Raw genomic sequence first — 57,519 nt, forward strand, 5'->3', positions numbered from 1 at the left:
ATCGAGTGAGGGTCACACCCGTTCCCATCCCGAACACGGAAGTTAAGCCTCAGATCGCCGATGGTACCTGGCCCCCGGGCCCGGGAGAGTAGGTCGCCGCTGGATTCACGCCCCGCTTGCCGAAACACGGCGAGCGGGGCTTTTTCTTTTTATACAGCACGTGGCGCTTCCCCGGGAATTCCCGTTCCCGCGCTGTCACCCCGCACCTGTTGCGGGGCCGCCCTGCACGGTTCCCCTTGCATACACGGTTCCAGTCGCAATTTTGTATATTCCGTACAAATGTCCAGACTTTCCGCATACATCCTGTTCCTCACCCTTTTCCTCCTTGCGGCCTGCGACAGCGCGAAGAAGGATTTCATGACCCCGAATCCGGACGAACCCGTTTTGGATGTTGGTCTCGATGAATATTCGTTGAACGGAACGGTTCTTGGTAAGACCGCTACCGATGTTTCCGCTAATCAAGAGCTCTTGATTGTGCCTCTTGATGATGGGCTAAAAAAGATAAGAGTGTTTGAACAAGAGGAAGCTTTAAAAAACAAGCAACCGGTTGATGAATGTATTAAAGCCAAGTTACATGTCGATGAAAATCTTTCTTTCGGTGATTTCTATAAAATCATTGCTACAATGTTTTTTGAAGGTTTTTCGACAATTGATTATGTGATCGGTGACAATTTCAAGGATGTGTACGATGTGAAATTGCCTACATGTTCTAGTCTTAGTATTTGCTTCTCTTTTATTGTTAGGCACATGCCTAAATTAAGATATAAGTTTGGACGAGACCGCTCTAAGTTATCTCTTAATGAAATATTGAGTGCAGATAATGATAAGAGAAAATATGAGATAGACTGCGTTAAAGATTATAAGGCTTTGGATTTGATGTTGACCTTTTATGCCTCAAAAGATGACAAGACTTATGTTTTAAGTTTGAATGAAGAGGCTTTGAAAGAGAACGGTTCTTTTGACGGATTTAAGTTCTATAGCTTTAATAACCTAGCGGACTTGTGGAAATTCATTGCGGAAATACAATCTAAGGAGAAATTTCTTCATAAAAGCGAACAAAATAAACAACCTAAATGCGCTTGGAATTTAGTGGGAAATCAGATGATGCTATTTTTCCCAAAAGATGTGTTAATGAAGGATGTCGCCCCTTTAATCAAAGGATTAAATGCATACGGATATAATGGGGATAGGATTGCATTTTCGGTAGCGCTTTGGTGAAAAAAAAGCTATTCTTTGTCTCATGAATCCTAGAATATCCTTTGTATTGCAGATGTCGCCATCGACCTCGTATGAAAACCTTGAGGCGGTCGCGCGTAACTTGCTCGAAGGGATGAATGTTCTTCTGAATTCGGAACAGGTAAAGTGCTCCATCTTTTTGGATGGTCCTGTGATTGAGGCGCTTTACAATGTGGCAAAGCCGTTGATGTTCGGTAAGATTCAGAATGCGATTCGCAATGGGGTTCTCGAATTTTTGGGCGGTGGCTATTATGATCCTATGTTGCCGCTTTTTCCGGAAGATTTGCAGACGATGCAGCTGGAGTTGCATCGCGACTACTTGAAGAAGGTGCTTGGCGCAGAACCGCAGGGGTATTTCAATTCCTCGCTGGTGTGGGAGCCGGGCATGGCCGATGTTTTGGAACGCTCTCGTTTTGATTATGCACTTGTGACGGAAGCGGCTGTGCAAGATGCGCTTGGTCGCTCGACGCCTGTATCTGGCTGGTTTACGCTTGAAGATCGTGGTGCGCTTATCCGCATTGTGCCTGTTTCCGAGGTGCTTTCGAAGGCGATTGCCGAAGACAATCTTGCTTGGCGCAATATTGCTGAACCGTATTGCCGCGATGGAAAGTCTGCGGTGGCTCTTTTGGATATTCCGTCGGAACCAACCCAGATTGTAGATTTTTTTGGACGTTTTGTAGATTTTGTCGAGACGAACGAAGTTCAGACTAGAACTGTCGGTTTTGCGGTGGATCAGCTTGAAACTTGTGGAACGATTAGTTTCCTTGTTTCGGCGGGTCGCAGGCTTGGGCTTCCTTCGACGGCGCGCACTTGTCGTGAACTTTTGATCCGTCGTCCAGAAATTAATATGCACCACAAGTCTTTCCTGAATTTGTACAGGAGAGCTCGCAGTGTGCTTTCGGGCAAGAAGTGGCTCGAATTTTGCCATGCGCTTTTGCCGGCGATGGCTCCGCTTTATTTTAGGGACATGTTCAATCGTTCGGGTATGCGTTCCATGATGGTTCGCAAGCGCTCGAATCGTTTGTTGCTTTCTGCATCGCAGATTCTTGATGACCTTACCGGATTTTCTGGGCTTCGCGTGGATGTGTGTGACTTTTTGCTCAGGGGTAAAAAAATTCTGTTCTGCGAAAATCCGGAGTCCTCTTATTTGCTGGATTATCGCTTTGGCGGTGCGCTCCGCGCCTTGAATTATAAGGGCGGAAAAATCAATTTGGTGAATACCTGGCGCGATGATGGCGAGCCTTCTTTTGCCTTCTTGGATTGCCTTTTGCCGAATGTAGACTTTACGCCGGTTAAGTTGGAACAGATGCTTTATGACCGTAAACATCTGCTTGCGGATCCTTATGATTACCGCATTCTTCGTTCGGACTCGGGTACTGAGATTATGCTTGACGAAGAACAAGGTTTTGCAAGCGAAGAACGCAAGGCTTTGTTCAAGATAAAGAAGGTATTTACGTTCCAGGGCGATGCGGCCAAGTTTACGGTTTCGTATACAATCGACAATCTTGCCTACGTGAATACGAAGGGCTTTTTCGGGACCATTCTTGAACTTGGACTTTTGTCACGAGGTGATGTCAACAAGGTCGTGATTGACGGAATGAATGTCAAGTGGAACATGGTGGAACCGCTTTTGTATCCGGATGGAAAGTTGCTTGAAATCCGCGATGAAAAGGATGGCTGTGTTTTCCGAATGGCTTTTGATCGACCGACATCTATTTTTGTAGGCTCCATTTTTGGAGCGACATCGTCGGCTGCTCCGCAGGCTTTCCAGGGCATTCGCGTGTTCCCGTTCTGGAATGCGCCGTTCAATGTGCTTGACCGCAAGGCGTTTAAAATTTCAGTGTCGGTGACCAAGAGGTAAAGAATGCGAGCCGACTTGATTGATATCCAGGTTGAAGACCGCGGCGAAGAAGTTGAAATTTCACTGTATGGTATTCTCGGTGAATACCAGTTGTCGGCTGTTCGCGAAAAGCTGGAAATGCTTGTTCGCGGTCCGGGTATCTTTTTCTTTGTGAATCTTCAAAATGCTCGCTTTACGACGGATGCATATCGTGGCTTGTTCCTCGAAATTCTGAATTTGGTGAAGCAACAGAAAGCTTCGCTTATTTTGATTTTTAACAGCGACGAATTGCACGCCTATTTTGAGCGTTACAAGAACATTTTTGAAATTTACAGGAGTCACGAGGAGTACCGTAAGTCGGGGCTTTCTAAGCAGGCTCACTTGGTCGGCCTTCATTACGAAAAGAGGTCTATCAGTCTTTCTCCTGGCTTTGCTGTTTCGGTCGCGCTGTTCCTTATCGGTTGGGCAATTACGTTGTTTGTTATTATTGTTGGACAAGGACGTGAAATTTCGGATAAGCAAGCTCAAATTACGGTTTTGGAAAGCCAAAAAGCGCGATACATCCGCGAAATTGATCGCCTTGAATCTGCAATTGGCCCGATGCGCAAACTTGGTGTTGTTCAGGATACGACTTTGCTAAGTTCCTTTGGTGCCATTCAAGATTGGGTCTCTTATCTCGAATACCTGGAGAAAACACGGCGTGAAAAGTAGAGTTCGGCTCTCTTCGATGAGCGTTAGCGTCTTGTTTATCATTGGTTTCGCCGTCTTGTTTTTTTTTGCGAGCGAATGGTATTCTAACAGGCTGAAACTTGAAAATTTAGCCAACCGCGAGCGAATTCTTCACAATGACCTTGAACATTTGGAAGTGGTGGGCAAGTGGACGCTGGATTACTTGAAAATCGAAAAGGCGCTCACGTATATGTTGGGGGATCGCATTTCTGAGGTCAGTTCTCGCATTTTGGCGGAACACTTGTGGCAGATTTCCCAATCGTATTCGCTGGATCCTTTGATTGTTCTTGCCGTGGTTGCACAGGAAAGTCGTGGAAACCCGCTTGCACGTGGACGTTTCCAGACCGGTAAATTCTCGGGGGCGCTGGGGCTGATGCAGATTAAGCTGGAAACCGCAAAAAAAATTGGTAGCAGGTTCGGTCTTATTATTGAAGGCGAAGACGACTTGATGCGCCCAGAAGTGAATGTGGTTGTGGGTTCGGCCTACTTGATTCGCTTGATTGGCAAGTACGGTAATTTAAGGGAGGCGCTAGTGGCTTACAACTTGGGCCATACTGCTGTCGATAAACTCCTTGAAAAGAATGCTCCGCTCCCGACTTCTTATTATGAAGGTGTTGTGAGGCGATACAAGGACTTGGTAAACCACTGTTCCTTTTAAATGCCACTTTTATAAATAGCAACCCGTTTGTTATTTATTCTTTTTTCTAAATTCTAGCTGTGATTAGGAATTTGTTTTTTATTCTTGCAATGACGGGGATCGCCTTGGCGGGCGAAGTCCGTTATGACTGTTTGCGCTTTGTGGAGCAGGGGCTTGCGAGTGACCCGCAGATGGAAGAACTGCGTTATGGCACCGAAGCCAAGAAAAATAAGATTAACGCGCTCAAGTCCGAAGTCATTTTGCCGACTTTCTACGTGTCTATGATGGTGGGGCCTGCGCCGGGTCTCAAGGAATACAACGATTACTATTTCAATGATTCCGGAGATACCCTGGGTATTGAAAAAGCCGAAAAGTACGATTTTTCCAGAATGGGACCTTTCTGGGGTGTTGAAGCCAAGTTTATCCAGCCGTTAAATTTGGGCCAGTACCGCACGGGTAAGCTTGCTTTGGAAGCCGATTTGCAGCAAAAGACTTTTGAAATCGAAAACTCGACGCTCAAGAAAGAAGTTGAACTCCAGAGCTATTATTACAACTATCTCCTTGCCCTTGAAATGAAGCGCATAGCCGCTGATGCCCAGAAGCAAGTGGACAAGGCGTACGACCAGCTCGAAGAGGCTTTGGACGAAGATGAACCGACGGTTTCGCAGACGGACCTTTTGAATTTGAAGGCTAAAATGCATACGGTCAAGGAAGGCGTCATCGAGGCTGACCTTGGCATGAAGCGCGTGCAACTTGCTATCCGTTTTGCATTAGGCTTGCAGGAAGGCGAGACTTTTGCTGCCGAAGATACAATCCTTGCGATTCGACCCGAACCGCTGCCGACAGAGGATCAGGTTCGTGAATGGACCCTCATGCATAATCCGGAACTCAAACAGCTCGATGCGGGGTTACGTGCTCGTCGATTCCAGATGGATTTGGCAGAGGCAAAACTTGCTCCCGAGTTCTTTGTCATGGGACAGTTCGAATACGTGAAAAGCTGGGCCGGAAACCGCAATGTAGTCCAGAAAAACGCTTTTGCACAAGATGCCGTGAACAAAATTTCGGGGCTTATCGGTGTTGGCTTAAGGTATCGTTTGAATTTCTGGAAGAGCTGGGAAGATTTCCGCCAGGCGAGAACGGAATATCGCGGTCTTAAACTGAAGGAAAATTACGCTTCGAAAGGGCTTGTGGCTAAGGCTGTTGAACAGTATTATCAGGTCGTGGCCGCTAAGGGAAAGCTCGATGCTTTGCGTGAAAGTCTGCGCGCAACGGAATCGCTTTTGAAAGATGCCGCCATGAAATATGACCTTGATAAATCCCAAACTAGCGCTCTTGTGTCGGCTTATACGCAGAATATAACCATGCAAAAAGATTATTATTTCGCAGTTTGCCGATATAATGTCGAATTTGCCGGATTAGTGGCAAAGATGGGGTTGTCTCTTAGCGACTATAAAACGTATTTTAAGTAAAAAAGAGGAGATTTAAAGATGTTTAAGAAAATTTTGATCGCTATTGCCTGTGCTTCGCTCTTGTCTTTTGCTGCTGAAGATCCAGTCTCTGTTGTGAAGAGCAAGGACGTTGAACTGCAGAACATCATCAAGAAGTCCAAGCGTACCGCCAAGGAAACGGAACGCGTCAAGAACCTTTTGAATGATTCCTTTGACTTTGCGCTCTTGGCCAAGAAGTCCTTGGCTGCTAGCGATTGGAAGGCTCAGGACGAAGCTTCTCAGCAGAAGTTCGTGGCGGAATTCCAGCGCATGGTCCGCAATTCCAGTGCAAATCGCCTTGAACTTTATCGTGCCGATTCCACGATTTATGAACCGGCCAAGATGAAGGGTTCGGACGACGCTCGCGTTATCGCTCACTTGTGGAACAAGGGCAAGGAATCGGTGCTCGAATACAAGATGACGATTGTGAACGGCAAGTGGAAGGCTTGGGACTTGGTCATCGATGACCTTTCGACCGCTCGCAACTACAAGGAACAGTTCAGCAAGATTCTCAAGGATAAGAGCTTTGCCGAATTGATCGATATTATCAGTAAAAAGGCCGACGAAGCCGAAAAGTAAATGGGCTTTTTTTCCTGGCTCCTTTGTTCTATTCTCGTTGTAGCGCTTGTGCTACTGCTTTTCCCGTTTTCTGTTCGAATTGAATTTGAAGCCGGGGAGCGCGGTGCGCGGGCGCTGTTCTTTTTTTTCAAGAAAAAGGTTTACGAGTGCAAGAAAAGTTGGGGAAAGGAACAAGTAGGCAGTAGGAAGTCGGAAGTAGAAAGTGAAGAAAACGTAAAGGCTTCGACGAAGGATAAAAAGTCTGACGATACTCAGAGTAGCGCAACAACACCTGTAAAGAGCGAAACGAAATCTTCCGAAAAGAAAGAACAAACAGTTGAATCGCCTGAGAAGACTAAATCGGTCGAGGCGGGGGCTGTCGAGGCCAAGCCTCTTCAGGATGACTATAGTGAGCCTGCCGCAAAATCGGAGCCGGAAGAAAAGAAAACAGCGGATGTTAAGGATGCTGCGAAGCCAGCGCTTGTAAGCGAACCGATTTCTACGGAACCTGCTTCGAAGTCAGAAAAAGTAAAGTCTAATGATTCGAAATCGGATGATTCGGAATTGTCGAAAGCAGAAAAGCCCGAAAAAAAGAAGCCTAAAAAAGAAAAGCGCAAGCTTTCGGACCGTGAATTTTGGACCATCATTTTGACGCCGGATTTTGATGCTAGGGCTTTCAAGTACATTCTGAAAATTTTGAAGGCTGTGCTTTCGCTGTTCCGCATTCGCTTTAAGGATTGCTTTGTCGAAGGTATCCAGACGGATTACCAGACCATGGGCTATATCGCGGCAGTGAACGGATTCTTGAAAGCGTATCCGTACGTTGGCGATTGGGATTTGAGAATGGACTGGTGTCGCGAAAAGGAACTTCGTGCTGCAGGCTCTGTTTGGTTGAGTATTACTTTGCTCCGCGTTTTCTGTTTTGTGCTTGAAACGCTTGTGCTTGCTGGAATTTTGGCGTTCAGCTTTTGGCGCCGCCGTGCGCGTGTGATTAAAACAAATGAACTTCCGGAACTGGGATTTGTTCGCAGAAAGATTCTGAATATTATTTTGGAGGACTGATGGCCGTTTTGACTTTGGAACGTTTACTGGCTTCGATGGGCTTTGGCAGCCGCAAGGATGCGCGCGCGTTAGTGCGCATGGGCCTTGTGGAACTGGATGGCAAGGTTCTCGAAGACCCGTTCATGGAATTCAAGACGCGTCCGGAGTTTATTACGGTGAACGGCGAAGAAGCGCCGACGGTCGAGAAGTTGTATGTGATGCTTTACAAGCCGACGGATGTGGAATGCAGCCACAACGCTCGTGACCACAAGCCTGTGTACGATTTGCTGCCGGAACGCTTTACGGCAATGGGCATCCAGTCCGTCGGGCGCTTGGACGCAGATTCTTCGGGACTCCTGCTGCTCTCGAATCAGGGTGACTTTATCCACAAGGTTGAAAGCCCGAAGAAGGGACTCTGGAAAAAATATCGCGTGACGCTTGCGCGACCGTTTACAGATGCGCAGAAGGCCGAACTTTTAGCAGGTGTGATGCTCAAGGACGAAAGACGTCCGGTGCTGGCTCGCGAAATTGAAGTGAACGGTGATGCTGTAGATATTTCGATTGGTGAGGGACTGTACCATCAGGTCCGCCGCATGTTCGCTGCGGTCGGCAATCACGTGGAAACTTTGGAACGCGTTGCGATTGGACCGGTTGTTCTGGATCGTACGTTGGGCGAGGGCGGTTGGCGATTCCTCACCGAAGAAGAAGTCGCTTCGTTATCGTAGAAGGAGATGCCCGCTCGGAGGCGGGCATGACAAAGAAAAGCCGGCGTTCAAGCCGGCTTTTTCGTATCAGGCGTGAAAGCCTGATTTTTAGGGTTCAACGTTCGTTTAGATGGAATCGTACTCGCTATTGACGTGAACGATTTCGTTTTCGGTTTCAAGTTCCGGCTGCACAGAGGCTTCGCCGAGAATGCCTTCGAGCGAATTGATCTTATCCTTAATGTCGTTGCTGAACTTGAATGTCGGGACCAAACGTTCGTCGATGATGACAGTTTCGCCGGTGCGGGGATTGCGTGCCGGTCGAGCCTTGCGAGGCTTGCACGCGAACGTGCCGAAACCGCGAATTTCAATAGTATTGCCTTCGATAAGCTTCTCGCCGAGGAGGTCAAGGAACTGTTCGACTACAATTTTAATATCATTGCGCACAAATCCGGTGGATTTGGCGATTTCTTGAATAAGAGATTGTTTAGTAATATTAGCCACGCACTAAATATAAGTTTAACATAGACTTAGAGTGATGGTTGATGTGAAATTAAATATCTTTTTCGGGTTCACATTGCGGAATATTTGTGAATAGTTGTGACTTAAATGTTGAAGATTGATAATTTGCCTAAAAAGGTCCGTTTTAGTCTCCGTGATAAGGAGATTTTCCCCAATACTATCTTGAGTCCGATGGACGGGGTGACCGATGCTCCGTTCAGGTGTCTTTGCCGAGTGCTTTCGGGTGATCGCATGGGACTTTTGGTTTCGGAGTTTGTTCCGACGGATGGCGATGCCGTATTCAACCCGGATGGTCACAAGCAACTGAAGTTTTTCCCCGAAGAGCGCCCGTTTGGCGTTCAGATTTTTGGTCGTTTCCCGGACCGCATGGCGGTGGCTGCCGGCAAGATTGCCGAGCGCTATCACCCGGAATTCATCGAAGTGAATGCGGGGTGTCCGGCGCCGAAGGTGGCGGGCAAGGGGAGCGGTTCTGGTCTTTTGCGGGACTTGCCCCGTTTGCAAGAGATTTTGCACGACGTGAAGGCGGTTTTGGACGCAAAGACGCCGGAGATTCCGCTCACGCTCAAGTGCCGCATTGGCTGGGACGACGATAGCATCAACGTGATGGAAACGCTCAAGATTGCCGAGGGCGAGGGCGTTGAAATGCTCACGGTTCACGGTCGCACGCGTTTGCAGGGCTATAACGGCCTCGCGAATTGGGACTGGATTGGCAAAGTCGCCGCTGCGGCGAAGATTCCCGTGATTGGCAATGGCGATGTGAATAGCGTCGAATGCGCACGCGAACGCATTAATACTTACGGTGTTTCGGGCGTGAGCATTGGGCGCGGGGCGATGCATAACCCGTGGATTTTCGGGCAGATTGCTGATGCTTGGGAAGGGCGCGAAAAGCATGTGATTACCGCGCAAGAAGCGCTTGATGTGTTCCCGCTCTATTACAAGTTCAAGATTGAGGACGGGGCGACCGAGATGAATGCGATGGGCCGCATGAAACAGCTCGCCGCGCGTTTATGTAAGGGATTTTGTTTGGACGTGAAATGTTGTCATCCTGGAGCCGAAGGCGATAGGATCCAAGAGAGCGATAACGTCGCGATGTCGGTGCGGCAAGCTTTGTTGACGTGCCAATCAGCGGCAGAAATGCTTGATTGCGTTGAAAAGCTCAAGAACGGGATTGCCCGTGAAATGGTCTTTGAGCCGGAACGCCTCGTGAACCTCAATGGCGCCAAAGAAACCGAACTAAAATTCGGCGACCAGTTTAAAGGCCGTTGATATTATCAATAAATGCGTGAGGGGGATGCCTGCTCGGTGGCAGGCATGACAAGAATCGGAGGCCGGGGTGACAGTGTGTATAGCGGGTATGGTGCGGTGTTGTTTATTAGGTACTCAAAAAAAATCTCAAAAATTTACTTCTATCTATTGACTTTGAGTCAAAAATTGAGTACATTTGGAGTATGGACAAGTTTATCGACATATTCCAGTTTACTCATTTCCGCAAGTACTTGGATGAATATCAGGCGGCTCGTGTGCAGACCGACCCTGAATTTACCAGGGCGGGAGCTTGCGCTTTGCTTGGCCTCCCCAAGACTCGCAGTTATTATAACGATATTGTCAAAGGCAAAAAGCTCACCGGGCGCATGATTCCCAAGTTTGTGGAAGTCCTTGGACTCAATAAGAAAGAGGCCAAGTACTTTGAGACGATGGTGAATTTTGACCAAGCGAAAACGACGACGGAACGTAATGCATTTTTTGATGAACTTATCAAGCAACATCCGGATCCGCACCACATCTTGAATGAAGATGCGTACGAGTATTACAATCACTGGTACAATAGCGTGTTGTTTACGGCGTTAGATGTGATGGATATTTCGGATGACCTTGAACCGATTCAAAAGCGCATTTTCCCCAAGGTCTCCGTGGGAACATTAAAACGTTCGCTCGAACTGTTGGAACGCATTGGCTTTGTACGCAAGAACGAAGACGGCTTTTGGAAAAGCTCGCGCGATTCGGTAAGTAGCGGGGCTTACAACAATAACGACTTGGTGCGTCAATACCAATTGCAGTGCTTTGAACTTTCGAAGCAGGCGTTGCTTGCGAATGACGATAACCCGTCGGATATGGGAACGTTCACGTTCAGCGTTTCGGATGACGCCTATAAAGAAATTGCCTTGGAAATTCAGAACTTGAAAGCCAAGGTGCGTAAAATTATTACGCAAGACAAGAAAGATGCGACTGGTGTACACCAGTTGAATATTCACTTGTTCACGAATTTAAAAAAATAAAAACGAGGAGGAATGATTATGTTTACATATAAGATTGCAAAAATGGGTGCCGCCGTGGCTATGCTTGGTCTTGGATTGCTTGCCGCTTGCAGTGGTAGCGATGTTGCGTCGTCGTACAGCGAAACGCAGACGGGAAAGCCTGTGATTATGCCAGGAACGCCTATTGCCGAACTAGATACTGCATATATCCGCAAGGTTATTGATGAAGGTCATGGTGGTTGCGGTTCACTTGCCAAGAGCGCTGCTGACGTAGAACCGGAAGTCATTGCTGACGCTGATAGCGTTGTTGAAAAAAAGCCTATTGGTTATGCCCGTTTTACTTGTAAAGCCTATGATGATATTCAATTGTATATGAATGCTCGCGTTCAGGTGGTTGATAGTGCGGGTAATCCTGTACAGGGGGCTACTGTTTATGAAGGGGCTTGTTCGTACAATAATAAAGCTTGTCAGTATACTACGGATAAGGATGGCTATATCTACATGGATAGCGTGAACTTCCTGACTTATTTGGAAACGGAATCCAAAAAAGTTGAGAATAGATATTATCCTAGTTATAAAACACTTCAGTTGCGCGTGCTTTCGGCGGATTCTAGCTTGGGTACCAATATCTATTCTAGTTTTTCGAAGGCAACGGTTGTGGAAGTTAATGGGGAGGCTGTTGCTGAATTGGAAAAGATTGTTCTTGAACCGGTGTACACGGCTAAGGTGTATTTGGATTCTCTTCACAGGTTGTCGGGAAACTTTGGTATTTGCTTGGAAATGAAATATGGAACTTCTTCGCTTTATGATGGCGAAAAACGTCCTCGTACTTTTTCTCCTTGTCAAATAGTTACTGATGAAGATAATGAAAAAGGTTATGTAATTATTTATGGCATGCCTGAGGGAACCTATGAGATTTCTTTAGGTGAGACCCAGAATGGTGTTTCTGCGGGAGGCTTGTTCCCTCTGTTGGTGGTGACAAAGCCATAGTCGATTGTAAGGAATACGTTAGGAGGAAAAGTTTCAGCGACTCTTCGGGGTCGCTGAAATTTTTTTACACTAGAATTGTTTTGGAAATGTATGGTAAATCACGCATTTTTTTGCAAAAAGATGAAAAATATTCTATATACAGAATGTGAAAAGTTTTATTTCTGCCCATAAGCTCATTCAGATTATTATCCTGATTATTCTCGGTATTGTCGTCAACCGACTGCTTGCCGATTTGGTTATCCAATTAGAATTGCCGCTGTACTTGGATAGCGTGGGTACGATTGTCGTTGCTGTGATTGGTGGGTTTAGCCCTGGTGCAATTGTTGGATTCTTGACAAACTTCATTGGCGGTTTTGTCGATTCTTCGACATTTTACTACGGCACGATTAACGTGATGATTGCTGTGTGCGCGGGGATTGCAGCTAGGCGTGGAGCGTTTGATAAGATTACCCGTTTGCCGATATTGCTTGGGATGTTGATGATTCTGAGCATTCCGTGCTCGGTGCTTTCGTATTTTCTTTTTGACTTCAATATTGCAGAAAATGTGGTAACTCCGATTGCAACGGCGCTTCATGATCGTGGGCTGCCTGTTTTGCTTTCTCAGATTTTGGCGGACTTCTGCACGGAAATTCCGGATAAGTCCATAACAATTATTATTGCGTATGTCGTGATTCGCTTGACGCCACGTTGGTTTATCAAGGCGTTTGATTCTGTTTCGGGCCGTTCGCACGAAGATCGCTACCGTTCCAAGAACGAAATCCATACGCTCAAGGCGCAGGTGACGGCGCTCTTGTTTGTGTCGAGTTTTGCGCTTGCGGTGGTAGCTACGGCGGTCGCTTACAAGACGTATTCCGAAGCTGAAATCCATGAAACAACGCTTTTGGCAGAATCGGTGAACAGGCTTGTGTCGGATGCTATCCAGAATGCGGATTCGGCTACGCTTCATGATTATATTCATGACCTTAAGGGGCGGCATCCGCGCATTTTGACGATTACGCCTGGCATGCATGAGACGGGCAAGTGGGATGTCTCGATTGTCTGTACCGAGGCTCCAAATTTGGTCTGTACCAAGTTTAGCCTTGCCGCGATTCGCATTAGCGTGGTGTTGTTCTGCACGAAGATTTTCTCGACGTTGTTTGGACTTTTGCTCGCAATTGTGTTTACGGCCATCTTGATTGCAAATCGTAGGGTGGTTTATCCGATTCATGAAATGACTCTTGAGATGGACCATTTTGCATACGACAGTAGCGAAGGGCGCCGGACATCGATTGACCAGATTAAGGGTCTTGAAGTGGTGACGGATAACGAAATCGAGAATCTACATTCGGCGATTATCAAGGCTGTCGAAGAAATCGATTTGTACATCAACAAGTCCGAACACCAGGCGGCCTCGATTGCGGCTCTCCAGACGAACATCATTACGGTGCTTGGCGACATGGTGGAAAACCGTGACGAGACGACGGGTGGACATGTGCACCGTACGGCTGCATATGCCGAACTGATTGCTCGACAGTTGCAGCGCGATGGCAAGGAACCTGAAATTAATGATGCGTTTGTTTCGACGATTGCGGTGGCCGCTCCGCTCCATGACATTGGCAAGATTAGCATTTCTGACGTGATTTTGAATAAGCCTGGTAAGCTGACGGATGAAGAGTTTGCCCAGATGAAGTTGCACACGGTCTATGGTCGCGATATGCTCGTGCGTGCATCTAAGAACTTGGGTGAGACATCTTACCTTAAGATGGCAAAGGAAATTGCTTATTGCCACCACGAATGGTGGGATGGCTCGCGAGGCTATCCGGAACGCTTGAAAGGGACCGAAATTCCTCTTTCTGCGCGTATTATGGCGGTCGCGGACGTGTTTGACGCTTTGGTGTCGGAACGCCCTTACAAGAAGCCTTTCTCGGTGGATGAGGCTTTCCGCATTATCACTGAGGAAAGCGGCACGCACTTTGACCCGGAAATTGTCGATGCGTTCGTGAAAAACCGCGAAACCATCGAAAAAATCATGAAAACCAAATTTGAAGATTAAAATCTTACATCTTTTTTCACAGCGTGTAGTTGTTTCAAAAAATGTATAACGATTTATCGTTGTGAGTGCAAAAGCGTCGGCCACAACCTTAAAAGGCGAACGCAGCGGGGCTGCTTGCAGCCCCATTGCTGAGCCGTAAGGTTGGCGCTTGCGCCAGGATGGGTAAAAAACTCCGAGCTGGGGCCCCGCCCGCGTGACGTGCATTTTTATTTTTCAAAAAGAATTATTGGCGAAGAGCCATTATTAATTCTTTTTTGATGTCCTTTTAATCTTGCGATTGGCCCGCATTTTTTCTAAATTGCCCCGCGGAAATTTCAAAACAGGACATTGAGAATGAACTACAATCCTCTCGCTCAATCTTTGAACGCAGAACTCTCCGCAAACGGTTGCTGCGTTCTTGATATGCTCTCTGAACAGGGCAAGGCCATTTTCTTCCCGCGCAAGGGTATTCTTGGCCAGGGTGCCGAAGCCAAGGGCTCCGATATCAATGCGACAATCGGTACAGCTCTCGAAGATGACGGCTCTCCGCTCGTTTTGGACTGCGTTCTCAAGTCTCTGAATCTCCCGAAGCAGTCCTTCCTCTATGCTCCGAGCTTCGGTAATCCGGACCTCCGCAAGGAATGGAAGGCTCAGGTCATTAAGAAAAACCCGACGCTTGCTTCCAAGAATTTCAGCAATCCGGTGGTGACCTGCGCTTTGACGCACGCCATTAGCTGCGCTGGTTACCTTTTCCTCGACGCTGGCGACGAAGTCATCATCCCGGACCTCTACTGGGACAACTACGAGCTCGTGTTCGAAAACGCCCGTGGCGCAAAGATCAAGACGTTCAACACCTTCAAGAACGGTGGCTTTGATACGGAAGCCTTGAAGGCCGCCCTCGCCGAAAGCAAGAGCAACAAGAAAGTCGTTCTCCTCAACTTCCCGAACAACCCGACGGGTTATACCGCTACAGAAAAGGAAGCTGTCGAAATTGCAAAGATTCTTACGGAATGCGCTGCTGCCGGCAACAAGGTCGTGGCTCTCCTCGATGACGCTTACTTTGGACTCGTTTATGAAGAAGGCGTGACGAAGGAATCCCTCTTCGTGAAGCTTGTCGATGCTCACGAAAACCTCCTCGCTGTGAAGCTCGATGGCCCGACCAAGGAAGACTACGTTTGGGGCTTCCGCGTTGGCTTTATGAGCTTTGGTTTCAAGGGCGCTACCGAAGCCCAGCTCAAGGCTCTCGAAGACAAGGCCGCCGGTACGGTCCGTGGCAACATTTCTAACGCTCCGTCCATTAGCCAGAAGATTTTGCTCGCCGCTTACCAGAGTGCCGAATACGCTCAGCAGAAGGCCGAAAAGTACGCCACCTTGAAGAAGCGTTACGACATCATCAAGGAAGTCTTGGCCGCACATCCGGAATACAACGACGCTTTCGAACAGATGCCGTGCAACAGCGGTTATTTTATGTGCATCAAGCCGAAGGGCGTTGACGCCGAAGAACTCCGCCAGAAGCTCATCAAGGATTACAGCACGGGCACGATTATGCTCTCGGGCCTTATCCGCATTGCTTTCAGCGCCGTTCCGACCGAAAAGCTCGGCAAGCTCTTTGAAAATATCTATAATTGCATCAAGGAAATGAAATAGGTATTAGGGATTAGGTATTAGGGTTTAGTTGAAATAATCGTGGCGAAGCCACCCATAAAACGACGCACGAAGTGCGCAATACTTAATCCTAAAACCTGTAACCTATAACCTAAAACCTAACCGGAGATTCCATGTCCAATAACGCAACCTTAAACTACAACGGAAAAAGCTACGAACTCCCCGTCGTTGATGGCACTGAAGGCGAGCACGGTCTCGATATCAGCGCGCTTCGCAAGAGTTCTGGCCTTGTCACGCTGGATTACGGTTACTTGAACACCGGTAGCACTAAAAGCTCTATCACGTTCGTCGATGGCGAACATGGTGTGCTGCGCTACCGAGGATACTCCATTGAAGATCTTGCAGAAAAGGCGACTTTCCCGGAAACCGCTTGGCTCCTGATTTACGGTGAACTCCCGAATCAGGAACAGCTGAGCCATTTCCGCACGCTCTTGACGGAAAACGCCTTGTTGCACGAGAACTTGCTGCACTTCTTCCGCGAAATGCCGCCGGGAGCTCACCCGATGGGTATTCTTTCGTCCGTGGTGAATGCCGTGGGTCTTTTCACGCCGCGTTTCTATGACGATGAAAACATCGCAAGCGCATTCGAACTCACGACCGCAGGCCTCATTTCGAAGATTCGTACGATTGCCGCATTTGCTTACAAGGCAAGTATCGGTGAACCGTTCGTGTATCCGGAAGCAGAACGCAGCTACTGCAGCAACTTCCTGAACATGATGTTCAGCAGTAAGGCTCGCCCGTACCACCCGGATCCGATCATGGAAAAGGCGCTCAACACGCTTTTGATTGTCCATGCGGACCACGAACAGAACTGCTCCACTTCGACCGTTCGTATGGTGGGCAGCTCTCAGGCTAACCTTTACGCTAGCATTTGCGCCGGCATTTGCGCCTTGTGGGGCCCGCTCCACGGTGGTGCAAACCAGGCTGTGCTCGAAACGCTTCTCCGTATCCAGCAGAGCGGCATGACGATTGAACAGGTGATGGATAAGGCTAAGGACAAGAACGATCCGTTCCGTCTTTCTGGCTTTGGTCACCGTGTTTACAAGAGCTACGACCCGCGCGCCAAGGTCTTGAAGAAGCTCATGTACCAGGTATTCGAACGCGAACATGTGCACGACCCGCTTTTGGATGTGGCTATCAAGCTCGAAGAAGCCGCCCTCAAGGACGAATACTTCATCGAACGTAAGCTCTACCCGAATGTGGACTTCTACTCCGGCATTCTCTACCGCGCTATGGGCATCCCGACGAACATGCTTACTGTGATGTTCGCTATCGGACGCTTGCCGGGCTGGATTGCTCACTGGAAGGAAATGCACGACGATCCGCAGAGCAAGATTAACCGTCCGCGCCAGATTTACACCGGCAAGACGGAACGCCCGTGGATTGATCGCGATAAACGATAAGTTCTCAAGTCCCTGGCAACTGCGCCGGGGGCTTTTAGCTTTACGAAAAAAGCGAACCTTTTCGGGTTCGCTTTTTCTATAGAATCGAGCAGTTCTTATGGGCTGTCTTAGATAACTTTTGGACGGCCTGAGCGCATTGACAATAGGGAATCGACCATTTCGTTCCAATGCTCCAGCACAACCTTGCCGATGGCGGGGTCGTACATTTTGCCTAGATTCTTCTCGATTTCATTGCGGCAGTAGTCCAGCGACATGGCATCGCGGTAGACGCGCTTGCTGGTCATGGCGTCGATGGAGTCTGCAATGGCAATCACGCGGGCGCCTATTGGGATATCTTCGCCTTTGAGACCTTCCGGGTAGCCGCGGCCATCGAAGCGTTCATGGTGGTGCAGCACAATCTGCACCATTTCGTGCGTGTAGTTTGACTGCATTAGAATCTTTGCACCAATAACCGGGTGCTGTTTAATAATATCGAATTCCTCGTCGGTGAGTTTTCCCGGTTTTGTAAGTACGTTGTCCTGAATGCCTATCTTGCCAATATCATGCAAATGAGCGGCATTTGTAATCAACGATATTGAACTTTCCGAAAGACCTAAGAAACGGGCAATCAGTTCTGAATACGCTTTTACGCGGTCAGAATGGTGTGCCGTGTAAGAATCTTTTGCTTCTTCGACTGAAATCAGGCAAGAAATCAGGTCCTTGAGATTCTGGTTCTCGTTGCTTTCAGACGATTTGTGATAACGTACCTTGTCGCGATACATGTTCAAGTCGGCTTCCATTTTCCAGTCACTAATAGACTTGCGGATTCCGGTCTCGCTGCATAGGCGACTTTCGCCTACAGCAATCGACAAATGGTACAAAGCCGTCTTGTTGTATTCCTCGATTCCTCTCCTCAATTGTCTTTGCAGCTTGAACAGCGAATCAAGCGGGGCTCGCATAACAACAACAAATTCATCGCCTCCGATTCTAAAGCAATTCCCGGTGGTGCCGTAGGCGCCTTTGATTGCGTTAGCAGCTGCGACGATTAGTGCATCGCCTGCCTGGTGGCCAAAGGTGTCGTTTGCATATTTTAGGCCGTTCACGTCCATCAAGAGCATGGTCCAATTGCTTGTTTTGGATTGTTCTTGATTGATTGTGTCTAGAAGTGCATCGAATGCAAGTCTGTTTTCGAGGCCCGTTAAGCTGTCTGTCGTAGCAACATCTTGCAAGTGTTCGTTCATTACGCGTAACTTGCTGTTAATCTGTTCTAGTTCAAAAGATGTTTCGCTAATGAATGTTGCCATGCGGGCTGCAAGCGGCAGACGTGTAGACTTTTCCGAAATATGTTCTATTTTTTTGTCTTCGTTTCTTACTATTGGGCCTTCACGCATCGAAGCGATAACAAGCGTGATGTTATGTTGGTTCAAATGTCCTTTTTCACGCAAAAATTCGCCATGCGAGAAAAATCCAGTGCTGGTGGCTAGATTCTTGAATGGTGTAATTTCATAGGTCGGTTCATGCTGCGACCAGAACGCTTTTCGTGCAGCGCATGAGAAAATATGCATGACTTCTGGGGCGAAAAGTTCGGCGCTTTCGCTTTCGGCCCTGATTTTTTCGACAATCAACTGAGGTTCGCCATACGACAGGCGGACTATCGAGCCTTCGTCTATATCCGAAGACATGGTGAGTGAACCGTCTGGATTACTTGCGCCTGCTGCACGTACAATTGAAATGCCGTTATGCTCGTAGAGCATCGGGAATTCAAGAGCGTTATAAAAGAAATTATTGTCGTTCTTGATGTTCAGGTACTTGTTGTACACTTCGTAGGCTGGAAGGCTGCTCAATTCATAAAGGACGTTGCCTTTGGAACGGGTAACGTGGAAGTTACGACCGATGGGTTTCCAGCCGCTAATCTTGCGTGATTCAACAAAGAACTCTTCGCCGCCATAGAACACGACCAAAAGACCGGTCTTGGTGTAGCCGCCTACTGACGAAAAAACACAGGATTCCGGACTTGTGATATCGGGGGAACAAACGATACCGCCAAAAATCTGGATGTGCGGTGCTAAGGAGTCGAGGCCCTCGCAAAGATGCGTTGTAGAAAAAGGTGCAATGCAATGATAAATTTCAACGGCCTTCACCCAGGGGTTATGGTTGGCCTCTTTTACAATTTCGTTTGCAATGTCGTTGATTGATTTTTGGGAGAAATCGTACTGATGAATCTTAAATTTTGTTGTCGGCTTTTCAAATATGATGGCTGATACCGAGATGTCGCCAGTTTTTTCGCAGTTAACAATGTTTCCGCTAGTCGAGTTGCCGAACCATGGAACATCGGAAAAAACTTTTTCCAAGATGTCCCAAACAGGCTTCAGTTTTTCCGGATCCAATATTGCAGAATGAATCTGGAAACATACGGTAGGCGAACCGTTTTCCTTGCACCAGTTGCTAAACTGGACAAGTTCTTTTTCGAATGCCCCCGCATCGTTAAAAGCAAAAAATCTGTTTTTCATTTAGAGTTCCCCTTCTTATTACAGCTAGGCCGTAATTAGACTTTAAAAATATATCATATCTAAATGGAATATGGCTAGGGAAAAGTCTAAATTTTTGCCGATAATCGCAAAAAATAGCCTTTTTATGCAAAAAAGCCATCCACGGGAGTGGATGGCGTAAAGCGTTTTGCTGTTTATTTGACAAAATTAAGCAAACGGAGTCATAACCTGCCAGAGCACGGCCTTGTGAGCGTGCAGGCGGTTTTCTGCTTCTTCGAAGCTCATGTTCACGTCGAGATTGTCCATCACGGAGTCCGTGATTTCTTCGCCGCGGTGAGCCGGGAGGCAGTGAGAAACCTTGCAGTGAGCCGGAGCGAGCTTCAAGAGTTCATCGTTGATCTGGAACGGCAAGAAGTGAGACTGCTTTGTAGCCTTTTCGCCTTCCTGACCCATGGAGACCCAAACATCGCTATAGAGAATGTCGGCGTCCTTGACGGCATCCTTCGGGTCGTTGAATACGCGGTACTGGCAGCCATGCTTCTTCAAGAGCGGCAATGCTTCTTCGACAACCTTGGAAGGCTGTTCAAAACCCTTCGGGCAGGCGAGCGTGAAGTTCATACCGATCTTGGCGGCAAGGGCGAGGAAGGAGTTTGCAACGTTGTTGCCGTCACCGATGAAGGCGACTGTCTTCGGCTTGCCATCGGCGTTCATGAAACCACCGAGGTTTTCGTTAATCATCTGGGCAAAAGCGATGGCCTGGCACGGATGATAGTCGTCGGTCAATGCGTTCACGACCGGAATGGAACCGTATTCAGCAAGTTCTTCGACGAGCTGCTGCTTGAAGCAACGGACTACAATGGCGTTTACCCAGCGGCTGAGGCAGCGGGCAACGTCCTTGACGCTTTCGCGCTTGCCAAGCCCGATAGAATCCGGGGAGAGGAGCACGGCGTGGCCGCCGAGCTGGTTCATGCCCACCTGGAAAGTTGTAATAGTTCGCAGAGACGGTTTTTCGAAGAACATGCCGATGTTCTGGCCGTGGAGACGGTCAGAGACTTTGCCCGCGTGGACTTCTTTCTTGAGCTGCGAGGCGATGGCGACGGTTTCGAGAATACGTTCTTCACTCCAGTCCATGAGGCGGAGGAAGTGTTTGTTGCGATCGATCATTTCTATTCCTTTGGGCGAAACCCTATTATACCATTGATTAAAAAATCATCCGGTTCTTATTGTATTTCGTGATTTCCGAGCGTTTTCCTAGGCTTTACTAAATGAAAAACGAAAAAAACGGAGCTTTTACACTCCGTCTTACAGGAAATCACAAGAAAATGCTAACGGATATTAGCGAAGTTTCTTTTTGTGACGGTCACGACGACGGCGTTTCTTACGCTTGTGAGTCGCAATCTTCCTGCGCTTTCTTTTCTTTCCGCAAGGCATATTGTATCTCCGTTAAAGGTTAAACATAAAAATACGCCACCAAATAGAGAAAAAAAATTCTCGTTTGTCAAGGGGTGGGCTTAAGTTTTAACACTATTCCGCAACCATCTCCATTGCTTTTCGGATGAGGGCGGCGGCGCCTCCGTAAAGGTGCGCGCGGGGGCTTTCGTTGCTCAGCATGGCACGGAATTTACGGGCTCCCGGGAGGCCTGCAAAAAGTCCGTAGAGGTGCTTCACGAGAATCGTTGCAGGGCAGCCTTCGGCAGTCTGTTTTTCGACGTAGGGGAGGTAAGCTTCGAGGAGCGCCTTTCGTGTGGCGGGGATTGCATTCCCGGCGATAATTTCTGCCGGGTCGTTACTTTCGGGGCGGACATCCCCGAAAATTCTCGCATCGGCATCGTGCAAAAACCACGGATTCTCGTAGGCTTCGCGACCGACCATCACGCCATCCAAATCCTGGAGTTGCTCTTCGATCTGGTCGAGCGTCTTGATTCCGCCGTTGATGCTCAAGTTGAGCTCGGGCATTTCGGCCTTGAGGCGGTGGACGAACTCGTAATGGAGCGGTGGCACTTCGCGATTTTCTTTAGGCGAAAGGCCTTTGAGCCATGCCTTGCGTGCGTGTACGATAAAGATTTTGCAACCGGCATCCTTAATAGTTTGGATAAAGTCTGTGAAAAATTCCCAGCTGTCCATGTCATCAACGCCAATGCGGCACTTGATAGAAACCGGAATCGAAACGGCGTCTTGCATGGCCTTGAAACAGTCGGCGACAACTTGCTTTTCTTTCATGAGGCATGCACCGAAGTTCCCGTTTTGCACACGGTCCGAAGGGCAACCGCAATTCAAGTTGACTTCGCTAAAGCCTGCGGCTTCGACAAGCTTTGAAGCTGCGGCAAGGTCTGCGGGGTTGCTACCGCCGAGTTGCAATACGGCGGGATGTTCAAAAGGTTCATGACCGAGGAATAAGTCTTTGTTTTCGCAGTGCAAAAGCCCCGTGGACACGACCATTTCGCTATAGAGCAAAATGTGCTTGGAAAGCAAACGCAAAAAATAGCGTTCGTGGCGGTCCGTGCAGTCGAGCATCGGAGCGATAGAAAGTCTACGATTAAAGTCGATATTCATGCACGTAAAAATAGAATTTTACGTTTGCGTATTTTCCATGGGCTGGTCGTTGTTCCAAAGAATGACTTTGTTACGGCCGTGTTCCTTGCCTTCGTAAAGAGCCTTGTCTGCAAGCTGGATGCACTTTTCGGCGCCTTGAGTGCTATCGAATTGAGCGACACCCAATGTGATCGTGACCTTGATTTCTTTACCGCCAAAGAAGATAGTTTGGTTTTCAATCTGCTTGCGGAATCGTTCGGCAACGTGTGCGGCGTCTTTCAGCTCTGTTTCGGGGAGGAGCGTCAAGAATTCTTCACCGCCATATCGAGCGAGAACGTCGTATTTGCGGAGAAGCCCGCGGATGGTACTTGCGACGGACTTGAGCACGGCATCGCCTGCGGCATGGCCGTATGTGTCGTTTACGTTCTTGAAATGGTCGATATCGATAAAGATAATGCTGAAAGCCTTTCTGAATCGGTTTGCGCGTTCGACTTCCTTTTCGATAGTCCTGTGCATGTCGCGACGGTTCGGCAGTTGCGTGAGTTCGTCCGTTCTTGAAATCAAGTCGAGTTTTTTGTTAGCTTGTTCTAGCTCGTACGTACGTTCCTTGACTTCTTTTTCAAGAATCTCTCTATGCGCGTTCAGTTCCTGAATTTGCCGTTTTATAGTGGCGTGCATCTGGTTAAAGACTTTTGCAAGTCTGCCGATTTCGTCTTGGCTGCTCTTTGCCTTGAATTCCTCGATGTTGAGGTTTCCTTCGGTAATTTGCGAAATATGGTCAATCAAGTTGTTCAATGGCTTACACACAATCAATATTTGCCAGAGAGAAACGAGCAAAATGGCGATAATGGAACTGTACAAAATAATTCGGCTAACATGCTGGACCGATGAAACTTGGGCGTCAATTTCAGTCTTGGGCTGGAGAGCGATAAGACCGAGATCGTAAGTCGGGTTGAAAGTCCTGTTGATGAGGTAGGATTTTCCTTTGTCCAGCTTTACGAAACGAATGGAATTATCGTTGTCCTGCTTGATGTTCATGTCGCCAAGTCCGAGTTCGGAAATCTTGTGGACTCCGTCAAGCCAAGTTCTCATATCCGGGTGGTAAAGGATTTCGCCTTGGCCATTGCATGCGATGAGAATGCCGTTTTGCCCGACTTTGTATTCCGAAAAGTATTTCCAGAGTCGGCGAATCGAAAAGTTTGATATCAGTCTTCCATCACCCATGGCTCTGTCCGAAACGACAACGCCAAAGGCTCGCTTGGGAGTGCCGTCTGCATCACGGTACCACGGAGAAATGGTGGGTCTGTGTGGTGAAATTCTATTGAATTCGATGGGGTAGGTTATCTTGGTTGAGCCCAGCATGGAGTTGTTGCAGACAAGATTGTAGCTACGGTCAAAGAGCGATATGGATTCGCCCGAAATGAATAGCGACGATATGTTGAAGCTTTTGAGGTAACCGGCCGCTATGAGCTTGTCCATGCTTTGAATTTCGGAAGTCTTTGCCAACAAAGTCAGACGACTTGCAAACTGCTCCATTTCGTTGTTGACCGTGTTTGCGAGTTGCTGTAACTGGGTTTCGTTGGTATCGTAACTCAGTTTAAGCGTGGTCTTCATTTGCCTCTGGGTGAAAACGTAAGTTCCAATCATCACGATGACAAGCATTGAGACAATCAAGAGCAGTAAACTCTTGATGATGATGCTGTTTGTGAGATTGGAAACTTTTAAACCCATAGTTCTTTGCGTCTTTTCTTGAAATATAACTAACGAATTTGCAACTGGTTAGCGTTTCTTTCTGCGGGTGAACGCAAAAATGAACCCGAAGAGCACGGCGATGGCGAAAATCCACGGGGTACGGCTGAAACCGGAATCGTTTTCTTCGGTCGGCTTTGTTTTTTCTTCGATACCCTTGTTCTGGTTTCCGTCCTTGATGCCCAGGGCCTTGTGCCAGGTTTCGCGGAATTCTGCAAATGTGAGGTCTCCGGAAATCGGGTGGTTCAGGAGCTTGTTTATGTTGTTTGAATAATTCGCGAGGATTTCATAAATCTTTTCTTCGGAGTAAAGCGCCGGGATTTCGAGATGGTCCCAAATGGCGCTGAACATGGATCCGAGAATCTGTTCAATATCACCCCATTCTGGAATGGCTGTGTAGGCACGCCCTGTGCCGAGCATAGGAACAAGCGTCTTGTAGTCGTCGTCCTTGGACCAGTTGGCAAGAACCTTCTTCGATGCGGGGAGCATGCCTATTTGCTTTGTATATGCATCCAAGTTTTCATCGTTGGTGAGATAAAGTAAAAGATCCAAAGATTCTTGCTTTTTGTTGCCTGTCGGGATGGCGAGGTTACTGCCGCCGATGAAGCTGATGGAGCCTTCCGTGCCCTTCGGTATGGGAAGAGCCATGACGCTGTCGTTACCGATTCTCGTGTTCAAAAGGCCGCCTTTTTCGCCTTCGATTCGTGTCTGCATGATGACTTCGGATGTGTTTACGATAAAGGCGAGTTCACCCGCATTAAAGTGTTGTACAATTTGAGCCGTGTTCATCTGCAAGGCGTCGGTGCTGACGAGGGTGTCGAGTACAAAACTCAAATACTTGGCGATACCATAGATGGTCTTTGGGGTGAGGATACTCGCTTTCCATTTGCCATTAGCGTCTTTTTCGATGAAATTGCCGCCATTGCTCCAGATCCACGGGGCGAAGTTGTGCGGGATATTCCAGTCGTTCTTTCCCGGGAATGCAAATGCGCGGACCTTGGTGCCGTCGTCGAGCACTTCGTGGCTGTTGTTCACCTTGCGGATGGCTTTAACGAATCCATCAAATGTAGAGACATCGTCAGGATTGATGTCGTTCTTCTTGAGAATGCGTTTGTTGGCCAAAATTGGGCGGATATCGATGAACCACGGAACGGAATAGATGGTCGTGTCGGAGTCGATATGAGTCGTGTTCCAGCTGACGGGAACGAACCTCGTGGAATCAATTTGTGTGAGCCATTCGTTCAAAGGCTTGATTTCGCCGCGGGAAGCAAAGTACGGGACCCATGTTGTGCCGAGCTGTAATACGTCTGGTGCGTCTATGCCGGTGGCAAGTGCCGTCGTGATGCGGTTCCAGGCTACACCCCAGTCCAGAACGGTGACTTTTGTCTTGATTCCTGTTTTCTTTGTGAAAAGGTTAAGCCTTTGTTCTAGTTTTTCCTGAGGCGAAGCACCGTTTGGCATAATCCAGACCGTTAGGGCTTCTTGTTTAGGTTTGGGCTTTGCTACAGGTGCCTTTGCTGCAAAAATGAACGATACGGCAATCGTTGTTACGATGCCCACAATTTTCGTAATAGCTTTCATGGTACACCTCCTTTTCCAAAACGTCAAATGTATCAAGAATGTATGATATTTGTAGATTTATTAAAAAAATAAAAGAAATGCAAGCAAAAAGTTGCGAAGGTTCGTTCAGGAGGGGCAAAATGATGGCTGTTTGTGGTATAGTCAAGAAAAATGGTCGAATTTTGATGTGTAAAAGGGCCACCGGGGTGCCTTTCCAGGGGTGTTGGGAACTGCCGACCGAAACTTTGGAGGGGGATGAACCTGCCGAAAATGCTCTGGAAAGGGTCTTTTTTGAGCGCTTGACCGCAAAAACACGATCTTTGCAGCGTGTAGGGGCGGTTGATTTTTCGTATGGCGAAGGTTACCGGATTTTGGCGTACGGGGTGGAACTCGAGAAGAATTTTATCCATATATATGGGTATGATGATTTCCGGTGGGTGAAACCGTGTCATTTAAGGACACTTCGTGTACTTGAACCCCATGTGACTTTGCTCACTAGATGAATCATGAATTGTAAATTAATGATACACGTAAGGCGTTCCTCTAGCAAATATTATGGTTCTTTCTTATATTTTTGCAAAAACAAAAACACTTAAATATAAGGAGTTTGTAATTATGAAGAAGGCTTTCCTCGCTCTTGCTTGCGCAGGTATGATCGTTCTCTCTGGCTGCTATGGTAGCTATGGCTCTACCAAGTGGCTCCATGGTGCCATTGGCAAGATTTCCAACAAGTGGGCTAAGTCCTTGGTTCACTTCCTTGCTACTCCGGCCTACGTCCTCTGCTTTGGCTTTGTTGACTTCCTCTTTGTCAACACCATTGAATTCTGGACGGGCTCCAATCCGTTTGCAGCTGGCGATTCCTACTATGAAAAGGACGCTCAGGGCAACTCCGTTGCTGCTGTGAAGAACGAAGATGGTTCTCTCTCTGTGCAGCTCACCACCGCTAAGGGCGAAGTTTCCAACCTCACTCTCCAGCGTGATGAGAACGTTGTCCGTGCATTCGACGCTCAGGGCGACCTCGTTGCCCAGTACGAAATCGAAAAGTAATCGACAAACAAATTTCGTCATTAGAACGCTCTCTGGATATCCGGAGGGCGTTTTTTTATATATACTTCTAGCATGCAATGTCGGGTTGTTCAAAATCGTTTGTTTAACCCTTTCGGGGCTTTGTTCGCGATTCTTTTCGCGGCGGTTCTTTGTGCTTGCAACGGAAACGATTTGTCGCGTGGCGATGAGGCGCTCCGCATTGGTGATTATGAACGTGCGGTCATGAATTTTTCGAAGGTCCTGGATTTGGAGCCTGCGAACAGGGATGCTCGATATGGGCTTGCTATTGCCTACTATGCGATTGCCGAAGACAAGGAACGCTTAAAGGAAAGTACGCTTTCGTATTGGGAACGTACGGTTCGCGAATTCAAGATTTTATCTGTGGTCGATACGGGTGAAAAGTCTAAACCCATGTATTCGACGTCGTTATTTTATCTTGCTCGTGCAAAGCTTGCCGAAAATGCCCAGGCAAAGGTGATGTCGCTTTTGGACAAGTCTATCCAGCTTGATCCGGAAAATTACTTTAGTTACAATCTCAAGGCATTGATTCTTGCCGGCCAGGGCGATACCGAAGGTGCCAAGAAAATTTATGCCTACATCGTGACGAAGCAGCCGAAATTTGCATCGGCTTACGTGAACCTCGGCAACCTCTACTGGAACGTGCACGATTACGAATCTGCATGGGATATTTGGTCGATGGGGCACGAGGCGTTACCAGAGGATGCTGTACTCGCCAAGTGGACTCGCGTGGCGGAAGATTCGCTCAAGGCCATGGTTTATTCGGGTAAACTATGAGAAAATCCGAAAAATCGCTTTTGGACTCCGTGACGGGAGGCTATTTGCTGCATCGAGGCGGCGAGGCTTCTATTTATCTTTTGAATATCGGTGGCGCACCGCATGTGCTCAAGTGGTACAACGAAGGTTTTTCTGTTGACGAAAATATTGTAGACCGTGCGAGCAAAGTACATGTTCCTGGTTTGTACCGCATTGAAGAATGGGGTAAACGCAATGGAACTCCGTATCTGATTTACGATTATATTGCAGGTGTTTCTTCGGATGGACTTGGACGGCTCCCGGTGACCGCCTCGCTTGTGGCTTTGCGTCAGGTCGTTTCTACGCTTGCGGCTTTGCGGAAACAGGGCGTGTCGCATGGGGACTTGAGCCCAGCGAATGTGATTTTTGCTGCTGGGGAATCCGATGCGTCAGATCGCTCGAAATCTGCGGGCCTGGGACTGCGCGCGGTGTTGATTGATTGCGGCATTGTTGGGCCGGGTGCGCTTGCGTATGCCGCTCCGGAACGTTTTCAGGGCAAGCCTGCCGACGAAAAGAGCGACCTCTTTAGCCTTGGTCTTTTGCTGTACCGCTGGATTGTGGGCGAGGATTTAGTAGTCGCCGATGGCTATGAGCAATTTGCCGAGCAGATGGCAAATGTAGAGTCCTTGAACATTGTCGAAAAGCTTTACTCGACGCTCGCCTTTGAAATGCCGGAAGGGGCGGTCCAGTTAAAGGCGCTAGAAGCCCTGTGGGCAGGGCTTCTCTGTTCCGACCCGTCGGAACGCGTCGAGGATTTTGATGAACTTGACGAACTTTTGGAGATTGCTCTCGATAAAGTTTCTAATGGAGAAGTTGCGCTTGCGACGCTTGTGTCGCAGTTTGTGGAATCGAATTTGAAGTCCGAGAATGTGGTACTAAAAGTTCCAAACGACCTCGAAAACGGCCTCCCATTTGCTGTTCGTAAGAAAAATAATTGGCTAAAATGGAGCGTTTTGGGCATTTTGGTACTTATATTAGCTTTGATAGTTCTGTTGCTTTCGGGTGGAACAATGCGTTTCGGTATCGATGCAACGGGGGACCAGCTGTTGAAGCGGTCGAGGAGCATGGAGACGTCTACGGAAAGCGAAAAAACGCCCGATTTGAAGGTGGATAGTTTGCTTTTGGAACTCCCTGTACCTGCCGCTGAATAATAGCGCAAACTATAGGGCTTTGTTATGAAATCGGAATCTATGCTCGCCACAGAAAAGATGCTTGATGTGGTCAAGACTCTTTTAGATGAAGAGCAGCCTGAGGCTCTTTTCCCGAAAATTCTAGAAGTTGCCAAGGATGTTTTGCACGCCGATGCCGCTGTCTTGGACATCGGTGGCGAGGAACCGCTCCATTTTTCGAACCCTGAAAAAGTTTCAATTTCTATTTCGGCAATCAAGCTCGCGAAAAATGAAAAGCGTGCTGTAGTGTGGAACCAGCTCGATGACGAATCGGCGGACTTGTCCAAGTCGATTGTGCAGAACCAGCTCACGAGCATTATGGTATCTCCGTTCCGCACGCCCGATTCCGAGGCTGGGTACCTCTATTTGCAACGCGCAGCCCGCAAGGAACCGTTTACCGAAGAAGATAGCGCGCTCTTTGATTCTTTTGTGGCTGTCTGTGAAAAGTTTGCTTTTGCCGCATACGACCGCTTGCGTGACAAGGAATCGCTTGATACGCTCAAGAATGTTGTCCGCAAGGATGGAATAGTTTATTCATCCAAGCCGATGGTCGATGTGATAGCCATGGCCGATAAACTTTCTCCGCTCCCGCTCCCGGTGATTATTCGCGGTGAGACAGGAACCGGCAAGGAAGTGATGGCGCGTTATATCCACAAGCATAGTCCTCGTGCTGAAAAGCCGTTCATTGCGGTAAACTGTGGCGCTATTCCGGAACACTTGATGGAATCGCTCATGTTTGGACATGCGAAGGGTTCTTTTACGGGCGCTATCGAAAACAAGAAAGGCTTTTTCGAAGAAGCTGATGGCGGTACGATTTTCCTCGATGAAATTGGCGAACTTCCGCTCAATATGCAGGTAAAACTCTTGCGCGTGTTGCAAGAAAAGCATATTACGCGTGTGGGCGACAATCGCGAAATTCCGGTGAACGTGCGCGTGATTAGTGCAACGCATGTGGACTTGGAAGAGGCCGTGCGCGAAAAGCGATTCCGTGAAGATTTGTATTTCCGCATTCAGGTGTTGCCGCTTGAACTCCCGCCGCTCCGCGATCGCGGTCAGGATGTGGTTTTGCTGGCTGAAAGTTTTATACAACGTTACGGTGCCGAATATGGCCGTGGAAAATTCCACTTGAGCCGCAATGCAGAAAAGGCTCTGCTGGGCTACCACTGGCCGGGCAATGTGCGTGAACTTGAAAACCGCGTGCAAAAAGGCTTGGTGCAGGCTGTGCATGGTGTAATTCAGCCCAAAGATTTGGGCCTTGACGATATGCAAGTACAGGCAAAGGAATCTCCGCGTACGCTCAAGGAAGCCCGCGAAGCGGTCGAACGCGAAGTTATTTCGCGCGCCCTCAAGGATTCGAATGCGAACTTGACGCTTGCATCGACGATTCTTGGCATTGACCGTAAGGTGCTGCGTGAAATCATGGAGCGTTTGAACTTGAAAAAAGAAGACTTTAAGGTATAGGGATGCTTGGTAACATGTTAAAATTAAGGAGTGTGGTTATGAAAAAAATCGTAGTGGCGTCTGCAGTGGTGGCAGCGACAGCCATGGCTAGCGATTTGGGTTCTCGCCCGGAAGCAAGCGTCCCGACGCCTGTTGAAACTCGAGAGGCCGTAGACAAAATTCCGAACATGTCGGAAAAAGAGAATGTGGATTGGCAGAAATTGCGCGAAGAACGCCGTGCCGCCCGTCAACAGATTCTTGAAAGTCTGAGGAATAAAACGGCTGTCGAGAAGAACGAATTGCGCGGGGCCGCTGTAAGTGCTCCTGTTCTCGAAAAGCCTGTCGAAAAGAACTTCGAGCCTAAGGATAAACCGAAGGACGAACTTATTCGTGAAAATAAAAAGGATGAAATGGAACCGCCAAAGGGACCGTTTGAAGGTTTCCCGTTTGATCCTGGTCACATGGTACCGAAGCGTCCGTTTACGCCGCATCCGATAGAACGTAATCCATGGCAACAACAAAATCCGCGTGACTGGAATAAGGGACCGAATCAGAGAAAGTAAATGAGGGCTTTGTTTGGTTTAATTTTGCTAGTGCTTGCCACTGCGCTCTTTGCCGAGACGCAGGAGGAAGCGTATTATCGCGCGTTGAAGTTCGAAGAAGCAGGCGATATTTCTGCTGCACTCCAAGCGTTTGAAGAGGCTGCCGCATTGCCGGGTGAATACACCGAAGAAATTCAGGGAATCATTCGCGATTATAAGGCTGCGCTTGGAAAGTCCGAAGTAAGCGATACCATAAGCGTTAGCTTTTGGGATGCTCTCCATGTTGCTGGAGAACTTGGACTCTATGGATTGCACTACAAAGAAACCGGTATGGATAAAGGTGAAATGGGTGGAGACCTTTTCCTGAATGTAAATCCGTATCTGGATTATATTTCTGGAGATTGGGCTCATACGTTTGCGGCTTCGGTGCAGGGCGATTACTTCTTGAATAACAACAATATGCCGGTGCTCGATACCAATGATTGGAATATTGTTCTTGGCCTTGAATATACGTTGCTCGGAAAATCGATGCTTTTGGATTTGGGCTATGATTTCAATATCGAAGGTAAAAGCCTTTCGTCGGATTTTTACGTTTGGTTTGAAAAGGAATTGTTCCGCTTTGAAAAACAGCGCGTGGGAGCCGTGGCTTGGGCTTACTACCAGACTTCGGGCCCGATGTCACTTGCGTTGTATGGATCGTGGCATAGGACCGCGGCGGAAGGCTTGAACGGTACAGTCTATGTGGGCGCAAAGTACGAAGCGGATTCCGTCTTTGATTATAAAGCCTACTTCCATTCATACGATGATGTTATAAACGATACAACGGGAACGTTGACTGCAGATGATTTGATGTTCCGATATGCTCTAGGAAAATGGCTTGGCCCGATTTTCCGTTCTAGAATTTCGTACAAGTTTAAGAATCGCATTACGGTTGAAGGAAAATTGAATTTGTACTACCGCTTTGCTGTTGGCGGTCCGGATAGTGAGTTTGAAAAAATCAGGAAGTTTAGCGGCACATGGGGTGCAACTGTTTCTTGGAAACATTGGAAGTTGAACTATTACTTGGGCGTTGACCGCAGGTACACTCGCCTTTATTTACCGCGCTTTTACAAGAAAATTTATACCGAAAGTTCTACGCTTACACAGCTGAAACTCGGCGTCAAGTGGGACTTTTAAAAACAAAAGAGGCAAGCGGTGCTTGCCTCTTTTGCGTGGAGATAGTGGGAGTCGAACCCATGACCTACAGATTGCGAACCTGTCGCTCTACCAACTGAGCTATATCCCCATAGCTATTTGTTAGCGGGGAGAATATAGCTAAACCATATATATTTGGCAAGTGACTCAGTCGTCTAGACCGCTATGGGAGGTTCTTATTTTTTACAAATAAATATTAATTCAGCCTTAAGGCGTGTCTTGGATGCAGCGAACAGAATACATAATATCTTTTCCAAAGCTGCCGCCGTAATGTGCTATGTTATCGTCATTCACCACAAGAATGGAATAAGCACTGCCGTCGCTGATCTCCGTGGAACTCCAGAAATAGGCGGCTTCGCCATTGAATTTGAACTTGGATTCATCGGCGCTGTACTGGCCACTAGGCAATGCGGTAAAGCCGGAGGTGTTATCGCCCGCTCCACTTTGAGTTACCTTGTTTTGATCCTTATAATCAATCCACAAATCAGAATTAGCCTTAAGGTGTAAACCGGCATCATTTTTTTCTGGGTCTGTTGACGTATTTACTATGTTGATCAGGATTTCCAATTCCGCCTGCGATGGCAGATGCCAGCCATCAGGGCATATTCCCTGAACTCTAGAGGCTAGATTACATTTCTTACCATTACCGCACAGACTATTGCTCATGCCCACTGCGTCTGCCCAGTGATAAAGACGACCATACTTGGAGCAATCTCCTTCTTCTGTTCCGTTTCCACCACCGCACTTGCTTTCTAGAGTTGGGGTGCTCAAGTTATTTGCCATCCAGGTTTGTTGTCCTATCTTAACCATCTTATAGATTCCATCAACAACAATGCTTTTCTTCGCGCAGAATTCATTTTCAGGATTGTATTCTTTACCTTTACAAAGGCTAACAACCTGTTTGTTGTCAAAACAGAAATGTGTCTCTGGATCGTAAGGTGTTTCGCCACAAAAAGCCTTATAGAGTTTTTTAATCAGAATGTACTCGCCTTCGGTGCAATTAAGCGTAATGACTCCGTCCTTATCATCTGTAATTTTGCAGTCATCACTTGCGTTTGTGCCATTAGTACCATTATGAATCACAAGCGGGTCCGAATTGCCACAAGTAATTTCAACGCCGTTTTCCACCGACTTGGCTGTGCAACCTTCACCGGATTCACCCTTTAGCGATTTTAGCCATTCGGTTTCTGTTCCCTTGAAACCGTTCTCTTTTGCAATTTCGTAAGCGGACTTGCCGTCGTTGCCGTTTTTGCCGTCCTTGCCGTTGTCACCATTTTTTCCATTGGTGCCATCTTTGCCGTCTGCGCCATCCTTTCCATCGGCTCCGTTTTTCCCATCCTTACCGTCTTTGCCGTCGTTGCCGTTTATATCATTCCATTTCTTGTCGGAACACAGATAAACTGCACCAGAATCCTTTACAAAGACCATTTCACCATCATTCTTGTCTTCGCATTTCGCGAGATTCTCATAAGCATTCACCGATTCAATTCCAGTTTTCGTGATTTCGGTAATGTCATCGCCACAAGCCGTAAGGGAGGCGGCAGTCGCCAAAGCAAGGGACGAATGCCATAACAATTTGTTCATGTGATTCTCCATATTAAAAGGATTAAAATTCTATAAAGGATTCCAGGACTTCAAGTCTTGGAATAGCGGTAGAAAAATAAAAATATATTCCTAAAACGATTCAGAAATTTATTTTTGTATATTCTGCTTGCTGTATGCAAATGATTGAAAAAGTATCTCAAGCGATTGAATGTTTTAAAAAGAAAGATTTGTGGGCCAAAATAGCCTTTACCATAATCTTTCTTTCGTACTTGTCTTTTTGTCACACCTGTTTTAATCCAATAGCGGGGGATACTTATCCCGTTTATGAGAATAATTATCCGGGGGATTTGTTTGGCTTTCGGGCGAAAAATAAAGGCGCAAAGCAATGCAAGTTGGATGGCAAGAAACTTTTTCTAGAACGGGAAACTCAGAACGAATCATTTTGGTATGACTTCTTTGTTGATTCTAGGGCTCTTTATGTTTGGCATCTCCAATATCAGGATGTGGATAATGTCAAAAAAAATATTTTGACATACAGGTTTGAACCGCGTGGAGGTATTGGGGCTGTTGTTCAGGGGACGGGTATTGGGATTGATGAACGGCAAGATTCTATCGTAATTTTTTATGATGCTGAACCATTTGATGGCTTTACAATTGAGCCTAGCCCGTTTAGCGATAAAATCGTACTTCAGAAAAGTGCTCCGTTCGACGTTAAAAAAAGAGCTCCGGGCAAGGATGTCATTTCAGCTCATTGCGCTAAGGAGTGGTCCAATTGATCAAGAAATTGATAAATAAACTCTTTACTTTGACAGCCTTTATTGCTGCTGTCTGCTTGGCAATTCATTATACGCCAACGTTCTTGATTACAGGAAACATGGATTCTGTAGACAACGTGCCGTTTCGCATAATTGCTTTGCTGTTTACTTTATTGATGCTTGTGTCGGCTGTTTTGTTGTTGCTTGATTTGTTCTCGCTGAAAATCAAAATTGTACAAAATAAAGTTTGGATGTTTTTTGCGGCGATTGGTGTTGTTCCGATTTTGCCTTATGCCTCTTTTTGGTTAATCTATTTCGTGTGCTTCATCTTCCACTATGCAAAGCGATTGTGGGGATTTTTAGTCGGATAGTTTTAAGTGAAGGTTTTCTCCTGATACATTTAAAAAGGTTCAGGTAAAGAGTATGGTTTTGACGGAAGAAGAACTGGATTACCTCGCCTAGATCAAGATGAAAGGTGTTAAACAAGGAGCGGAAGAAAAAGCGCGCGAGATGGCAAAGAAAATGCTTGTCGAAGACTTTTCTATCCAAATGTTCACTAACTTTTAGACAATTAGACGGTCTTTTTCTATATTCTGGCGCATGACGAAATCCATAGTTATCCGCGATGCTCATGAACACAACCTCCGCCATGTCGATTTGACGATTCCCCGCGACTCGATTGTCGTGGTCACAGGCGTTTCGGGCTCGGGCAAGTCGAGCCTTGCCTTTGATACGGTGTTCCAGGAAGGGCAACGCCGCTTTGTGGAGTCGCTTTCGGCGTATGCGCGCCAGTTCATCGGCCGCATGAAGCATCCGGATGTGGAAAGCGTTCGCGGAATTTCGCCGACGATTTCGATTGACCAGAAGACGGTGAACCGTAACCCGCGCAGTACGGTGGGTACGGTGGTCGAGATTTTGGACCATTACCGTTTGATGTTTGCTCGCCTCGGCGTTCCGCATTGCCCTAAGTGTGGCAAGGTGATTCAGGCGCAGTCCGTCGACCAGATTGTCGATAACTTGTACGCTAGCGACGAGAATAAAAAGATTTTGGTGATGGCGCCGATTGTGCAGGAGCGCAAGGGCGAATACCGCAAGGAACTCGCGGAGCTCAAGGAAAATGGATTTGTCCGCGTGCGCGTGGATGGGACGATTTACAGGCTCGAAGAAGTGCCGCTGTTGGTGCGTTACGAGAAGCACACGATTGAAGTGGTGATTGACCGCTTGACGCTCGAACGCAAGAACATGAGCCGTTTGCGCGAGGCGATTGAAGGTGCCTTGAAGCTCACGGACGGAAAGCTCGTGTCGTTCTTGCTGACATCGCAGGAGGCGGGCGTGGATGGTGCCGCGAAGGAAGAATACCGCTTGCAGGGTACGCAACTCGCTTGTCCGAAGTGCGGAATTTCTATCCCGGAACTCGAACCGCGATTCTTTAGCTTTAACGACCCGAAGGGGCAATGCCCCGCCTGCAAGGGCCTTGGCGAAAGTTGCAAGTTCGATATCAATTTGATTGTGCCGAATCCGGATTTGTCTTTGAAAGAGGGTTGCCTTGCCCCGCAAAAGAAGGACGACGGTTGCATTATCTTTAGCGATTTCGGTTGGCGCAATTTGCGCACGATTGCAAACGAAATGCACTTTTCGCTTGATACGCCGTGGAATAAGCTCAAAAAGGCGCAGCAGGATGCCGTGCTTTACGGGACTCCGAGCGGGAGTGAACGCGGTGTGGTGACGATTATGCAGGAACTTTGGGACATGTGGCATATTTACCACTTCCGAAAGTATATGCAGATTGGCGTTTGTCCGGAATGTCACGGAACGCGAATCAACCGCATTGCGGCGGCCGTCGATTTCCACGGTCATAACATTTGCGAGATGACGGAATGGTCTGTTGAAAAGTCCGTTGAGTTTTTTGATAAGCTCAAGTTGAGCCCCAAGGAACAGCGCATCGGTCGCGAAGTGCTCAAGGAAATCCGCGGGCGCCTTGGATTCTTGAAGGCGGTGGGCCTTGGCTATTTGGACATTAGCCGCAAGGCTTCGACGCTTTCGGGCGGTGAGGCGCAGCGTATCAGGCTCGCAAGCGCCGTGGGTGCGGGGCTCCAGGGCGTGCTTTATGTGCTTGATGAACCAAGTATTGGGCTGCACCCACGTGACAACGATAAGTTGCTCGAGATGCTCGAGCGCTTGCGAGCCCAAGGCAACAGCCTTCTCATCGTGGAACACGATGAGGATACGATGCGTCATGCGGATTGCGTGATTGATGTGGGCCCTGGCGCGGGTGTCGAAGGCGGTCGCATTTTGGCGGCAGGCACTGTCGAAGAATTGGAAAAGAACAAGTCTTCGCTTACGGGCGCTTATTTGAGCGGTCGCAAGGCGATTGAAATTCCGACACAGCGCATGAAGATTGATGCAAAGACGCCGAAGCTTAAGATTTGCGGTGCTTGCGAAAACAACCTCAAGAACATTGATGTGGAAATCCCGCTGGGTGGTGCGTTTACTGTTGTGACGGGCGTTTCTGGCTCGGGCAAAAGCACGCTCATCAACCAGATTTTGCGCCGTGAACTTGCCCGCGTGTTCTACAATTCCGAAGAACCGGTCGGCAAGTTTGACCATTTGGAAGGTCTCGAAAACATCGACAAGGTCATCGAAATTGACCAGACGCCGATTGGGCGCACCCCGCGCAGCAACCCGGCGACTTATACGAAAATTTGGGACGATATCCGCGACTTGTTTGCGGGTATGGAAGAAAGCAAGGTGCGCGGGTACACGAAGAGTCGCTTTAGCTTTAACGTGAAGGGTGGCCGTTGCGATGCTTGCGAAGGTGCGGGCGTGAAGGTCATCGACATGCACATTTTGCCGAGCGTGCAAGTCACTTGTGATGTGTGCGACGGCAAACGCTTTAACGAAGCGACCCGTGAAGTTTATTTTAAGGGCAAGAATATTTCGGAAGTGCTCGACATGAGCATCAGCGAAGCCGCTGAATTTTTCAAGGACATTCCAAAAATTGCAGAACCGCTCAAGCTCCTTTGCGAAGTAGGCCTTGGCTACCTCACGCTCGGTCAGCCTTCCACAACTTTGAGCGGTGGCGAAGCGCAACGAGTGAAAATTGCTTCGGAACTCCGCCGTCCGGGTACGGGCAAGACGCTTTACTTGCTCGACGAACCGACAACCGGTTTGCATTTTGAAGATATCCGCCGATTGCTCGAATGTTTGAACCGCTTGCGCAGTCTCGGCAACAGCGTCGTGGTGATTGAACACAACCTCGATGTGATCAAGTGTGCAGACTGGATTATCGATTTGGGCCCGGATGCGGGCGTGAATGGCGGCCGCATTATCGCGACGGGAACTCCCGAACAAATTGCCAAATGCAAAAAGTCGGAGACGGGGCGTTACTTGGCTCCGGTCTTGGCGAAAAAGCATGGCGAAAACAAACATTTTGAACGCACGGATGAAAAGGGCGAAGATTACTCGCTCGATATCGAAGTTCACGGTGCGCGCAAGCACAACCTCAAAAACATCGATGTGACGATTCCGCGCCATAAGCTTACCGTGATTACGGGCGTTTCGGGCTCGGGCAAGTCGAGCCTCGCGTTCCATACGCTCTTTAGCGAAGGCCAGCGCCGCTTTGTCGAAACGCTTAGCACGTATGCTCGTCGATTCTTGGGTCGCCCTGACCGTGGTAGCATTGATTCCATTTCGGGCTTGGCGCCTGCGATTGCAATTGACCAAAAGAGCGCAAGCAAGAGCCCGCGTAGTACGGTCGCAACGCTCACTGAGATTTACGACTACTTCCGCATTTTGTGGGCTCGCGTAGGCACGGCGCATTGTTTGAAATGCGGAAAGCCGGTCAGCTCTTATGCCGCTGGCGACTTGATGCAGTTTGCTTTTGACCGAGACATCAACAAGATGGTGACGGTGCTTGCTCCGTTCGAAATCAAGGACGAAATTAAGTTGTCCAAGATTCTCACGGAAAAGGGTTACCGCAAGGCATATCTTGGCAAAAAGCTTGTGGAACTCCCGCTGCCCAAAGTCCCGACACGCGAAAAGCAGTTGCTGGCTGTAGTCGATTCTGTGGTGGTCAAGGAAGAAAATCGTGCTCGCCTTGTTGAAGCGTTTGAACGCGGCTACCGCGATGGTAACGGAATTCTCTACGTGGATTGCGATGGCGAAGAACGTCTCGCTGCAAGCGAAAAGCCGGGTTGCCCGGATTGCGGCTGGTACATGGATTCCGCGCTGAACCCCAAGCATTTCAGTTTCAATACGCACTGGGGCGCCTGCGAAACATGCCTTGGTCTTGGTCATTTTAAGGATGGCGAAGAATGCCCGGATTGCCATGGCGAACGCTTGAAGCCAGAATATCTTGCGGTGCGCATCTTGGGCAAGAACATTATGGATGTGCATCACATGAGCATTGCCGAAGCTCGCGATTGGTTTGCAAAGGTGGATTTCACCCAGGAAGAAAATGCGACTTCTGCATCCATCCAAAGTAAAACGACAATTGCCTCTCCGCTCCTCCGCGAAATCATTGGTCGTTTGGACTTCTTGATTAGCGTGGGCCTTGGCTACATTGGTCTTGACCGTGCGGGCGATACGCTCTCGGGAGGTGAATCCCAGCGTATCCGCTTGGCAAGCCAAATCGGCAGCGGCCTTGAAGGCGTACTTTATGTGCTTGATGAACCGACTGTGGGCCTTCACGAAAGCGATACCGCGAAACTTCTCGATACACTTTACCGCTTGCGCGATTTGGGCAATACGCTTGTGGTTGTGGAACACGACATTAAGATGATGCAGGCCGCAGACCACATTATCGATATGGGCCCTGGTGCTGGAGACTTTGGCGGTGAAGTTGTTGCCGAAGGAAGTCCAGCGGAACTTGCAAAACCGTATGCGTTGCAGCAGTTCCCGCGCAGCGAAACGGTCAAGTTCCTTACGTATTCCACGCCGGTCGCTAACCAGCTGGAACCGGTGCGCATTACGGAGGATACGGAATTCTATGAATTCAAGAACCTCAAGGCGAATAACTTGAAAAATTTGTCTGTGAAATTCCCGAAAAAGGCGGTGAGCGTTGTCTGTGGCGTTTCGGGATCGGGCAAGAGTTCTCTTGTTGTTGATGAAATATTCCCGGCGCTTAAAAAACAGTTTCAGGCGCGTGGACGCAAAAAACAGAGCGGCGAAGTCTTGCTTGTGGACCAGAGCCCGATTTCGGGAACGCCACGCAGTACGCCGGCAAGCTTTACAGGTGTCTTTGACGATATCCGCAAGCTGTTCGCGAAGCTCGAACAGTCCAAGATGAAGGGCTTCGATTACGGTCGCTTTAGCTATAACCTTGCGCGAGGCCGTTGCCCCGCTTGCGAGGGCCGTGGCGCCGTCGCTGTCGAAATGCACTTCCTCTCGGATATTTGGGAAACTTGTGAAGTCTGCGGTGGCAAACGTTACAATCAAGAAACTCTTACGGTCACGTTCAAGGGCAAGAACATTGCTGACGTGCTTGACATGCGCATTGTCGAAGCCTGCGAATTCTTCAAGGACCAGCCGAAAATTTTGCCGAAACTCGAATGTCTCCGCGATGTGGGCCTCCCGTACGTGAAACTCGGTCAACCCGTGACGACGCTTTCGGGCGGTGAATCCCAGCGCTTAAAGCTTGCTGCTGAACTTTGCCGCCGTCCGGCAAATGAAATGGTCTACCTGCTCGACGAACCGACAACGGGGCTTCATTTGAAGGATATCCAGATTCTGTGGAACCTCTTGCGTAGGCTTTCGGCGCGTGGCGATACGGTCATTGTCATTGAGCACCATCCGGATATTATCCGTTTGGCGGACTGGAAGGTCGAATTGGGGCCTGTTGGCGGTGCAAAGGGCGGTTACTTGCTTGAAATGGGCGTTAATTCGTCAAAATTTTAGAACATCTTTTCTAAGAAGAAATTATTTTTCTAAACGAGAAGGTTCTAAAAGACAGGAGAGCTTATGACATTTTCCCGATTGCTTCCGCTTTTGTTGCTAGTCCCGGCGCTTACCATGGCCGATGAAGACCGCAACTTCAAATTGACTTCGGAAAATTTTAAGGTCGGTAGCCTCCTGGACGGAAGTATTGTAGAAAATGCTTCCAAGAAAGCTATTGCATTGGACAAATCTTTAGCAATCTCGCAAGCTCCGGTGTTCCCGCTGCACCCTAACACGCTTTACCTTCGCTATAAAAAATCCGCAAAGGAATATTATTGGTTTTCTGGGGAAGCAAAGCCGGAAGAATATAAAAAGCTCCATGCCTTTAACCTTAAAGATAATCATCTAGGCGTGCGCGAAGTCGCTGGCCTCCGTTTTTACGCCTCCCGCCAGTATAAAGCCTTCCAGGACGAAGCTGATATCTACTTTGATGCCGAGTACGTTTATTCCCCGCGCGTATCCAAACTCCTGTTTATGAAGAATGGCAAGTGGCAGGTCTTGGAAGAAAGCGTTCATCCGGGCATGGTGCAAATCCAGTCCGATGAAAAAAAATTGGAAGTCGTGGCCTTGAATTCAAAGATGAAAGCGGGGACGAGGACGATTTATCCGGCAGAAAATGGGGTCTACATTTTCTCCTTCAATGCGCCTGACAAATATCCGTATGTGGATGCCGCTGTGCTCAAGCCGGGCGAGGTGCTCACGTTCAATGTGAAGTTCCCGGAACCGGATTCCGTTGTCGAACTTTCGAGCTCTAGCGCCGTTCCCGAAGTTGCCGTAACTAGTTCGGGGGCTGTTCCCGTTGCAGATTCTGTATCAGTTTCTTCTAGCTCGGGTGCCGCTCCTGCTGATTCTTTGGTAATTCCTGATTTTGACGCTCCTGTTTCGAGTTCCAGTGTTGCTTCTTCGGAATCGAAATCGCCTGCGCCAGAGCTTTCCGTGACGCTTGAACAAGTGCAGGCTCTTCAAACGCTCGAAGAAACTGAAACACTTTACGATGCTTTCTCTGCTGATGTCGACAAGAATTTCACGCGTGTGGACACGACTGAATTTTCGAAATTCTATCCGCCCATCAAGCCCGCCGATTCTCTTGGACTGAATGATTCTGGAAAGGTCTATCGCAATTACGTTTCTCACTATAATTACAAACGTGCCGAAGCGCAAACGTTGTGGCGCCAAAAGAAGTTAGGTGTTGTGAGTGCTATGTACAAGGCGTTCCATGCAAAGCTTGATAGTCTTCAGGCTCTTCCGATTGATATCAACGTGAAACCTGTTGCAATCGAAAACATTTTGAAAGCTCCCGAAACCGTTACGGACTCGGCAGACACGATTAAGAATGTAACGGGGCCTGCAAAGGTGGATTCTCTGAACCTTCATTTTGGTGCGGCTCACAGCCGTGTAGAAGTTTCTTGGAAAGGCGTTGTGGAAGGTTTCTCTATGGATTCGCTTTCGTCCATGCTTGCCAATAACGATTCTACTCTCGTAACAACGTTGCACCTTGTGAACAATAAGCCGGTGTGGGTGTTCAAGGAAGGAACTCTTGTTGGCCGTTACCAGTATCGATATACCAAGATTCTTTTCCGTGTGGGCGATTCTCTCTATACCGGCAAGGGTGAATTTAGTTTGCCTAAACACATTGCAATGGAAAAAGAAGTTGAGGAATGGCTTAGGAATAAAGTGCCTGAATCGTCTTCGTCTGTAATTGCAAGTTCGTCTTCCGAAGCTGTGGTAGATACAGTCAAGGCGGACTCCTTTAATATTGTTGAACATGCAACTCGCGGTACCGTTGCCATTATTGATTCCGGCTCGTTCCGCTATCGTGGCAAGGTTGTTTCGATGTCACCGTACGCAATCCATACAACCGAAGTCACGCAGGAATTTTTCCACAAGATTATGGGGCTTCTGGATTCTGCAAAGCGCATTCCGGATAGGTCTGCATTCAAGGGCCCGCAAAAACCGGTCCAGAACATTACTTGGGAAAAAGCTCAATATGCATGTAAGGTGCTTGGCGGTGATTTGCCGACCGAAGCTCAGTGGGAATATGCTGGTCGTGCCGGTAGCAACGATGGAATTCTTTGGAATTCCGATGACGTGATGAGTGTCGGCAAGTATGCAATCTTCGCGGAAAACTCTTTTAAGAGAGGCAAAAAGAGCGACGCTTATGGTCCGCACGATGTAGCGACCAAGTCTCCGAATGCATGGGGCCTTTATGATATGTCGGGTAACGTAACCGAATGGACTCGCGATAATTACTTTGCAATCACGTTCTCTATTGAAAGCTCAAATCCGACGGGTTCTTTCTGGGGTACGGGTAAAGTAATAAAGGGCGGTTCCTGGAAGGACAAGGCAAAGAAACTGAACATGACTGAACGAGATGATGAAGATCCACGTTACTGGTCTGATTTCATCGGCTTCCGTTGCGTGTTCCCACTCGATAGAATTATTCAGGGAAAGTAAAATGAACAACGATTCCAATAAGGAAAAAAGTTTATTCAAGAAGCTTACGGCACTCCCGTATTTGCTGGTGTTCTTGGCATTGTTGATGCCATTGGCCAACGTTTCTTGCTCGGCAAAAGAGGATAGCAAGCCGATTGCCGAAATGACGTTTTATCAGGTGGCTTCTGGTGTTGACCTCGATCAATCGCTTGTGGAACCGGCGCTGGGGCAGATGCACCGCATGGTCAAGGAGAATCCGAAAGTTCTCGACCGTTTCAAAACGCAGATGCCGAACTTCCCCAAGATGGAGTCCGTTCATCATTTGTACGGAATCCTAGCGGCTGTATTCTTGGCTGCTGTATTTGCTTGGCTTGTTCCGCTTGCATCGACGGTGATGGGGCTATTGTCGATGATTTCGCTGTGGTCGCTTTTGATGAAGCTATCGCATATTAGCGAAACTCTTGGAATCCCGCTCTTGAAAGTAGAGGCGGGCATTGGGCTTTATTGCGCGAGTTTCCTGATTTTGATTGGAACGGCGATGAATATCGCGACGATGGTCCGCCCGGCTGTTATGGCGCGGCGCGCTCGCAAAAAACAAAAGTAAATAGAATCGAAGTTGTAACGCGCGGACCTGGCTTTTGCCGGGATTTACTTGATTTGAATACGTGACTTTTATCAAATGTAAGTAAATTGTAGTGAAATTTTACAAAAAAGTTATGATTTGTTGGGGTTTTCCTTTTGTTTCGAAAATTTTAAATTTTCGCGCGTTGTGGGGTTATCGTAGACACCTGTTTATGATAGCTGGATGTTTGGTACGTAACATTAAAAACCAATGATACTTGGTGATAGTATCAGACTTTTAATATTATGACAGAACAACGAAAAGTTTCTGCATCCGGTTTATCTTCGATTCCCCAAGGGAAGAATATAATCCCTGTTGCTTTTTCTGCAAACTTTTCGCTAACATCCTTGCCCCATTTAACGAACTCTATAGTTGGGAGATAGACAATGAGAAATCTGAAAGCATTTTCTGCTTTTGCTTTTGCCCTCGCCTTGACGGGAACATCATTTGCTGCCGATGGAGAAGAAATTCTCGGTACGTATGGCGCCATTACGGTTAAGAAGGTTCAAAAAGAGGTCGTACAAGATTGGGAAAGTAAATCGTACAGAATTGTTGCTGTTATCGATGATGAATCTGATGAAACTCCGGTGATTACTGAAGATATCCAGGCGGATTCTGTTTATTACAATCGTGTCTTTAAGTCCAAGATTCCGTCTACAATCATGTTGCCTTTCGATGTGCCAACGTGGAAGTTATCTGGCCTTAACGCTTTTGAATTTGTAAGTGTTGTGAAGTATACGGATCATTTTGTTATCAATGTTCGTGATGCCAAATATGCTAACACTATCAAGGCAAATACTCCTTATGTCGTCATGCCTGAACAGGATAAGGATACAGTCATTTCGTTCCATATGGATTATCAAACTCCAGATTATGTGACTCTCAATACGACAACGGAAAATGGGCATGGAGTTTTTTCTGCAGGCGGTTATGATTGGAATGTTATAGGGACCTATGAACGTATAGAATTCAAAAAGCCTAAGGGTGTCTATGGTTTTGCTTCTGAAGAACGCGAAAATACGAAAATAGGTGATTTCAGGAGAGCTGCTTGCAGTGAAACACGTTGTCCCTTCATCAAACCTTTTAGAGCGTATTTAAAGTGCACTTTGACCAAGGAAGAGTCTGCTTCGCAAGTGAAGGGTTTGGCTAAGATGGCTGAATCTGCCAGTTTGGAGGATTTGCCAGAAAAGGTTGCTGTTAATGTTATTTCGGATAGCACTAATAGTGGTACTACTTATATAGGAACCCTTAATACCCGTACGGGGGAATTTGTTAAGGAAGACAACCGTTGGAGCGATATGAAAGGTCGCTTGCTTCAGCATAAGCCGACTGCGAAGGGTGTCTATTACCACAATAAGAAACAGGTTATTATCAAGTAGGATTGGTTGAAAAATGAATATCAAGGTAGAAAAGAAAAAGTATATATTCCCCTGTATGGAAGTTGTGAATTTCACGCAAGAAGCTTGTCTGCTTAGTGCTTCACAAGAAGAAGATGATAATGGCGAAGATGTACCGGAAATCGAAACCTTTGATGGTGGATTTAACTAACAAGTTTTTCCATTGAAGAAAATTGAAAAAAGGTCGCGAGTTCAGCACTCGCGACCTTTTACTTTCGTCTTTGTACAAGTACCAAATGCTAGGCTCGAAAATAGGTTTGCAAGCAACCCTGCTTTGCTCGCCTTACGCATTTGTCGTCTGTAGCCGCTATACAAAACTTGGCAACTTGTTGCCTTTGTTGCTGTTATCCACTTTGTGGATAAGCGGCGTTCTTTCGTCTAATTACACGTTAAACAAGAAGTACATGATATCGCCATCCTGCACGAGGTATTCCTTACCTTCGGTACGTACAAGACCTGCTTCCTTGGCTGCGTTCCAGCTGCCGTGCTTCAAGAAGTCGCTGTAGCTTAATGTTTCTGCGCGGATGAAACCGCGTTCAAAATCCGTGTGGATGACGCCTGCGCACTGTGGAGCCTTGAAACCAGCGTGGAATGTCCAAGCGCGGCATTCCTTTTCGCCTGCGGTAAAGAACGTGCGGAGGCCAAGGATTTCATAACCTTTACGAACAACTGAATCAAGTCCGGATTCGGTCATGCCGAGTTCCTTGAGAAAGTCTGCCTTGTCGGCCGGTTCCATTGCAGAAAGTTCTTCTTCAATCTTGCCGCTGATAACAATCACGTCGTGACCATGCTTAGAAGCGTATTCCTTGAGCTTATCCACGTAGGCGTTACCCGTGAGAATGTCGTCTTCCTTCACGTTTGCGCAGTAGAAAAGCGGCTTTGCCGTGAGGAGTCCGAGGTCCTTGACGATGAGTTCCATTTCTTCGCTGTCGTGCATCACGGTGCGAGCGGCGTGGCCTTCTTCCATGCTCTTCTTCAAGAGTTCGCAAGCGGCAAGGCGAGCTTTTGCTTCGGCGTTACCGGTACGTGCAGACTTTGCTTCGGTAGCAAGGCGCTTTTCGACCGTGTCCAAGTCCTTGAGGATAAGTTCAGTTTCGATGACTTCCACATCGCGGATCGGATCTACAGAGCCGTTCACGTGGATGATGTTTTCGTCGTCAAAGCAGCGCACCACTTCCATGATGGCTTCGCATTCGCGGATGTGGGTGAGGAACTGGTTTCCGAGACCTTCGCCCTTAGAAGCGCCCTTTACAAGACCTGCGATATCTACAAATTCTGTAACGGCCGGGACGATGGATTTCGGGTTATAGACCTTCACAAGTTCATCGAGACGAGCATCCGGGACGCTGACCATGCCGACGTTTGGGTCGATGGTGCAGAACGGATAGTTTGCGGATTCTGCGCCTGCGTTGGTGATTGCGTTAAAGATGGTGCTCTTGCCCACATTGGGGAGGCCTACGATGCCACATTTAAAACCCATGATAATCTCCGATTTTTAGCGGCTGTACTTTCCGCTTGTTTTTTCGGCGTAAAGGTAGAAAAATGCCCTTGGAGTGAAGCTTACGAAAATCTAAATTTACGCCCGTTTTTAGGTGTTGTATGGCAACGGATACGTTAAAGACGAATATGGATATGTTGAACGGCCCTCTCGGAAGAAAAATCTTGAGGTTTGCCATTCCGCTTGCAGCAACGAGCATTTTGCAACAGCTGTTCAATGCTGCCGATGTTGCCGTGGTGGGTCAGTTTGCAGGCGACAAGGCGCTGGCCGCAGTCGGGGCTAATACGTTCGTCATCAACTTGCTCATCAATCTGTTCGTGGGCATTTCTGTCGGTGTGAACGTGGTGGTCGCGAATTCCATCGGGGAACGCAGCTACCGTTCTGTAACTCGCAGTGTTCACACGTCGGTGATGGTTTCGTTCTTTAGCGGAATTTTTCTTTCTTTTGTCGGAATCGTTTTTGCAAGGCCGATCCTTTCGGCGGTTTCGACGCCTGCAGATATTATGGATATGGCGGTTCGCTACTTGCAAATTTATTTTGCCGGGATGCCGTTCGTGATGCTGTTCAACTTTATCGCGGCAATTCTGCGTGGCAAGGGCGATACAAAACGCCCGCTCTACGTGCTTATTGTAGCGGGTGCCGTGAATGTCGTCTTGAACTTGATTCTCGTGGCGGGCTTTGGCCTTGGCGTGTCGGGTGTTGCTATTGCGACTGTCCTTGCAAATGTCATTAGTGGACTTACTTTGTTCTATTTCTTGCTCCATGAAGTGGGGCCGTTCAAACTTGAATTCTGGAAGCTGCGCGTGACGCCGCTTTTCTTGAGCCGTATTATGCGCGTGGGGCTACCCTCGGGGCTGCGCGGTGTCGTTTTTTCGTTTAGCAATGTGTGCTTGCAGTCCGCCATCAACAGCTTGGGCTCTTCGACGGTAGCTGCTTCTGCGGCGGCCCTCAATTACGAGTTCATCGTTTACTATTGGCTCAATTCATTCTCGCAAGCCTGCGTGACTTTTGTGGGGCAAAATTACGGCGCAAAGAATATGCCCCGTTGCCGTAGCACCGTCCGTTGGACGCTTTTGCTGGGTTGCGTTTCTACGATTGTGTTGAGCGCGCTCTGCTGTATTTTTGCCCATCCATTGCTGTCGGTGTTTACGTCTGATTCCGAAATTATTGAAATCGGTTCTATCCGCATGTATGTGGTGGTGGGGCTCCTGTTTATCAATGTCTTTCTGGATGTGTTTTCGAGCGCGCTTTCGGGAATGGGGAGGTCTCTTGCGCCGGCGCTTACTTGCGTTGCTGGCGTGTGCGGAATCCGCATCCTCTGGGTGTTCTTTGTATTCCCCAATTACAAGTCGTTTGCCTCCCTCATGGTTATTTACCCGATAAGCTGGGTGGTGACCATCTCTGTTCTTGCGGGGCTATACTTCTACTACGTAACGCATACGAAATTTAAGGTTCCCTAAAATTCGTTTTTAGCTTGTAAAAACGGCTTGATTGTTGCAATTTCGGGGATTTTTAATTGTAAATGTTTGTTTTCTGATTTGCCCGTTTTGACGGCATTGCCAATTACTTGACATTTTGTCAATGGACGGATTTGGCACTTTTGAGAGATATTTCCCAAATGAAAATATTTTTCAGGTATCCAATAAACTGCCGATTTGGGATTGGATTCGTAAGGTGTCAATTAGTGTTGGAGAATTGATGCTTCTGTATCGGGTGGAGACTTGGGTCACTCTTTTTTTATGATTGCAGCAATTTAGGTGACCAAGGCCGAACAGAGTTTCCAATCCCAAACGGCCTTTTTTGCCCCCTTTGAGGGGGCTTTTTTTATGATAGTAAGTATCCCGAAGGGTAATTAACTTGCTATAGCAAGTCGTCGAGGTTTATCCCGTACATTTTCACGTTGTCAATCCACACGTCGGAGCCATTGTAAACGAAAATCGTGAAGCGCGTAATCTTGTTACGGGTTACATCCCAACCATGGTAGCTCTTGCCATCGGCGTTGGTGAAGTCCTTGGGAGTGACCACAACGCGAGTCCATTCCTTATTGACACTTTCTTTGTACGAAGTTTTGTAGTTCGTGTCGGATTCGACGATGGTTTCAAGCACAATTTCAAAGTCTCCATCGCCCTTGATCCAAACTTCTACAGAATCGAGCTTGCTCAGGTCATGCTGGTGATCTGCAATGCGGGTACCGATAACGACGTAGCGACCCAATTTATTTGCCTGGTATTGCACGTGGAGCACGTTTTTACCGAAAATTGAACTGTCGGCTTTTTCGATGCCCTTTGTCGGGTCCTTGTTCAAGTCGTTCTTGACCGTTGCGCTGTCGTGAGGTTGCACGTACCAGTCGAACTTGTTGTTCAGCGGTGCCGGAAGTGCGTTGTATTTGGTGCCGCTTTCGAAGTTCAATATTGTGACGCTGTTGAGTGCGCTCACGAGCGAATCGCTGATGCCTTCCCAGACGTTCACGTCCTTGAGTTTTTCGGCTTTCTTGTCGCCCCACATGAGCATCCACGGTCTGACGGTATCTGCTGCACTTTCAACACGGATGTTGAGTGTTGCGCTGTTGATTGTCGTATCCCAGCCGTCGATTTCAAACGGGATGAGGTTGCCGCTTCCGTCGTAAAGGCGTATGTCGCTACCGTCCTTCTCGGCCTTCGAGAAGTCGAAGTTTTCTTCGGTCAAGCGCAAAACAAGAACTGTCGGGAACGTGAGCGGACGCATCCAATCCGAAATCAGTTCGGAAGGCATAAAGCGGATTGCGTTTTCAGGAACGACTTTGTTCGGGTTCTCGATGAGTCCGAGGTCAATGGTGTCGTTCGTCGTAACGGTTGTAGATGTTTGGCCGATGGCGCTCAAGTCCTGTGCATCCCAAGCGCTCACGGTGAGGTTTCCGCATGGAGCCTTACGGATGACGAACTGACCGAGGGAATCAGTCTTGATAATTTCGTTGGTGCCTTGGATGGCAACCCAGGCGTAATTGGCGGAGTCCGGCAAGTCAACGAGACCCTTCACTGAACCTACGGCTTCGAGCGATGCGCTGTCGAGCGTGTACTCGTGATTGAGGTTGTTGAGCGTATATTGCAAGACAATAGAAGAATCGCCCTTGGTAAAGTTGATGATGTAAGAGCCGTTTTGGTGCCTGTCGATGTGGACCCAACCGTTTGTATCGGTTTCGCCTTCGTAGGTGTATTGTACTGCGCTTGTTTCGGCAGTGTCGGCTACATACCAAGAGGGGAGCACCTGGTAGCGTACTTTGGCTGCCGGTGTACCGTCGTTAAAAACTCGAATGGCGATGGCGTTTTCGATTTCCGTCGTATTCCCGGCAGAGTCGTTGCCTGCACCGCAAGCAGCGAGAATTCCAAAGGGTACCAAATAAAGAAGCTTGTTAAAATTTTTCATTTTATTTTTCCTTCTTTTTATTGAGTGCGACGGGGAATAAGGCGAGGTTCAACTGCATAACGCGATCGGGCACAATGCATTTATCGACTCGAATCTGGATTTCCTTGCGGAATTCCTTGAGCATCTTTTTGAGGTCTTCGAATCCCTTGGCGTCGACGGCCATGGTGATTGTCGAAATGTCACGGTTTTCTGGCGGAATTTCATTCAAAGAACGGATGCCAAATTGCATGACCTTCGAATGGAAACTGCGGATGGCTTGAGCTTTTTCGGCGCCTTGAACCGTGATATGCGGGTCGGCGAGGCGGACTTTGCTGTTATTGTTGATCGGCTGGATAAAACCGAGCGACTTCAAAATCTCGATGCTTTCTTGCGCCTGTTCTTCGGTAATGGGCGGAATGACGCTGTTTGCGATTTCCGGGATGTCCACATTGCCGTGCTTCACTTCGATGAGCGCTCTTACGACGATCGTCCACCAGGCGCTGAGATACTTGAGTTCGTTGTCTTTGAGCAGATGGCGCTTGACATCACGCAACTGGAAGGCCTTTTGCAGAATTTCTGCTTTGGTCTTTTCGGACTTGGTGCGCGAGGCGACAATCAGCAAATCGAAATAGGCTGCTCCGCGCCCGTCGAGCCCGAGCATTTTTTTTGCGGCGGGAACTGCATGTACGGGGAGGTTGCGCTTTTTCTGAACTATATAATAAGCGTGACTTGAATCCAAGCCAAGCGTTTTGCCGAGAGTGCTGAAGGAATACAAGGAGTTGTGTTTCTTATGCTCCAAGTAATAATCCTTGATCATATCCCGGTAGTCATCGTAATCAAAGATTTCTGCCATAACCAAACCTATACTAAATATACTTTAAAAATTGTGGGAGGGAGGCTTGTGAGTAATTAGTAAGTAGGTATTTGGCCGGTTGAGGGGCTAAATTGGTGCTTTTTGAATGTATAATTACTAGAATTACATGGGAATCTTTTTTGGAATGAATATGGCTCAGAAGAAAAAAAATTGGATTAGGCGCGTTGTTGGCCTTTTGCTGATGTATGTTCTTTTATTCGTGGGGTACGAGTATTGGCAAAAAAAAGTCGAAGAACGTTTTCTATATGAAGACATGATTCATGCAACGAATGAGTGCATCCGAGTAGGTGACTGGAAATGTGCCGAGAAAAATGTTCAGGAACTTTTGAAGTCCGAACCAAATGATACGAATTTGCAGATGCACATGGCAGGCATTCTATTTGAACAGGAACGTTATCAGGAATGTATCAGCTACATTGAATCGTTGAACTTTAAACACAAGGATTTAGATTACCTTGTTGAAAAGTCGAATGCCTTGGAACAGGAATTGAAAAATCTGGGTGTCGAAAAGTCTATGCATTTCCGCTTGGAATTTGATGGCGGCCCTTCCAAGAAAGACGTGATGGAAGCGCTTGCCGTTTTGGAAGTTGCCTACGATTCGATTAGTAATTTGTTCGACTATTTGCCCAAAAACAAGATGAGCCTTGTGCTGTATGAGGATAAGGAATATCAGGGAACGGGACCGCGCCCGGATTGGGTGGGCGCCGTGTTTGATGGAAAATTGCGCGTGCCTGTGAACATGATGGCGTATCGTGAAGTTTATCGTCCGGTGCTGTTTCATGAACTGACGCATTCATTTGTTCGTGCGATGACGCATGCGAATGTGCCGTGTTGGATGAATGAAGGAATTGCGCAGGTGATTGACGGCTCGCATAACAATGAAGAACACCCGGCGGGAGCAAAGCCAAGCATTGAATCGCTAAGAAAATCTTTTGTGAAAGAGACAGATTCGAAAAAAGTGCAAAAACTTTATTGGTACTCGCGGAGAATGGTTGAAGAACTTTTGTGGCGTGATGGTGACGGTCCGGAAGCTTTCCGCAATTTTGCAAAATGCTTGCAGGACTTGCGTGGACTCGGAACGGATAAAGCTCTGCAAAAGTATTACGGAGTAACTGCTCAAGATTTGTTAGAAACGATTCGATGAGCGTTGTGGTGGATTGTACGATGGATACAGCATTGAAAAATATCGTGATTCTCGCGACGGGCGGTACTATTGCGGGCGCGGGCGAGCAAGGTAAGGATATTGGGTACAAGTCGGGCTCAATCAAGGCGCAAACGCTGATTGATGCGATTCCGGAATTGAAAAATGTGGCGAACATTTTTGTGGAACAGGTCTGCAATATCAATTCGGACGATATCACTTCTGAAATTTGGATTTCGATTGCGTTGCGGATAAAAGAACTATTTGAAAATGGGTTTGGCGATTCGCATGAACTTGTCGATGGTATCGTGATTATGCACGGGACCGATACGATGGAAGAAACGGCTTTCTTCTTGAGCTTAGTTTTAAATGTTGCGAAACCTGTGATTTTGACCGGCTCGATGCGCCCTGCAACCGCAGCGGAACCGGATGGCCCCGCGAACCTGTTGTTTGCCGTAAAATGTGCCGTTGAACAGTCGTTGCAGCGCCCTGAGCGTGCCGAAGGAACCATCCTGAGCAACGCCGAAGGATCTAGTGATAGTCCCGTCCGCATCGCATTCGCAGGCAAGCTTATGGACTCCCGCACTGTGCAAAAAATCCACGCGAACGACCTTGACGCCTTCGCCGAAATAGGGACCGCGCAGTCCTCCCGGCCCACGTTCGACATTTCCTCCCTGCGTTCCCTCCCGAAAGTCACCGTTCTTTACTTTAACGCCGATGCCGATGCCGACCTTGTGCGTTATGCCGCAGAACGTTCTGCGGGCCTTGTCATTGCAGGTGCGGGCGCCGGAGAATTTTCGCAATCATGGATGAACGCGATTGGCGATGTTGTTGCAAAATCGAATGTCCCGGTGGTCATTTCAACGCGAATCAATCGCGGTTCCATTGTCCCGGAACAATTGCTTGTGCCCGGAACCATTGCTGCATACAGTTTGCCGCCAGCCAAAGCCGCCGTCCTCTTGCGCCTAGCATTAACCATCACGAATGACCCCGCGGCTATTCAAAAGTTCTATCAGAGGTATACATAGTAAGCGAGAAGAGTGGTTGAATAATTTAAGGATAATGAAGGAACGTCGAGAGAATGGTGGCGTCGGCCAAGGAATACCTTCGCAAAAGTCTGCAAGGTGAGTGTCGCGACGGGCTGCTTGCAGACCGGCATGACCGAACCGCAGCGACGGACGCCGTAGGCGTCAACTCCGAGCTGGGGCCCCGCCCGCATGACGTACTTTTTGCGTTTCAAAAACAATTAATTCTAGAGTAATTAAAAATGAAATTTTTAATACAGCGAGTCACTAAGGCTCAAGTCGATATTGAAGGTCAAACCGTCGGAAAAATTGACGGCAAGGGATTCCTTGTTCTAATCGGAGTCGGTGAAGGCGATACCCGCGAAATAGCCGACCGTTTTATCAAGAAAATGCTTGCACTCCGCATCTTTGCCGACGAAAATGGCAAAACGAATCTCTCCATCAAAGATGTTGGCGGTTCGCTGTTGCTCGTTTCGCAATTCACGCTTTATGCCAATTGCAACAAAGGCAACCGCCCTACATTCAATGGGGCCGGTAATCCGACGCTTGCAAATGAACTTTACGAGTATATTATTGAACAGTGCAAAAAGGAAATTGCGGTTGTCGAAACAGGAAAGTTCGGCGCAGACATGCAAGTAAGCCTCGTCAACGACGGCCCATTTACTATAATGTTGGAATAGCACGTAACCGATTATTCTTGTCATTCCCGGTTTAACCGGGAATCTCCATAAAGGCGAATGCTGCGAAAATGCTTGCATTTTCATAGCTGAGCCGAATGGAGTGGGCTATAGCCCCATCTCCTTCTTGTAAAAATGAAAGGGAGATGCCTGCTCGGTGGCAGGCATGACAAGCAGAATATTAGGAGTATTTTATGAAGTTTTTGCAATTTATGTTATTGTGTGCCTCGACACTATTCATCGCCTGCGCGGGCTCGCGAGATTCCTCGTCGGAAGGCTCTGCCGATGACATGGCCGATGCTCCGTGCACAGAATGTGGTACGCGAGGTGAAATTGAACTGAAAATTACAGACGAAAAATTTTATCGCGAATGGAATTCCGCTGCGTTTAGCCGCATCGATTCGAATGCGGTTGTCGGTGTTTTCCCTGCGCTCAAGGTCACTGCAAATCGCCCCGAAAGTTGCAAAATGTGCCATAGCTACAGCGCTGATGCTCTTGATTTTGACCTCGCTCGCGTCGAAGATTCTTTGTTTGTAAAAGCCTTCCCGAAAATGACTCGTGAACTCATGCTTCCGGGCATGCGCGTTCCTGATGCCGATTCCGCTTACATAGATACGTTGTCTGCAAAGCTTCTCAAGATGAAATTTGTCGAAGGCAAACGACTTGATGATGTAACTCCGTGGAAAGAACGTGATGGCGTTGAACAGACATTGACACGTCAATTACCGTTTGAACTTTCGGATTTGCTCAATAAAATCGCAAGTCGCTATGAACTCCGCTATTTGACAATTCCACTCCTGATGGATGTCACGATGGATCCTGACTTGGGCAAGAAAGGCGGATTCAAATGGGAGATTGTTTGGAGCATGTGGGATGCCCGCTACGGCGAACTCGTTTGCCTTACGTATTCCTCGTTTACCGCAGCAACGACAACGCGTGTAGCGCCCGAAAAAGAATGGGCGACCCCGTTCGCCTCTAGACTTTGGAAATTACTCAACACCGACGTTGCGCATTTCGAGAATCACTGATTTAGTTACTAGTTCTTAGTCATTAGTTATTAGATTAATTTTTGGCGCCTTCGGCGCGATTATAAATAACTACAGACCATTGACTAAAGACTAATTACTACTTTTTAAGTTATGAACACTCCTTTCTACGTTTTTATGAAGCTTTTGCCGAAGAACGCTGCAAGTCGCGTCTTTGGTGCGTTTACGCGTTTGCGTATCCCGTTCTTGAGCAAGTTCGCTCGTAACGCTTTCGCTAGCTACTATAAGCTGGACATGGCTGAGGCAGAGTATCCGCTGAGCCATTACAAGAACATTGGCGAACTTTTCATCCGTAGGCTCAAGCCGGGCATGCGTCCTGTTGCCGATGCCGAAATCGTAAGTCCGGTGGATGGAGTGCTTTCGCAAACGGGTACGTTCGATGGTGACGAACAGAACTTGATTCAGGCAAAGGGCAAAACATACACGCTCACGAGCCTGTTGCGCAGTGCTGAACTCGCAGAACGTTTCAAGGGTGGCGCATTTGCGACAATTTATTTGGCCCCGTTTAATTACCACCGTATCCACAGCCCTGTTAAGGGAAACCTCGTGCTTTCAAGCTACTGCCCGGGTACGCTTTGGCCGGTGAATGTCGGGAGCGTCGAACGTGTTGAAGGTCTTTTCTGCATCAACGAACGCTTGACCAGCCAACTGCGTTTGGCGGACGGTTCCGAAGTGCTCGTGGTTAAGGTCGGTGCAACGAACGTTGGCCGCATTGGCGTTGTGTATAATGATTCTATCTTGACGAATGCAGGCAAGCTCCCTCGCGATAAAAAACGTTTGGATTGGGTTCCAAATAAAGAATTTCCGTTTGAACGCGGCGATGAACTTGGTCGATTTGAAATGGGCAGTACCGTGATTCTCGTGGTCGATAAAAATATCCGCGAACGTCATCCGGATTTGTTCAAGTCGCGTCTTGGTCAGGCCGTGAAGGTGGGCGAGGCTCTCTAGTTGGTCTCGGTAAAGCGGTTCATTCACGACGAGCCTGCGCTATTCAAGGCTTCAAAGGCTTTTGTCGCGCAGCTTTTTCGCTGTGCCGATCCGATAGTTTACGTTGCGTGCAAACTATCGGATAAAAATGAACAAATTGCATGGACTTTGCTTGGGAGCGCTCTTTTTCAGGAACGCTCCTATCCCGAAATTTTGCGGTTGATGTTGGCCTTGCACGAACGGTTTCCGGGCGATAAACTTTGGTCGCTCCCCGTACCAAAGGGCGGCGAAATCGAAGAGGTCGTGGAACAGACGTTCAATAGCCGCAATTGGTCTGTGTTCGAAAATGTTGCCGGAATTTTCTGGAGTGTAGGGCTTTTTGTCCGTCACCATCCCGATTTGGTTGCCTGGATGCGCGAACGCACTCCCGAAGAAATGTGGCGCGACTTGGGCGAAATCTATTTCATGGGGCGTTCTAACCCACGTCCGAAGGCTTGCGCTGCGATTTACCGTCTGATTGCGCCTGCTCCACTCGGGCTCGGGCTTGCTTACCGTGAATGTGCAAAGATGCCTCCGCTGCCGCTTACAATGGGTGCCCGCCGCTTTCTTGCCATGCTAGGCCCTGCTAAGGAAGATAACTTTTCCGAGCTGGATTCCAAAGAAAAACAAAAACTGGCAAATGAGTTTTTTGTCGCGCTAGCTCCCGAAAATCCCTACTTTGCAGCCCATTCGTTGCAGTTCTTTCTTGAAAACGGAACGAACGGTTTTATTTGTCGTGAACTGACTGCGAATTGTTCCGAGTGTCCTCTTTATGAGTATTGCAATTACGCCGAAGTTCGCAAACGTTATTGATGTATGCTAAATTTTATTCGTATGAATCGATTCCCGTTCAAAAAGCATAAGACTACGGCGCTATTTAGGAGCCTGCTTGGTGCTGCACTTTGTGTTTCCTTGTTTGCATGCGAACAGAAAGTTGATGAAACGGTCGATTACACGCTGATGTGCTACAACGATATTTGGCCAATGGATGAAATCCATATAAACGACGGCTCAAACTACGACATCAAGGCGCTTGAGAAAAAAATCGATTTGCGTTACCCGATGATGCTTGGCGACACGCTCGACGTGACGATTCTTGAATTTAAGAGTGACGTCTATGCGTTGGATTATTACATCAATAGCGGACGCTTCCAGGGAATTGTGCCTATTTTGCGCGGAGCGTTCTTGGAACAAAGTATTCGTTCTGGTGCGCGTATTTTCGTTTTCAAGCACGACAGCTTCCGCCGTTACGAACGTAGCGACCTCGAAAGTTACGTCCGCCGTTACCCGAATCCGCGTCATGGCGGTTTCCCGCAAGAATTCCTGAGCCTCCCGTTTGAACATCGTGAACCGGGGCACACTTCCATCCAGACCAAGTATTTCATTGGAGTCAAGGCTTATTTCCCAGTGCTTGCGCAGAGTTACCGCGATGCGGACTTGCAGTGGAATGTGGCTCGCAGTTGGGACCTTGTAGACGAAAATGATTTTATCGCCTGGGGGCGTCAACTGAATATTGTGCATCCGAAGGGAATTTATCGCGAAGCATCAACTCTTTACTTTGATGCGGGCGAGGGTGTGAACGGTATGGCAACGAGACTGCCGGGCGGTCGTGTGGTGGCGGTGTGGGGTTACCTCGATTGGACCGATCTGGAACGTAAGTTCTTTACCGCAAGTGACCGCGTCTACGGCGCACGATACTAATTTTTTATTACTATATTCAGAATATGGCTATTGAAAAACTTGCAGAAACTCTTTTGGAAAAGCTCCGCTATATCACCAAGGCGGAAACTGTAATTGGCGAACCTATCCAGGCGGGCGAATCGACCGTGGTGCCCGTGAGCCGCGTTTCTCTTGGCTTTGGCTTCGGCGGCCTTCAAGGGAAGGGTGACACGTCTGCATCTGGCGGTGGCGCTTCTGTCGAACCGGTGGCGTTCCTCGTCATCAAGGGCGACGATGTGCGCATCATGCCGATTACCAAGGACAGTTCCCTCGTCTCGAAGGTGATGGATATTGTTCCTGACGTTATGAACAAATTTACTGGCAAGAAGTCGCTGAACGACGTTTAATCGTCTTAAGACTTAGCCTTTTGATTGCTTATGTTGCCCGCCGTTGTGCGGGCTTTTTTTTGATGTGGTGGAAATTGGTCGAAAAATGAATTTTATTGGTCAAATTTTTCTTGAACTTTGTTTTGTAAAAAACTATTAAATTTTTGAGAACATTTAGTAGTGATTGTTCTCACACATGTTCTTGTAAAAAATGTAAAAATTTGCGTTTTCTATTGACATTCGCTATTTAAAAGAGTATCTTTGAATACGTAAAATTGAGAATGGTGACGCCTTTGGGTGTGTATGGACTAGGAATTTTGAGAACGTCTGGGGGTCTCTGTCCATTCTCTAAGTTTCGCAAGGTGAATTGGTGCATTTTGCGAAGCGCCCGGCACGGGGTTATACGTGCCACGGAATCCTCCTCCAAGGCGCCGTAATGGCGTACTCCTAACACAAAAAAATAGGACCTCCTCATGAACAATGAGGAGGTTCTTCGTTAAGTCCTTTAGGTAAGAAGCCGATGCGTAGCAGCGGCTTTAACAACCACCCGCTATGCGGGTGAGATTAGAGCTTAAGCCATTACGAATAGAA

Annotated in this window: 48 protein-coding genes, 1 tRNA gene and 1 rRNA gene; 39 read left to right on the plus strand and 11 right to left on the minus strand. The window is 48.0% G+C overall.

Annotated features, from left to right (window positions below; translation table 11 throughout):
* The 9 genes from rrf to BUQ91_RS15100 all read left to right on the plus strand — a co-directional run.
* A 5S ribosomal RNA gene (rrf, locus tag BUQ91_RS15060) occupies positions 1-105 on the plus strand; the annotation flags it as partial.
* Positions 106-279: 174 nt separating this feature from the next.
* Positions 280-1,218: a hypothetical protein gene (locus tag BUQ91_RS15065; RefSeq protein WP_074209874.1), complete on the plus strand. Its 939-nt coding sequence runs from the start codon at positions 280-282 to the stop codon at positions 1,216-1,218.
* 22 nt (positions 1,219-1,240) lie between these two features.
* Positions 1,241-3,097 carry a polysaccharide deacetylase family protein gene (locus BUQ91_RS15070; protein WP_074209875.1) on the plus strand — a complete coding sequence of 619 codons (1,857 nt, stop codon included), beginning with the start codon at positions 1,241-1,243 and terminating at the stop codon, positions 3,095-3,097.
* A 3-nt stretch (positions 3,098-3,100) separates the two neighbouring features.
* The gene (locus BUQ91_RS15075; protein WP_074209876.1) at positions 3,101-3,787 is read left to right on the plus strand and encodes a hypothetical protein; all 687 of its coding nucleotides are present in this window, start codon (positions 3,101-3,103) and stop codon (positions 3,785-3,787) included.
* Positions 3,777-4,463, plus strand: a complete 687-nt coding sequence (locus BUQ91_RS15080) for a lytic transglycosylase domain-containing protein (RefSeq protein ID WP_139299763.1) — start codon at positions 3,777-3,779, stop codon at positions 4,461-4,463. Before BUQ91_RS15075 ends, BUQ91_RS15080 begins: the two co-directional genes overlap by 11 nt.
* Positions 4,464-4,534: 71 nt before the next feature.
* Positions 4,535-5,911, plus strand: coding sequence for a TolC family protein (locus BUQ91_RS15085; protein ID WP_254842395.1), 1,377 nt, complete (start codon positions 4,535-4,537; stop codon positions 5,909-5,911).
* 18 nt (positions 5,912-5,929) lie between these two features.
* Complete coding sequence (locus BUQ91_RS15090) at positions 5,930-6,508, plus strand: MlaC/ttg2D family ABC transporter substrate-binding protein (RefSeq protein ID WP_072831052.1); 579 nt, start codon at positions 5,930-5,932, stop codon at positions 6,506-6,508.
* Positions 6,509-7,549, plus strand: coding sequence for a hypothetical protein (locus BUQ91_RS15930; protein ID WP_254842396.1), 1,041 nt, complete (start codon positions 6,509-6,511; stop codon positions 7,547-7,549).
* Positions 7,549-8,253 (plus strand): pseudouridine synthase, encoded by a 705-nt coding sequence (locus BUQ91_RS15100; RefSeq protein WP_083601315.1) that lies wholly within the window; start codon positions 7,549-7,551, stop codon positions 8,251-8,253. The genes BUQ91_RS15930 and BUQ91_RS15100 overlap by 1 nt, the downstream gene beginning before the upstream one ends.
* 105 nt (positions 8,254-8,358) lie before the next feature.
* Here BUQ91_RS15100 and BUQ91_RS15105 read toward each other — a convergent pair whose 3' ends face one another.
* On the minus strand, positions 8,359-8,733 hold the full coding sequence (locus tag BUQ91_RS15105; RefSeq protein WP_072831056.1) for an HU family DNA-binding protein: 375 nt from the start codon (positions 8,731-8,733) through the stop codon (positions 8,359-8,361).
* Positions 8,734-8,838: 105 nt separating this feature from the next.
* Here BUQ91_RS15105 and BUQ91_RS15110 point away from each other — a divergent pair, with 105 nt between their 5' ends.
* The 6 genes from BUQ91_RS15110 to BUQ91_RS15135 all read left to right on the plus strand — a co-directional run bounded on the left by BUQ91_RS15110 (position 8,839) and on the right by BUQ91_RS15135 (position 17,075).
* Positions 8,839-10,017: a tRNA dihydrouridine synthase gene (locus tag BUQ91_RS15110; RefSeq protein ID WP_074209878.1), complete on the plus strand. Its 1,179-nt coding sequence runs from the start codon at positions 8,839-8,841 to the stop codon at positions 10,015-10,017.
* 182 nt (positions 10,018-10,199) lie between these two features.
* Complete coding sequence (locus tag BUQ91_RS15115) at positions 10,200-11,027, plus strand: TIGR02147 family protein (protein WP_074209879.1); 828 nt, start codon at positions 10,200-10,202, stop codon at positions 11,025-11,027.
* Positions 11,028-11,039: 12 nt separating this feature from the next.
* The gene (locus tag BUQ91_RS15120) at positions 11,040-11,996 is read left to right on the plus strand and encodes a hypothetical protein (RefSeq protein WP_175566653.1); all 957 of its coding nucleotides are present in this window, start codon (positions 11,040-11,042) and stop codon (positions 11,994-11,996) included.
* 145 nt (positions 11,997-12,141) lie between these two features.
* The gene (locus BUQ91_RS15125) at positions 12,142-14,028 is read left to right on the plus strand and encodes an HD-GYP domain-containing protein (RefSeq protein ID WP_074209881.1); all 1,887 of its coding nucleotides are present in this window, start codon (positions 12,142-12,144) and stop codon (positions 14,026-14,028) included.
* A gap of 333 nt (positions 14,029-14,361) precedes the next feature.
* Positions 14,362-15,654, plus strand: coding sequence for an aminotransferase class I/II-fold pyridoxal phosphate-dependent enzyme (locus BUQ91_RS15130; RefSeq protein WP_074209882.1), 1,293 nt, complete (start codon positions 14,362-14,364; stop codon positions 15,652-15,654).
* A 131-nt stretch (positions 15,655-15,785) separates the two neighbouring features.
* Positions 15,786-17,075, plus strand: coding sequence for a citrate synthase (locus BUQ91_RS15135; RefSeq protein WP_074209883.1), 1,290 nt, complete (start codon positions 15,786-15,788; stop codon positions 17,073-17,075).
* A 107-nt stretch (positions 17,076-17,182) separates the two neighbouring features.
* On the opposite strand, the gene BUQ91_RS15140 is transcribed toward BUQ91_RS15135, so the two are convergent.
* Together BUQ91_RS15140 and argF are read right to left on the minus strand one after the other, a co-directional pair.
* Positions 17,183-19,564, minus strand: coding sequence for an HD domain-containing phosphohydrolase (locus BUQ91_RS15140; protein ID WP_074209884.1), 2,382 nt, complete (start codon positions 19,562-19,564; stop codon positions 17,183-17,185).
* A 186-nt stretch (positions 19,565-19,750) separates the two neighbouring features.
* Positions 19,751-20,707 (minus strand): ornithine carbamoyltransferase, encoded by a 957-nt coding sequence (gene argF / locus BUQ91_RS15145; RefSeq protein ID WP_072831072.1) that lies wholly within the window; start codon positions 20,705-20,707, stop codon positions 19,751-19,753.
* A 101-nt stretch (positions 20,708-20,808) separates the two neighbouring features.
* On the opposite strand from argF, the gene BUQ91_RS15780 reads away from it, so the two are divergent.
* Positions 20,809-20,997: a hypothetical protein gene (locus tag BUQ91_RS15780; RefSeq protein ID WP_173474617.1), complete on the plus strand. Its 189-nt coding sequence runs from the start codon at positions 20,809-20,811 to the stop codon at positions 20,995-20,997.
* A 70-nt stretch (positions 20,998-21,067) separates the two neighbouring features.
* On the opposite strand, the gene dusA is transcribed toward BUQ91_RS15780, so the two are convergent.
* Genes dusA through BUQ91_RS15160 form a run of 3 tightly spaced genes read right to left on the minus strand, consistent with a single transcriptional unit; the run spans position 21,068 to position 25,405 of the window.
* Entirely contained in the window at positions 21,068-22,096 is a 1,029-nt protein-coding gene (gene dusA, locus BUQ91_RS15150; protein WP_072831074.1) for a tRNA dihydrouridine(20/20a) synthase DusA, read from the minus strand.
* A gap of 18 nt (positions 22,097-22,114) precedes the next feature.
* Positions 22,115-23,806 (minus strand): sensor domain-containing diguanylate cyclase, encoded by a 1,692-nt coding sequence (locus tag BUQ91_RS15155; RefSeq protein WP_072831076.1) that lies wholly within the window; start codon positions 23,804-23,806, stop codon positions 22,115-22,117.
* 48 nt (positions 23,807-23,854) lie between these two features.
* Positions 23,855-25,405: a sugar ABC transporter substrate-binding protein gene (locus BUQ91_RS15160; protein ID WP_074209885.1), complete on the minus strand. Its 1,551-nt coding sequence runs from the start codon at positions 25,403-25,405 to the stop codon at positions 23,855-23,857.
* A gap of 119 nt (positions 25,406-25,524) precedes the next feature.
* Between BUQ91_RS15160 and BUQ91_RS15165 the strand changes: the two genes are divergently transcribed.
* The 7 genes from BUQ91_RS15165 (at position 25,525) to BUQ91_RS15195 (ending at position 31,571) form a co-directional block, all read left to right on the plus strand.
* Positions 25,525-25,887, plus strand: coding sequence for an NUDIX hydrolase (locus tag BUQ91_RS15165; protein WP_074209886.1), 363 nt, complete (start codon positions 25,525-25,527; stop codon positions 25,885-25,887).
* Between the two features lie 112 nt (positions 25,888-25,999).
* Positions 26,000-26,431, plus strand: coding sequence for a DUF3332 family protein (locus tag BUQ91_RS15170; RefSeq protein WP_072831134.1), 432 nt, complete (start codon positions 26,000-26,002; stop codon positions 26,429-26,431).
* A gap of 120 nt (positions 26,432-26,551) precedes the next feature.
* On the plus strand, positions 26,552-27,226 hold the full coding sequence (locus BUQ91_RS15175) for a tetratricopeptide repeat protein (protein ID WP_254842397.1): 675 nt from the start codon (positions 26,552-26,554) through the stop codon (positions 27,224-27,226).
* Positions 27,223-28,395: a serine/threonine protein kinase gene (locus BUQ91_RS15180; RefSeq protein WP_074209888.1), complete on the plus strand. Its 1,173-nt coding sequence runs from the start codon at positions 27,223-27,225 to the stop codon at positions 28,393-28,395. The genes BUQ91_RS15175 and BUQ91_RS15180 overlap by 4 nt, the downstream gene beginning before the upstream one ends.
* Positions 28,396-28,419: 24 nt before the next feature.
* Complete coding sequence (locus tag BUQ91_RS15185) at positions 28,420-29,874, plus strand: sigma-54 interaction domain-containing protein (RefSeq protein ID WP_074209889.1); 1,455 nt, start codon at positions 28,420-28,422, stop codon at positions 29,872-29,874.
* 38 nt (positions 29,875-29,912) lie between these two features.
* Positions 29,913-30,416: a hypothetical protein gene (locus BUQ91_RS15190; protein ID WP_083601317.1), complete on the plus strand. Its 504-nt coding sequence runs from the start codon at positions 29,913-29,915 to the stop codon at positions 30,414-30,416.
* Positions 30,417-31,571: a hypothetical protein gene (locus tag BUQ91_RS15195; RefSeq protein WP_074209891.1), complete on the plus strand. Its 1,155-nt coding sequence runs from the start codon at positions 30,417-30,419 to the stop codon at positions 31,569-31,571. It abuts the gene before it with no gap.
* Between the two features lie 36 nt (positions 31,572-31,607).
* Here the strand turns inward: BUQ91_RS15195 and BUQ91_RS15200 are convergent.
* Positions 31,608-31,680, minus strand: a tRNA-Ala gene (locus BUQ91_RS15200).
* Positions 31,681-31,796: 116 nt separating this feature from the next.
* A complete protein-coding gene (locus tag BUQ91_RS15205) occupies positions 31,797-33,173 on the minus strand; it encodes an FISUMP domain-containing protein (protein ID WP_074209892.1) in 1,377 nt (458 codons plus the stop codon).
* A 140-nt stretch (positions 33,174-33,313) separates the two neighbouring features.
* Between BUQ91_RS15205 and BUQ91_RS15210 the strand changes: the two genes are divergently transcribed.
* From BUQ91_RS15210 to BUQ91_RS15785, 7 genes are all read left to right on the plus strand, one after another.
* A complete protein-coding gene (locus BUQ91_RS15210) occupies positions 33,314-33,910 on the plus strand; it encodes a hypothetical protein (RefSeq protein ID WP_139255965.1) in 597 nt (198 codons plus the stop codon).
* The gene (locus tag BUQ91_RS15215; RefSeq protein ID WP_072831094.1) at positions 33,907-34,260 is read left to right on the plus strand and encodes a hypothetical protein; all 354 of its coding nucleotides are present in this window, start codon (positions 33,907-33,909) and stop codon (positions 34,258-34,260) included. Before BUQ91_RS15210 ends, BUQ91_RS15215 begins: the two co-directional genes overlap by 4 nt.
* Before the next feature lie 229 nt (positions 34,261-34,489).
* Entirely contained in the window at positions 34,490-39,784 is a 5,295-nt protein-coding gene (gene uvrA, locus BUQ91_RS15220; protein WP_074209893.1) for an excinuclease ABC subunit UvrA, read from the plus strand.
* A 63-nt stretch (positions 39,785-39,847) separates the two neighbouring features.
* Entirely contained in the window at positions 39,848-42,277 is a 2,430-nt protein-coding gene (locus BUQ91_RS15225; protein ID WP_072831100.1) for a formylglycine-generating enzyme family protein, read from the plus strand.
* 1 nt (position 42,278) lies between these two features.
* A complete protein-coding gene (locus BUQ91_RS15230; RefSeq protein ID WP_072831102.1) occupies positions 42,279-42,860 on the plus strand; it encodes a hypothetical protein in 582 nt (193 codons plus the stop codon).
* 404 nt (positions 42,861-43,264) lie between these two features.
* A complete protein-coding gene (locus BUQ91_RS15235) occupies positions 43,265-44,257 on the plus strand; it encodes a hypothetical protein (protein WP_074209894.1) in 993 nt (330 codons plus the stop codon).
* A gap of 13 nt (positions 44,258-44,270) precedes the next feature.
* Complete coding sequence (locus BUQ91_RS15785; protein WP_175566654.1) at positions 44,271-44,426, plus strand: hypothetical protein; 156 nt, start codon at positions 44,271-44,273, stop codon at positions 44,424-44,426.
* Positions 44,427-44,657: 231 nt separating this feature from the next.
* Here the strand turns inward: BUQ91_RS15785 and ychF are convergent, their stop codons facing one another.
* On the minus strand, positions 44,658-45,755 hold the full coding sequence (gene ychF, locus BUQ91_RS15240) for a redox-regulated ATPase YchF (RefSeq protein WP_074209895.1): 1,098 nt from the start codon (positions 45,753-45,755) through the stop codon (positions 44,658-44,660).
* Between the two features lie 119 nt (positions 45,756-45,874).
* Here ychF and BUQ91_RS15245 point away from each other — a divergent pair, with 119 nt between their 5' ends.
* Positions 45,875-47,233, plus strand: coding sequence for an MATE family efflux transporter (locus BUQ91_RS15245; protein WP_074209896.1), 1,359 nt, complete (start codon positions 45,875-45,877; stop codon positions 47,231-47,233).
* A gap of 400 nt (positions 47,234-47,633) precedes the next feature.
* Here BUQ91_RS15245 and BUQ91_RS15250 read toward each other — a convergent pair whose 3' ends face one another.
* Positions 47,634-49,175, minus strand: a complete 1,542-nt coding sequence (locus BUQ91_RS15250) for a hypothetical protein (RefSeq protein ID WP_074209897.1) — start codon at positions 49,173-49,175, stop codon at positions 47,634-47,636.
* A 1-nt stretch (position 49,176) separates the two neighbouring features.
* Positions 49,177-50,007: a DUF4423 domain-containing protein gene (locus BUQ91_RS15255; protein ID WP_072831112.1), complete on the minus strand. Its 831-nt coding sequence runs from the start codon at positions 50,005-50,007 to the stop codon at positions 49,177-49,179.
* A 151-nt stretch (positions 50,008-50,158) separates the two neighbouring features.
* Here BUQ91_RS15255 and BUQ91_RS15260 point away from each other — a divergent pair, with 151 nt between their 5' ends.
* The 8 genes from BUQ91_RS15260 to BUQ91_RS15300 all read left to right on the plus strand — a co-directional run bounded on the left by BUQ91_RS15260 (position 50,159) and on the right by BUQ91_RS15300 (position 56,949).
* Entirely contained in the window at positions 50,159-51,172 is a 1,014-nt protein-coding gene (locus BUQ91_RS15260; RefSeq protein ID WP_139299764.1) for a tetratricopeptide repeat protein, read from the plus strand.
* Positions 51,173-51,192: 20 nt separating this feature from the next.
* The gene (locus BUQ91_RS15265; protein ID WP_254842398.1) at positions 51,193-52,197 is read left to right on the plus strand and encodes an asparaginase; all 1,005 of its coding nucleotides are present in this window, start codon (positions 51,193-51,195) and stop codon (positions 52,195-52,197) included.
* Between the two features lie 239 nt (positions 52,198-52,436).
* Complete coding sequence (gene dtd, locus BUQ91_RS15275; protein ID WP_074209899.1) at positions 52,437-52,874, plus strand: D-aminoacyl-tRNA deacylase; 438 nt, start codon at positions 52,437-52,439, stop codon at positions 52,872-52,874.
* 191 nt (positions 52,875-53,065) lie between these two features.
* On the plus strand, positions 53,066-53,899 hold the full coding sequence (locus BUQ91_RS15280; protein WP_074209900.1) for a hypothetical protein: 834 nt from the start codon (positions 53,066-53,068) through the stop codon (positions 53,897-53,899).
* A 111-nt stretch (positions 53,900-54,010) separates the two neighbouring features.
* A complete protein-coding gene (gene asd / locus BUQ91_RS15285; protein WP_074209901.1) occupies positions 54,011-54,865 on the plus strand; it encodes an archaetidylserine decarboxylase in 855 nt (284 codons plus the stop codon).
* The gene (locus BUQ91_RS15290) at positions 54,866-55,696 is read left to right on the plus strand and encodes a hypothetical protein (protein ID WP_074209902.1); all 831 of its coding nucleotides are present in this window, start codon (positions 54,866-54,868) and stop codon (positions 55,694-55,696) included.
* 3 nt (positions 55,697-55,699) lie between these two features.
* Positions 55,700-56,584 (plus strand): hypothetical protein, encoded by an 885-nt coding sequence (locus BUQ91_RS15295; protein WP_074209903.1) that lies wholly within the window; start codon positions 55,700-55,702, stop codon positions 56,582-56,584.
* A gap of 23 nt (positions 56,585-56,607) precedes the next feature.
* Entirely contained in the window at positions 56,608-56,949 is a 342-nt protein-coding gene (locus BUQ91_RS15300; protein WP_074209904.1) for a GerW family sporulation protein, read from the plus strand.
* The last annotated feature ends 570 nt before the right edge of the window (positions 56,950-57,519 follow it).

It is taken from the genome of Fibrobacter sp. UWB11, from assembly GCF_900143015.1.
In the GTDB taxonomy this organism is placed as follows: domain Bacteria; phylum Fibrobacterota; class Fibrobacteria; order Fibrobacterales; family Fibrobacteraceae; genus Fibrobacter.

Coding starts and splice junctions, on each gene's coding strand:
- BUQ91_RS15065 (WP_074209874.1), top strand. CDS start 280: ATGTCCAGACTTTCCGCATACATCCTGTTCCTCACCCTTTTCCTCCTT.
- BUQ91_RS15070 (WP_074209875.1), top strand. CDS start 1,241: ATGAATCCTAGAATATCCTTTGTATTGCAGATGTCGCCATCGACCTCG.
- BUQ91_RS15075 (WP_074209876.1), top strand. CDS start 3,101: ATGCGAGCCGACTTGATTGATATCCAGGTTGAAGACCGCGGCGAAGAA.
- BUQ91_RS15090 (WP_072831052.1), top strand. CDS start 5,930: ATGTTTAAGAAAATTTTGATCGCTATTGCCTGTGCTTCGCTCTTGTCT.
- BUQ91_RS15930 (WP_254842396.1), top strand. CDS start 6,509: ATGGGCTTTTTTTCCTGGCTCCTTTGTTCTATTCTCGTTGTAGCGCTT.
- BUQ91_RS15100 (WP_083601315.1), top strand. CDS start 7,549: ATGGCCGTTTTGACTTTGGAACGTTTACTGGCTTCGATGGGCTTTGGC.
- BUQ91_RS15110 (WP_074209878.1), top strand. CDS start 8,839: ATGTTGAAGATTGATAATTTGCCTAAAAAGGTCCGTTTTAGTCTCCGT.
- BUQ91_RS15115 (WP_074209879.1), top strand. CDS start 10,200: ATGGACAAGTTTATCGACATATTCCAGTTTACTCATTTCCGCAAGTAC.
- BUQ91_RS15120 (WP_175566653.1), top strand. CDS start 11,040: ATGATTATGTTTACATATAAGATTGCAAAAATGGGTGCCGCCGTGGCT.
- BUQ91_RS15130 (WP_074209882.1), top strand. CDS start 14,362: ATGAACTACAATCCTCTCGCTCAATCTTTGAACGCAGAACTCTCCGCA.
- BUQ91_RS15135 (WP_074209883.1), top strand. CDS start 15,786: ATGTCCAATAACGCAACCTTAAACTACAACGGAAAAAGCTACGAACTC.
- BUQ91_RS15140 (WP_074209884.1), bottom strand. CDS start 19,564: ATGAAAAACAGATTTTTTGCTTTTAACGATGCGGGGGCATTCGAAAAA.
- argF (WP_072831072.1), bottom strand. CDS start 20,707: ATGATCGATCGCAACAAACACTTCCTCCGCCTCATGGACTGGAGTGAA.
- BUQ91_RS15780 (WP_173474617.1), top strand. CDS start 20,809: ATGAAAAACGAAAAAAACGGAGCTTTTACACTCCGTCTTACAGGAAAT.
- dusA (WP_072831074.1), bottom strand. CDS start 22,096: ATGAATATCGACTTTAATCGTAGACTTTCTATCGCTCCGATGCTCGAC.
- BUQ91_RS15155 (WP_072831076.1), bottom strand. CDS start 23,806: ATGGGTTTAAAAGTTTCCAATCTCACAAACAGCATCATCATCAAGAGT.
- BUQ91_RS15160 (WP_074209885.1), bottom strand. CDS start 25,405: ATGAAAGCTATTACGAAAATTGTGGGCATCGTAACAACGATTGCCGTA.
- BUQ91_RS15165 (WP_074209886.1), top strand. CDS start 25,525: ATGATGGCTGTTTGTGGTATAGTCAAGAAAAATGGTCGAATTTTGATG.
- BUQ91_RS15170 (WP_072831134.1), top strand. CDS start 26,000: ATGAAGAAGGCTTTCCTCGCTCTTGCTTGCGCAGGTATGATCGTTCTC.
- BUQ91_RS15180 (WP_074209888.1), top strand. CDS start 27,223: ATGAGAAAATCCGAAAAATCGCTTTTGGACTCCGTGACGGGAGGCTAT.
- BUQ91_RS15185 (WP_074209889.1), top strand. CDS start 28,420: ATGAAATCGGAATCTATGCTCGCCACAGAAAAGATGCTTGATGTGGTC.
- BUQ91_RS15190 (WP_083601317.1), top strand. CDS start 29,913: ATGAAAAAAATCGTAGTGGCGTCTGCAGTGGTGGCAGCGACAGCCATG.
- BUQ91_RS15195 (WP_074209891.1), top strand. CDS start 30,417: ATGAGGGCTTTGTTTGGTTTAATTTTGCTAGTGCTTGCCACTGCGCTC.
- BUQ91_RS15205 (WP_074209892.1), bottom strand. CDS start 33,173: ATGAACAAATTGTTATGGCATTCGTCCCTTGCTTTGGCGACTGCCGCC.
- BUQ91_RS15210 (WP_139255965.1), top strand. CDS start 33,314: ATGATTGAAAAAGTATCTCAAGCGATTGAATGTTTTAAAAAGAAAGAT.
- uvrA (WP_074209893.1), top strand. CDS start 34,490: ATGACGAAATCCATAGTTATCCGCGATGCTCATGAACACAACCTCCGC.
- BUQ91_RS15225 (WP_072831100.1), top strand. CDS start 39,848: ATGACATTTTCCCGATTGCTTCCGCTTTTGTTGCTAGTCCCGGCGCTT.
- BUQ91_RS15230 (WP_072831102.1), top strand. CDS start 42,279: ATGAACAACGATTCCAATAAGGAAAAAAGTTTATTCAAGAAGCTTACG.
- BUQ91_RS15235 (WP_074209894.1), top strand. CDS start 43,265: ATGAGAAATCTGAAAGCATTTTCTGCTTTTGCTTTTGCCCTCGCCTTG.
- BUQ91_RS15785 (WP_175566654.1), top strand. CDS start 44,271: ATGAATATCAAGGTAGAAAAGAAAAAGTATATATTCCCCTGTATGGAA.
- ychF (WP_074209895.1), bottom strand. CDS start 45,755: ATGGGTTTTAAATGTGGCATCGTAGGCCTCCCCAATGTGGGCAAGAGC.
- BUQ91_RS15245 (WP_074209896.1), top strand. CDS start 45,875: ATGGCAACGGATACGTTAAAGACGAATATGGATATGTTGAACGGCCCT.
- BUQ91_RS15250 (WP_074209897.1), bottom strand. CDS start 49,175: ATGAAAAATTTTAACAAGCTTCTTTATTTGGTACCCTTTGGAATTCTC.
- BUQ91_RS15255 (WP_072831112.1), bottom strand. CDS start 50,007: ATGGCAGAAATCTTTGATTACGATGACTACCGGGATATGATCAAGGAT.
- BUQ91_RS15260 (WP_139299764.1), top strand. CDS start 50,159: ATGGCTCAGAAGAAAAAAAATTGGATTAGGCGCGTTGTTGGCCTTTTG.
- BUQ91_RS15265 (WP_254842398.1), top strand. CDS start 51,193: ATGGATACAGCATTGAAAAATATCGTGATTCTCGCGACGGGCGGTACT.
- dtd (WP_074209899.1), top strand. CDS start 52,437: ATGAAATTTTTAATACAGCGAGTCACTAAGGCTCAAGTCGATATTGAA.
- BUQ91_RS15280 (WP_074209900.1), top strand. CDS start 53,066: ATGAAGTTTTTGCAATTTATGTTATTGTGTGCCTCGACACTATTCATC.
- asd (WP_074209901.1), top strand. CDS start 54,011: ATGAACACTCCTTTCTACGTTTTTATGAAGCTTTTGCCGAAGAACGCT.
- BUQ91_RS15295 (WP_074209903.1), top strand. CDS start 55,700: ATGCTAAATTTTATTCGTATGAATCGATTCCCGTTCAAAAAGCATAAG.
- BUQ91_RS15300 (WP_074209904.1), top strand. CDS start 56,608: ATGGCTATTGAAAAACTTGCAGAAACTCTTTTGGAAAAGCTCCGCTAT.